A 46,898-nucleotide genomic window follows, 5' to 3' on the forward strand; every position below is an offset into this window, starting at 1 on the left:
CGCCGATAATACGTTCCACCATGGTGGAGCCAGTACGAGGCAAACCTAAAATAAAAATGGGCTGCTGGCTGTTATGACCCGCTGGTTTATCAGTGAATAGCTGAGGGGTAAATACCTCTATAATTTTATCTATGGTGGCAATGTCGTTTTGTACGTTGTATTGCATGTTGCGGCGGCGCAGTGATGCACCTTGGTTTAACGCGCTAAAACAAGCCGAGTATTGCTGTAAATCTTCATATTCTTTGCCCAAAGCATAATGCAACTGTACTGAACTGAGTACATCACCTGCTGTCTGCTGACTACCCTGCTGAATCTGCTGTTGGATAGCGTTAACATGATTATCATCAGCTGTTTGTTTACGCAAATTGGAGCGCAGCAACCAGGCTTCACTGTCGCTTGGCTTAAGTTCAATAGCTTTATCGAGGTTTGCTTCTGCCTCGGTTAATTGGCCCATATAACGTTGCAAAGAGGCCAGATTAAACAAGATACCCGCATCCATAGGAGCCAAGTTATGGGCTTGCTGATAATAATCCAAAGCGTGTTTATGCAACTTTAAACTGTTGAGTAATAAAGCCAGGTCGGCACAAATCTCTGTTTGAGCATAAGTGCCTTGGGCTAAAGTTAAAGCCAATTGTTTGGCTGCTTGTTGTGAACCTAAGCTAATCAATAGGCGAATTTTAAACAGCAAAAATTGAATATTATCGTCGTCTAACTCAAGGGCTTTAGTTAAGTGGTGTAAGGCTTGTGTATTATTACGTTGACGAGATGCTAGCACTGCTGCGCCATACCACGCTGGGGCAAAATCAGGATGCTGTTGCAATAATTGCTGGAGCTGTTGCTGAGCGGCAGCAAATTGTTGTTGATTTAATAACTGCCAGAATACGGCGAGTGACTGCACTGGCAGGGTTGGACTAAGGGTCATTACATCTGCTCCGATCAAAGCAAGGTCTTTAACGAGCAGCATATCAAGCTAAGCTTTTGAAAAACATAAATTTGGCAGCTAAGACTACGTCTTGGCTGCCACTATTTAGGCTAAGTAATAGCATCTAAAAACGGTAGGTCAGCGATACACCATAGGTTCTAGGTAAACTGATGAAATCTTTGGATGAGTTACCCAAAAAGTTTTCACTAGGGTCCGTACCCATATAGGCTTCAGGCAATAATCCGGTGACACCATCTTCGTTAAAGATGTTTTTCATGTAAAACACCACATCCCAATCATCGGTACTGATGCGCGAGGTCAGGTTCCATAAGGAGAAGCCACCAATATCCGCTTGCAAAGCCGCGCTATCGCCAAGGTAATTGAGTGAATCAGACTGGTAATAAACGTTTAACTGGCTGACCCAATACATGTCGTTATCCATTGAGTAGGTATAATCCAGCGCTAGACTTAGGGTATGTTCAGGCGATGCTGGTAAACGTGCACCATCAGCCGCTTGCAAACGCGTGGCAGATTCAGCGCCAACACCAGAAGGCACATAAAAATCATCAGTTAATTGGCCATCAACAAAGGCGTAACCAAAGACATAGTGAATTTCGTCAGACAAATAACCTTGTAGCTCTAATTCAATACCTTGAGTCTGGGCTGACTCACCGTTTGCCACGGTAAAAAATCCCCAGTATGACGCCGTATTCAACTGGGGATTATCCCAATCTAAACGAAAGGCCGACAAGCTATAACTGTGTTTATGACCGGCTAAATAACCTTTAACACCCAGCTCATAGTTTATCGCGGTGTCTGAATCAAATTGTTGCCATTCAGCTCGTTCAGCCAAACTGCCTGTGAGTGGTACGGCATTGGCGCCTCCACGACGATAACCTTCGGCGACGGTGGCATATAGCATGGTGTTGTTGTTCAGATCATAGGCAATGTTGGCCTTAAACAGAGTGTCGCTTTCAGAGGTTTCAAAACTCGGGTCAGCACCTAAAAATGGCCATATCGGTAGCACCAGTTCGGTATTATTAACAAAGGTATTATCAAAACGTCGAATACCCACAGTAGTGCGTAATACATCTGAAAAATGGTAAGTCAGCTCACCAAATAAAGCTTTGTCTTTAAAGTTTTGGTCTCGCACATAGTGAAAATCGTTGTCGGTAAATACCATGCCGTAGTCAGCCATAGTCGGCCACCATGAAAACGCCGCGCCAGCCCATTCTTGATAACCTGGCATGTAACTGTCTTGAGTGGCTTGACTGTCTTGGTTCATATAATAAACACCCACAACCCAATCCATATTATTTTGGGTTTCGTTAGACACTAAACGTAATTCTTGTACAAAGGCTTTTTCATCATAACCACGATCAGCCTTAGCTAAAGGACGGGGCGAGCCATAATAGAGGTCGGCAAACCAATTTTGTTGAGCATAAAAACCAGTATTATCACTGACCGAGTCGCCATCGGTTTGATATTGAGAGCTACTAGACGTCAATGTGGCAAAACCTAAGTCCCACTCTGCTTCTAAGGCAGTGAGGTGGACCTGACGTTCGGAAGGTTCTAGTATCACCGCGCCATTTTCATAATCATCATATTTTTGCTCAGTACCGTCTACCCAGTTAGTACCGCGAGTCACTTGGCGGCGGCCACCAATTTCATCGCTTTGTTTTTGGTAGGATAAATTGAACTGCAAGTTGTCGCTGGCCTGCCATAAAAGCGATGCACGACCGTAATTAATATCTACGGTATCGGCATCTTCGACGCTACGAAACGACGGGGCACCTGCGGCTAAATCACCACCATGGGCAGCAGGCGCATAATTGTTGTTATCGAGTTGATAAACGTTGGTGTAATCAATGATGCCATCGTTGTCTATGCGACCGAAGTTGGCGCGAAACGCCACTGAATCCCCCAAGGGCACATTGAACATTAAATCCATGTTGAGGTTATGACCCTCTGAACCCTCGGTTTGGCCTAAGGTCAGCCCAGCGCTGCCGTAGGTTTCACCTAACTCTGGTTTATTCATGCGGTATTTTACTGTACCTGCCAGTGAACCTGAGCCATAAAGTGTGCCTTGTGGACCACGGAGTACTTCCACCATTTGTACATCTTTCAAAATAAAATTGGCTAACAATGGGGTGTCATTGACATAGGATGCCACGGTTGGAATGGCCGAAAGTGCCACATCACCATTGGCACCACTGTCAACGTTAATGCCACGGATAACAATGCCACTCATCACACCCGAGTTACGATAACCACGATCAACCACGGTAGCGCCAGGAATATTACGCAATAGCTCAGTGGTATCGATAACCTTGCCACTTTCTAGCTCGTCACCTGAAATCGCTGAAATGTTGTAAGGAATTTCTTGAATGCTTTGAGTACGGCGGTTAGCGGTCACTTCTATGCGTTCAAGTACCTTGTCATTTGCTGTGCTGGTATCTTGTGCGCTGGCATAAAAAAACGGGCTGCTGAGCAACAATGCAGTACTAACGGCTTGGGCCAAGGTATGTTTTTTGAAAGTCTCGGAATGCATGTTTTTTACTCCAGTGGTCTTTTATTATTATGTGTTCGTGTTCGAGGTTAATTCACTTAAATTGTTTGTCGTAGTACCAGATTTAACTAATGTCTTGGTCCAGTTATGCTAAGTGTTTTTATGTGCACTTGGCATCATTAAGGGGCCGAGTTTAGTTAGTTCATCGGCTTCTGCTTGCTGCTTATAGGCAGGAAAATCAAAACTTTTATCGCGAAAACTCTTAAGTGGTTGACCTAAACTATGTAAACCACGCTCGCGGTTGCGGCGCACTAAAGCAAAATCAATTTCAATAGGGATAATTTCTTCTTCTTGTCCGGCAACATAAATATTGTTGCCTTCTGGACCAACTACTATGGATTGGCCATTGCCTAGGTTGCCCGCAGTATTAACCGCAATGACATAACATTGGTTGGTGGCAGCAGTGGCCTGAGCCATGACCAGCTCAATCGAGCGGTCAATGGTGCCAGTCATGGTAGGGTAAATAAGTACTTCGGCTCCCTTGCAGACTAAACTGCGTGCTACTTCGGGAAACCACAAGTCATAACAAATGGCTACACCTATGCGGCCTTGTGGTACATCAAATACCACAAAATCTTGACCACTTGCGATATCGGTTTCATAGGGCAAAAAGGGAAATAGCTTGCGATAGCGAGTGACTACCTCACCTAAATTATTAATAACCGAGGCGGTGTTATAGATAAGGTCACCTGAGGTTTCGTAATGACTACCGGGAATTAGCCATACATTGAGTGACTTGGCTAAGTCGCAATAAAATTGCTCAGTGGCACCAGGAAAATTCTCGGCATATTTTTTTTCTGGGCCATAACTGCATAGTTCGCCTAATACAATCATGTCGAGCCAAGGGAAGCGTGCTTTGCATTTTTTAATTTGCTCGCCAATTTTGCTGAGATTATTCTCGCAAGAGGTAGCCACTTGCAGACCTGCAATGGAAAAATGGGTCATTAATGATGTTGCCTTGTTGCTATGATGATTAGACTTTAATAAGTCCAGTTGTGAAGGGTTAGTACCAGATTGATCTTTATTGTTGGTCCAGATTAAGTGAGTTGTTTAATAGCTCGAGTTGCCGCACAAAACTATAGTGTTGATCAAACCACTTCATTTGTTGGCCATCTAATATCACGTAAAAACCTTTGGTTTCACCATAGCTCCATAACTTCCATTTACGCCAGTACATGCCATTGTCAATCCACCAATGTCCCACATCGGTTTCGGCACCTATGCCGCCAGTTTGGCCGAGCATTTGGCCATTGGGCAGTAGCTCAATGGTGCAGGGCACACCATAAACCATTTGGCATTCCAGCTTGGCGCCTGGTAATAAAAGTTGCAGGGCCTCGTTGCTGAGTAACTTACCCTTGGCGGTACTGAGGGTTTCTTCGTGATCGGCACTCAATTGGTGGATTAAATTGGCTAGCTTATTCACCCCCTCACGAATTTTATCGTTAGGAATACTAGTGATCCCCATGCGGAAACAATTTTCAGGATGCTGAGTATTGGCAAAATAACGTTTAACGGGTTCGATTAATATGCCGAGATCGGCAGCCTTTTCGCGCAAATTTTCGCCATCGAGTTGTTTGGGGCCGGTGATCCAATAAGCCGTGCCACCCTGAATAGGACCGGTGTCGATGCAGTTGGGTAAATAGGTATTCAGCGCCTCACGCAGGGTTAACCAACGTTCAAAAAAGATTTTATGCAAGTGCATCATGTAGGCATCGTAATGACCTAAAGATAAAAAATAAGCTACTGCCCGTTGGTTGTTTAAAGGTGGATTACGCATGGTCATTTTGCGCAGCTTTTTAAGCTCGTTGATCACGCTGCTATCTGCCACCACAAATCCGATTTGAATGCCCGAGGCCAGCACTTTGGACAAACACGAAATATAAATCACCCGGTTTTCGCTATCCAAACTGCGTAGAGCGGGATGAGGCTGCCGTAAAAAATTACTTTCAAACTCAAAGTCATCTTCAATGATCAGCAGATCATGTTGCTGGGCTTTGGCTAATAGCTCGTGACGACGTGTCATCGACATCGTCACACTGGTGGGAGTTTGGTGGCTTGGGGTGGTATATACGATGTGGCAATTATTCAGTTGCTCGTTGACCACCATGCCATTGTCATCCACCGGTTGATACAGCAAGTTAGCGCCTAAATGCTGCATCAACTCGCGCATTTCAGGGTAACCTGGCTCTTCTACCGCCACGGTCACACTATTATCCACCAATAATTCACTCACTAGATGTAAAGCTTGTTGCGTGCCTACGGTGATCAAAATTTCGTTAGTAGTGGCTTGAATACCGCGTCTTGGCAGTACTTTGGTACGCAATTGTTCAAGCAGCATAGGATCGTCACCCAGCCCTTGTAACTTAGACCACTGGTTTATTTCACGAGTGGTATTGGCTTGTTGATTGGCTTCACGCCATTCTTTGACCGGATAAAGCGAGGCATCAAATTTGCCATCAATAAAGGGATAAGCATAACGCTGCCAATCTGCGGGGCAGGCCGTATGATTAGTGGTGTGTAGGCTGCCTTTAAATCTATGGTTGAGGCTATGTTGCGAACTTGGGTAAACATGGGGCGTGGCAGCGTGATGCACCCAGCCTTGATGGATTTTTTCATTCACAAAAATACCGCTGCGCTCGCGACTAACAATGTAACCTTCATCAATCAAAGTTTGGTAAACCAGTACTACGGTATTACGCGCGACGCCAATTTGCTCTGCCAACTTGCGTGAGGAGGGCAAACGACTACCTAAGGCAAACGAGCCCACCAATATGCCCTCGACCAACTTATTGCGAATTTGACTTTGCAAACTTTCGTCAAGTGTTGGGTCGATATGGATGAGCCGTTGCTGCATAGTCGTTTTTTATCTTTTTTGTTTATGATTGAGTGACATCCTGAAACAGTGTTACAAATTTTTCAATGCCTTCGTTCATTACATCATCACTGATGGTCAATGGTGGTAAAAAGCGGATCACATTTCCATAAAAACCACAGGCCAATAATATCAAACCATGTTGTGCTGCTTTGGCTATGATGGCCTGAGTTAGCAAGGTATTGGGTTTATCTAAGTCGCCGTCACTGCATAGCTCAATGGCGATCATGGCGCCGGTTTGGCGAATTTCACCAATCAGCAGTGGGAAAGCCTGTTGTAATTCACTGAGTTGCTGCTTAAATACCTTGCCAATATGTGCAGCGCGGCTAACCAGTTGCTCTTCTTCAATCACATCTAATACCGCTAATGCCGCTGCACAAGCGACCGGTGAGCCACCATAAGTGCCCCCTAAACCGCCGGGGAGAGGCGCATCCATAATCTCTTGTTTACCCACTACTGCCGCTAAAGGTAAACCGCCGGCAATGCCTTTAGCCATAGTGATCAAATCAGGCTCAACACCGCTATGTTCACAGCAAAACATTTTGCCAGTACGACCAAATCCGGTTTGGATTTCATCGGCAATTAGCACTATGCCATAGTCATCACATAACTTACGCAAGGCCACTAAAAATTCCGTAGGGGCAGGGTAAAAGCCACCTTCACCTTGGATGGGTTCAACGATAATGGCGGCTACATCTGAGGGGGCGATATCCACTTTAAACAGATTATGCACGGCTTTTAGCGAGTCTTTAACGGTCACGCCATGAGCATCCATGGGGAAAGGCGCATGGTAAATATCGGCCGGAAAAGGTCCAAACAAGTTTTTGTAGGGAGTGACTTTACCAGTAAGTGCCATGGTTAAATTGGTTCGGCCATGAAACCCGCCATGAAAGGCAATAACCCCACGACGACCGGTATGAGCCCGAGCTATTTTTATGCAGTTTTCCACGGCTTCAGCGCCGGTACTGACAAACATGGCTTTTTTAGCAGAAGGGCCGGGGGCTAATTCAACCAACTTTTCAGCCAACTCAACAGCCACTTCGTAAGGGTTGATCATTACGCAGCTATGGCTGAATTTTTCCATTTGGCTTTTCACTGCCGCTACAATTGTAGGATGGCTATGGCCGGTATTACACACGGCGATGCCCGCCCCAAAATCGATATACCGCTGGCCTTCAACGTCCCAGACTTCGGCGTTAAGGGCGCGTTCTACATAAACCGGATAAAGATTACCTTGTCCACGGGCGATAACTGCCGTTTTACGTTGTTGTAGTTCGGCATTGCTGCTGGTGCTTAATTTATTGCTTGTTGCTAAAGTGACAGTCATCTTTATTTCCCCATTCCACCTAAACATAGATATTTGATTTCTAAATAATCGTCGAGGCCATAACGTGAACCTTCGCGACCATTGCCAGATTGTTTAACCCCACCAAAAGGCGCCGCGGCATTAGAGATTAATCCTTCATTAATGCCGATCATGCCGTATTCGAGTGCTTCAGCGACGCGAAAAATCCGACCAATATCACGGCTATAAAAATAAGCCGCTAAACCCACTTCGGTATCATTAGCTTGGGCTATAACCTCGTCCTCATTGTTAAAACGAATGATCGGTGATACCGGGCCAAAAATTTCATTTTTAGCAATGGGCATAGAGTTGCTGACGTTGGTCAAAATGGTGGGTTCGTAAAAGTTTTGACCCGCGCTGTGGGCTTTACCACCTAACACTACTTGTGCACCTTGTTTTACAGAATCGCTAACCAGTTTATGCACATCATTAAGGGCTTCAGGCGTGATCATCGGGCCAATTTGACTGCCGTCAGTGATGCCATCAGCAACCTTAAGGGCTTTGACCGCAGTGATAAATTTGGCGCAAAACGCCTCGTAAATGCCTTCTTGTACAAAGATACGGTTGGTACAGACACAGGTTTGACCCGCGTTACGGTATTTAGAGGCAATGGCCCCTGTTACCGCGGCATCGACATCCGCATCGTCAAAAACGATAAAAGGCGCATTGCCACCGAGTTCCATCGAGACTTTTTTCACCGTAGTCGCACATTGGGCGATTAAGCTTTTGCCTACTGCGGTTGAGCCGGTAAAGGTAAACTTAGCGACATCTGGGTGTTGAGTAAGAACCTTGCCCATGGCACGTGCATCGTCGCCTACAACCACGTTAAATACCCCTGCCGGAATGCCGGCACGCTCGGCTAATTCGGCCATGGCTAAGGCCGACAATGGTGTTTGTGTGGCTGGGCGTACTACAAAAGTACAACCTGCTGCCAGCGCCGCCGCAGCTTTACGGGCAATCATCGCATTAGGAAAGTTCCATGGCGTAATCGCTGCGACTACACCAACGGGTTGTTTTATTACTATTATACGTTTATCACTTGATGGGGCAGGGATGACATCGCCATAAACTCGTTTGCCTTCTTCGGCAAACCACTCGATAAACGAAGCGCCGTAAGCAATCTCGCCCTTGGCTTCGGCCAGTGGTTTACCTTGCTCTGTGGTCAGGATAAGGGCTAAGTCATGTTGATTTTCCATCATCAGCTCAAACCAGCGGCGCATTAGCTTAGCGCGCTCATTAGCCGCTAGACCAGACCAGTCTTTTAACGCTTGTTTGGCCGCCAAGACCGCTTGTTCGGTTTGTTCAACACCGGCATTAAGTACCTGAGCTATGGTTTGATTAGTTGCCGGATTGACAATCGCAAGATCTGCCACGCCCTGCTGCCAGCTACCATTAATGTATGAACTGGTTTTTAATAATGAAACATCACTTAAGTTGAGCATAGGTTTCTCCGTACAAATGTTTATGGCTCTATTGAATAGTAAAAACATTAGGGGTTAAATATAAAACTTTCAACCTAAAGGTTTAAGTAGGTAAAACATTGTGTCTAAGTCAGCCATTATCCCTAAACCCATAACAGAATATGATTTACGTTTATTACGTATTTTTAAAACCGTAGTAGAAAACGGAGGTTTTGCCGCAGCGGAAAATGAGTTAGGGGTGACACGTTCAACCATCAGTGTGCACATGGCTAATCTTGAAAGCCGTATGAAACTCAAACTATGTATGCGTGGCCGGGGTGGTTTTGCGTTGACTGAAGCGGGGCAGGTGGTGTATCACGCTTGTGTTGATTTGTTTGACTCTTTGCACGATTTTTCATATTTAGTACGTTCATTGGGCAGTGAAATGAGTGGCGAATTAGTCATTTTGTGTGCCGATCAACTGGATGACATAAAACAACAAAAACTGGCAAGGGTGGTGGGATATATTCATCAACAAGCACCTAAACTGCACTTGGTATTAGATGGGGATTCTATCCACAATATTGAAAAAGCCCTGCTTAAAGATAAAGCGCATATTGGTCTGTTCCCTAATTACAAACAGATTGAAGGTTTGAGTTACCAGCAGGTATTTGACGAGCCTATGTATTTATGTTGTGGCCGTTTACATCCTTTATTTAGCCTACAAGACAGTGATATAAATGAAAAACACTTAGCCCAGCAACAAGCCATTCACCCGGGTTTAGACATTGATATGGATGGCAGACAACAGCTTAAAAAACTCAATCTAAGTGCTAAGGCCTATCAGTTTGATATGCGTAAAACCTTGATTTTATCTGGGGCGTATATTGGTTTTTTACCGCTTAATTATGTGCAGAGTGAGATAGATAAGGGCGAAATACGACTGATTTCGCCCGACAATTTTTGTTATCAGTTTGGCTTGTCCTTAGTCACTAAAAGCATGCCTAGAGAAAACGCCAAAGTTGAATTGATCAAACAAGCCTTTGCCAGTGCTGCGGAGCCCGTGCTTTGAGCAAAGGTTTTGTTACGCGAATAGCGCAGCGAGCAAACCGATCAGGCCACCAAATACACCGCCCCATACCACTAACCAACCTAGATGTTGTTTAATCATCTGCTGGATAATCTCTTTAACCAGTTGTGGAGTGAGTTCGCTTAGGCGTTGTTCAACGATATTATTGATTTGCTGTTGCAGTTCGTCACTCACATCAGGCTGTTTGAGTTGTTCTTGGAGCAAAGCGACAAAAGCCGGATCTTGACTGATGGTTTCTAAAGAATGAGCCATTTTAAGCATAAAAGGCTGTCTTAATGGCTCAAGTGCCTGCACACCACCAAACATGCCTAGCATTTGACCAAAAGACGACTCCTTGATCACTTCTACCAATGAATCAAAGGTCGGGGCTAAATCGACTTTTTGTAAAACAGGCGCAAGGTTAAATTGTATATTGGGTTTAGCATCAGCCATAAAACGCTGAATATTTTCTGGGCTGAAAAACTGCTGCATCAACAAATTACGAATACCATTTTTAAAATCTTCAAATCGTTCAGGTATCACCCCTGAGCCATATAATCCTGGTACTTTTTCAAACAGCATGTGCACCGCTAACCAGTTAGTAATGGCGCCCGACAACGCAAACAAGCCCACGGTTTTGACTATGTCATTATCTAACCCAAAGCCAAGCAAAACTAAAACCAAAGCTAATCCATTGGTGACAATACTTTTATTCAAACTCAATCTCCGTTAATCAATTAAAGGGGCATAAAACTCAGGCCTGCATGCTAGCCTAAATCAGCTAACAATGGCATATCCGCCAAGATATTGTTTAAGTGATAATTTTCAAGTATCGGTGTGACATTTTGCTTGTTGGTTAATGTTGAAGGGTAAATTAAATAAACCATAAATTGACACGTAGAATGAAATTAGCGACACGTGAAAAACTTACAATGGCTTTGAAAATAGTGCCTGTTCAGCATTTTAAATTTGTCTCAGATTTGCAACACTTTACATCCATCAATTTCTCTAAGGCCTTATAAAACAAGGGTTTTGTCAGCCCGTAAATTTTGGTTTAAGCCTTGCACCCCTAAACCATATGAGTTGAAAAACTTATATTGGCGTCATATCAAATGACAATATTTATCAACTATTTTTATCTAGGTAAGGAGTTCACTATGAACAACATTAATCACATCGAAAAAGTTGCTGACATTATCAAAGTATTAAATGGCGGGATCAAATTTTATGAAGAAGCCCTAAACAAAGTTGACGCACAAAGTATCAAAGTTGTCTTTGGGCGTATGATCGTACAAAAACGCAGTGCGGTTGCTAAGTTGCAGCCTTATGCCATTGCTGAAACCGGCGAAGTTGAAAAGGATTCTTCTATGGCTGTCGACGTGCGAAAAACCTATACCAAGTTGCTCAGCGCCGTTTCATCAGATTCTGATCACACTTATGTTTCACAGTTAGAAGAAGTGGAAGATAAAACACTGGAAGTGATCAGAGAAGCACTAGAAGAAGAGCAACCCGTTGCTGTCAAACAGGTTTTGTTAGGCGTATTGAGTGACGCAAAACTGGCTCATGGTGAAATGAGATCCTTAGAAAAAATGACCTCATAATTAAAAATTGGGTTATGGCAAGCCGATGGGTCACCGTCGGCTTCTGTAAATCATCCATTTGCACTTTTTGTGTAAGACTTCTGCAAAATAGTTGTCGATAAAGGAGTATGCTTAAGACTTATTAACTTGGGAACTTAGTTTGCAAATGAAATTTAAAGATTATTATGCCGTGCTAGGGATTCCGCCGGATGCTGATGACAAAGCGGTTAAGGTGGCATATAAAAAGTTGGCCAGAGAGTTTCATCCTGATGTAAGTAAACACCCTCAAGTCGAAGCTGAGAAAAAATTCAAAGAAATAGGCGAAGCCTATGAAGTCATCCACAACAAAGAAGAACGCGCTAAATATGACGAGTTACGCCGTCATCAACAAAACCGTGCACGGCATCAGCAAGCCAATTCAGGTTCATCTCAAGGTAATTACCAACAACATGGCGATCCCCAAACTGACCAAGAATTTTCTGATTTTATTAATTCCATGTTTGGTGGCGCCAGAAGCGGTTTTCAGCAGGGCAGAGCCCGTGAGCAAAAAGGACAAGATGTGGAAATAGAATTCCCGGTATTTCTTGAAGAGACTTTAGTGGATACCGTTAAACCCATTGAGTTTATGTTGCCTCAACGAGATAACAATGGTCGTGTTACTGAGTCTAAAAAATCCCTAAAAGTTAAGATCCCTGCTGGGGTAGTCAATGGTGAACGAATTCGCCTCAAAGGGCAGGGTGCCCCCGGTTCAGCTAATGGCCCTAATGGCGATGTGTATTTACAGATCCGCTTAGTTCCTCACCCGCTATTTGATGTGGAAGATCATAACCTAAGCATAGTGGTACCGCTGGCTCCATGGGAAGCGGCCCTTGGTACCAAGCTCAATTTACCTACTTTGTCCGGTAAAATACAATTAACCATCCCAGCCAACAGTCAGTCAGGCCAACGCCTGCGTGTTAAAGGCAAAGGCTTAGTGAGTAAAAAGCATAAGGGCGACTTATTTGCGGTAATTAAAATAGTTAACCCGCCATCCAGCGACGAGGCCAGTAAAAAACTGTGGGCTGATTTAGCCGAAAAAGCTCACTTTGATCCCCGTAGCAAGTGGAGTGAATCAGCATGATACACATCAGTCTATTACAGCAAGACAACCAAGTCAGTAGCGATGAACTGTGCCAGTCTAGCGATATTACACAAGCTATATTGCATGAATTAGTTGAGCACAGTATTGCCATTCCTCTTGCGGGCGAGCAAGTCACCGAATGGCAATTTACCGTGGAAACTGTCACCTTAGTGAAAAAGGCCGCCCGTATTCAACGCGATCTCGCTGTTGAATGGTCGGCTATTCCGCTGGTCTTGCAGCTACTGAATGAAAGAGATGAATTAATCGCCCAAAACACCATGTTAAAACAACAATTAAGTCGCTTTAAACATGTCGATTGATGTGGTTTGTTGCCCCTGATATTACATTGAATGCAATGGAAATGGGGCCTCAATTTGCCTCTATTCAACCAAGTGAGGTGTTAGTAAGCAATTTGTAGTTGAGCTAATCCATTGGTTAACCGTTCTACACTAATAGGAGTAAAACACAGTGTTCGTTTGGCCTTGGTTGTTTTAGGGTTTTTATCTGATGTTACCGCTATGTGTTGTTGTGCATCTTCATGCCACAGGATCTGGCTTGTTACCCTTATATGTAAGGCGTGCCCTGAAAGCCAGTCACAGAATAATAAACTGGCGAGGGGATTTTTATACAAATTACCTAAGGTATTAAAAAAGCCATTGCCCACATAATCGTCTACCAATAATTGTCCCTGGGGCGTAATGGATACAAAGCCCGCAGAGCCTCCACGGTGTGAAATATCCACACCACGACTATTAAGTTGTTGGCCATCATCAAAGCTACTTGCGATAAAAAAAGTATCAGCCTTGCTGATAAGCTGCCGATCCGTGTGGTTGAGTTGTAGGTGAGTATTTATTGAAAAGTCACCATAGTCACGATTAGCTTTGAGTGTTTTGCTTTGAATGTATTTAGGGCAGTTTCCGTAGCTTTGTAATACTTTTAACTGAATAGTTTTTTGATTTATATCCATAATAATGGCGTTGAGGCGGTTGCGCCTTTTACTTTCAAATTCTATTCCCAGCAAACCAATTCGCTCACCCAGATTGAGGCTTTCTCGCATAAAATCGCCCATGGAATATTGGGTGTTTATCACTAACTCGTTTTCAGTAGGCGAGTGAATAAAACCAGGCTCACCAAACAACACACTGGCACGAGTTTGTTTACAATAGTCGTTATAACCGATAAAGATCATCGACAATGATTGAAAAAAATCACGGTGTTGTTGAGGCATAAATTCACGAATATATTTAGGCCCAATTTCAGCCATAGCTTGCTTGGTTCCCGCCAACCGCTGAATGGCTAACTCCCCCTGATGCCAAATCTGTGATAGTGGATTATTCATGCTGTTATGCAGCGATTAGCTCAAGCCTAATACCACCAGGAATTAAGCACATCATGTGGTGAATAGTTGAGTGGTTTAGTGCTTCAGGAGCAAACTCAATCTCGACGTTATCGAGCAGACTTAGCTGTAAATGTAAGTTTTGTAGTTGCTCTAAGTTGGCGACCTTAAGTGCAAAGTGATGTAAGCCGATGTTGTGTTTTCGATCAAAGGCAATCATGTTATTTTTATTATTGACCTGCCAAAGTGTCAACATAATGCTGCCATCCGAAATAAAAATCGCCGGGTAATCAGGTTTTTCGCCTACTTGGCTAAAATTCAACTGCTCCATAAAAAAAGCCGCAGTTTGTTTGATGTCTGGCACACTCAGGCCGAGGTGATGAATACCTAAAGTGTTTATCGCTGCTTTATCTGAGTTCGTATGAGTTGTGTTATTGCACATAACGAATGACCTTATTTAATTTAGAATTAGGGGTGAACAAATCTGTATACTAGCGTAAGCGAACAGATCTGTTTACGTCAAGTAATAAGTTGTTATAATTTAACGATAGCAACAACGGTAGAACGCAAAAAATATGCAACCCAGAAAACAACATTTAATCGATACCATTAATGATTTCTGAAATAAGCTCACAGTGGCGCTTGATGGCCATTTCAACTGTCACTGAGGGGAATTCCCCAATAGTTACCGTAATAAGCCTGTTGGAGCTGCCATCGCGTTTTATGGTGCGAAAAAACTTAGCACCAGTGGGAAACATTTCTAGCACTAAGCCTTTATTCTCTGTGTCGTAAAATTTGGTCCTTTTAACGACTGGTTCGAGCTTTTCCAGCCTTCTTAATGTGAATTTCAAGCGATTTTCGGGCATCAGGATCTCATTTTTATAGCCTAAATACCTCTCAATATACCGAGATTAATGGAGTTTAACCCCAAATCCTGTGCTACACATGTGCTACAGCAGGCATATATTTTAAGCTATTTTGGTTAATTTTGATTAAATTGTAATTTGCTGAATATAAGGCTGAAAGCCTTTATTTACAAGGGGTTGGATGGTTTTAGATTAACTGAGGTAAACGCTGATTTTGCACATGGTATCCCCACCGGGAATCGAACCCAGATCTAGCCCTTAGGAGGGGCTCGTTTTATCCATTAAACTACAGGGACACACATTTTGCGCGGCCATTATGGCCTAGCCAATGTGTGATTAAAACCTTTACCTACGTGCGACAAAGTCATTTGCTTGAATATTCGCCAGTGGTGCGCCAGAAACCGCAGTGACAATGGCTGTATTGGCAAATACTTGGCTAACCGAGACTACTTCCGAATGCAGCTGATATTGCTGGTGAAGCTTACCCGTTGGGTCATAAAATTGATTCATTTGAAATAACGTGAGTTGATCACCTTTGCGCAAACCTTGTTGCTGCCCAAGATTGATACTTATTTGTTCATTGTTAACGTACAAAACACGGCCGTAAGCGGGCAAACAGCTCAGTGTGTGATCGATTTCGTTGCTGAGACTTTGCAACAACGAGGTGACTTGTTTACCAAATTCTGATTGCCACATGCGTGAGCTACTAACATCGACACTTTCGTGGGTGTCAAATTCCCAAGCCGCAGTAAAACCTTGTGTTTTGCTAAATATTTTATCGCCAGTATTACCATTATAAATAGCCACAGAGAGACTAAAGTCTCGGCTGGCAGTGGTCTTTTCCCAAAAGGCTAAACTGCTACCAGCGTTTTGCATGGTGCCCAAATCAGTTATCTCGGCTAACAATACAAACTGTGTATTGGCTTTTTGAGCTAACTCTATGGCCACAGGTGCGCCATTTTCCAGTTTAAGATAATAAGGTTCAACTCGTGAAATTTGTGAGTTTTGACTATTTTGATTGAACTCATGTTGCAGCTTTATCGCTAGGTGTTGACCAAAATCAAACAAATTACCCACTACAGCTTGTTGCCGATGTTTGATGGGATACCAAGTAGTGACGATGGACTTAGCATAAGCCGCTGCGCGGCATTGAATTTTTTGTGGAAATATATCGGCGCGAATACTAACGGTAATTACGTCACCCTCATATATTTCATCGATCAATTCAACCTTGTCTACTTCGCCTGAGCTGCGCACTTCTAAATGGTCGTCGGCAAGTAATCCGTTGGTAATATGTTGCACACTGCTAATGGAAGCTCCAGCAAACAATAAGGCTTGTTTGATGGCTTCTTGGGTGGCTTGTTGGCGCGCTTGTTGTTTATTGCCATTATGGATCACTGCCTGACCACTACTTTCATACCATATTGCCTGTGCGGCAAAGCTAAAAAGCAGGCTAGCTAAACTGACAGTAAGTTTGAATCGGCGAATGTTATGCATTGTGTTCTCGCTAACGGCTTTTGATTGTTTTATTAACAGCTAATGACTAAGCACAATCCATACCTTTATTAAGTTGTAACTCGGTAAACCTTACAAATTGGCACTATGCCGAGTTTATATCAGCTAGTTTTAGGTCTTTGGGTATAGTTATTGCTAAACAAAAGATATTTACACACTAACATTGTCAGTTTTTTGGCAGTGCTATGGCGTTAATAACGCTCTGTTGTAATACCGTTAACTTTTATCAAAGTGGGAACACTATGAATTATTGCCTGAAACTAAGCGTCATCCTGCTCACTGTGCTGTCATCTTCTTGTTCGAGTCTTTTTACGAAACATGTGGAGTGGGAAACTATCGAGCCTGATAGTTATCCGGTTATATCGGCAGTTGGTTATGCCCCTATTTCGGCCCAGCGCGGCATCGATAGTTCAACCAAAATGTTAATGGCTGTCAAAGCCTCTAAATTAGATGCCTACCGTGAATTGGCTGAACAAGTTTTTGGCCAGAAGATTGATGGCGAACAAGCATTATCAAGTTTAGTCTTGGAAGATGAGCGTTTGAGTAGCTCGGTACAAGGTGTGATCCGTGGCGCTAAAGTGGTTAAAAGCTACCCGGTGGGTGAGGATACCTACGCCACCGAGTTAGAATTAGATTTTAAATTAGTGCATGAAATCTATTTATCTACTGCTCAGCCTAAGCGAGTGAAAAAAGTTAATTATTATTAGAAACTTCTTTAGTACATCAGCCGCTCTTATCGCATTATTTTTCTAGTTTCTAGTTTCTAGTTTCTAGTTTCTAGTTTCTAGTTTCTAGTTTCTAGTTTCTAGTTTCTAGTTTCTAGGCATTAACACCCTTACCTGAACGTCCACCTTTAGTTCGCCCGCTTTTATCGTAAGTCATTGATTCTTTAGCGCGAGATTCTAAGATTAGATTGCGTAAGTGCTCCAATCTAAGCTGGCCTTGTTCAACAGCCGTTTGATTTATTGAGGTACGGTATTGGCATTGTTCAACTTGCTTTTTAGCATAATCGAATAGCTCGTTAAGTTCGGTATTTTGTTTGTCTGTCTCGCTCAGTGTCTCGTAGCGCTGAGCAATAAGATCATCCTTAGTTTGGATCAGATCAAGTAAGACTTCTTTGGATTTTAGTAAATTGAGTAGGGTTTCGGGATCGCGGGTACTGATGAGGTGCAACTCTGTTTCCAGAACCTGTTGCAATTGCTCAAGTTGACTGATTTGTTGTTTTATCGCTTTTATTATAATTATCATTGGACATAGCGCAGTGGTTTTATTGAGTTTTTATTATGCTGCCATTACGCTTTGTTACCAAATATTTCTGCTTCTAAATTAGAAATCTTTCTCGCCAGTGATTCTGGGTTGATATTATATTGCCCACTTTGAATGGCTTTTTTCAGTTTATCAATTTTTTCTTGATTAACTGGCGCTTCGCTGCCTTTACGTTGAACTTGCACTAACTGCTGGGCAGATTGTGTCAACGACACAGAATCCTGACGAGCTGTTGACGTCGTTGCTTTCTGTGTTTCTGCTTGCGTAGCATTATTACTAGCCGTTTGTTGCTGACTAAGTTTTTGATTATCAATGATGGTTTTAGAGCCACCACTATTCACATTATTGATAGACATTTTTTTCTCCCTCCCCATCCCATTTAGATTACCTCATCAACTATATCGGCCAACAAGTGAAATTCTTTAGCTAAAATTTGATTATAAAACAATTAATCTTTAATTAGCTATAAGCTTGCATGGCTAATCATTTTATTCCTCACAAATTTACTTTTACTTCATGTGTGTTGACAATTTGCGCAAGTAAATTTTTATTGGAACGGCTGTTTTTAACTCGGATAGTTTCACCGACGTTTCCGTCTTCTAACGCTACACCATTGGTCTTAACGTACATAAATTGTGATTCTGCGCTGATAACTACATTGTCGCCCTTACATACAAAACAAAGATCATCCGGTTCGACCGGTCTGCCTGAAATTAAACGTCGTTTTACTCTGGCACCTAATACACTATCTATATCGGCAAAAGTGGTATTTCTTAAACGCTTTTTATCCATGTCGATAACTTGCAGATTGTCTTTGCTTAGCAGAGTGCCAGGGCTTACAGCATTGCTTACTATCACTACAGGTTGAATTTCTGTTACTCGTATCATCAAATACATGTACCAGTTACTTGCTGGACATTGGGCTTTAACGGTGATGTTAGATTGAAACAAGGCTTCAGATCCAACGGCGTATTCGATGTCTTGGGGGCAGGCTGGAATGACAATTCGTGCATCTATTGGCATACCCTCAACCTCTAATTGACTTGAATTATTGCCACTGAGTTGAGCAATGATAAATTTTTCGGCATCATGAATTAGCTGTTGATTATCTAAGTTATTTTCTTGTGCGGCCGCTATAAAGCTGACAAAAGAAATATTAATGATAAATATGTTGGCTAATCCTACGTAATAATATAATTTTTTCATGTTCACTTGTTGGCAAGTTGTCTATGCTAATGGAAGTTGGCTGGCAACAACCTAAAGTGTCAATTTTAAGTCACTTAGTTAGCAATAATTAAAAATTCAGTCTTTAATGCCTTTAAAGGCTCGTGTTTTACAGCATATTGATGTGTTATTGCACATATTGCTTATGACAGTTGCAAAAGTTAAGCCGTTTTAATTTTATTGGAGTCTTACATGTCTGAAATCATGAACTCGGTCAATCAACGTACTCAGTTGGTTGGAGAAAATAGATTGGAGCTGTTGTTGTTTAAGCTCAATTCCAGACAGCGCTTTGGCATTAACGTGTTCAAAGTCAGGGAAGTGCTCCAATGTCCACCGTTAACTTCAATGCCTAAACTTAATCACTTAGTACGCGGGATAGCTCATATTCGTGGTCAAACTATATCTGTCATTGATATGAGTTTAGCAACAGGTGGCAAACGTATTGAGGATTTAAAATCAGCCTTTGTGATCATTGCTGAATATAATGGCTCGGTGCAGGGTTTTTTGGTCGGTTCTGTAGAACGCATCATTAATACCAACTGGGCTTCAATTATGCCTCCACCTAAAGGCAGCGGCAGAGCCAGTTATTTGACTGCGGTGACAGAAATAGAAAATGAGCTCATTGAAATATTAGATGTTGAAAAAATTCTTAATGACATATCGCCGGTAAATACAGACTTAAGCGCAGGTATGTCTGATAAATTAAAGGTAGGTGAAGATGATGCACGTATGCAAAAAATCATCTTTATCGCTGACGATTCTTCGGTTGCTCGTAATCAAGTCAAAAAAGCCTTATCGGCTTTAGGGCTAGAAATCGAAGTGGCTAAAAATGGCTTAGAGGCACTCAATCGTTTAAAAGAGATTGCGGCAGAAACCGGTGATATTACCAATAGAGTAGGGGTGTTGGTATCTGACATCGAAATGCCCGAAATGGATGGTTATACCCTAACCGCAGAAATACGTAATACTCCTGAGCTGAAAAACCTCCATGTTATTTTGCATACTTCACTTAGTGGTGTATTTAATCAGGCAATGGTGCAAAAAGTCGGAGCCGATGACTTTATTGCTAAGTTCAATCCCGATGAATTAGCATCGTCGGTTTTAAAATGGTTTGGTAACGAATAATCTGGCATTTATTAAATTGTGTGTCAGAACGATAGCGTGACTTAAGTGATGTATTAAAATGGACTGGATGGCTGATTTTGTTGTTGTATGAGTCATCATCAATGAACAGAGCGTTAAGCTGGTTTCCGAATTTTAAACGATGCAGTAAACAAGGGATATCTGGTGTCAGAAAGCCAATTTAGTGAACACAATTATCGTTTGTTCAGCCAATTTCTGGAAACAGCAAGTGGCATAGTTTTGGGTGATAATAAACAATATCTGGTTAAGAGTCGGCTTACTTCCCATGTCAAAGTGCAAGGGGTCAGTAATTTAGATCAGCTTATCGAAAAAATCGTTGTTAAACGCGACCGCCAGGCACAGTTAGCCGCGATTGAAGCAATGACCACGAATGAAACTCTATGGTTTCGTGATAGTTATCCTTTCAGCTTGTTGGAAAGTAGTATTTTACCTAAATATGAACAGCGCAGTACTCCACTTAAAGTATGGAGTGCCGCTTGTTCATCTGGGCAAGAGGCATACTCAATTGCCATGACTATCCAAAATTATCAAAAGAAACGCAGTGGTAGTTTACGTGCGGGTGCACAAATTGTTGGTACCGATATATCTGAAGAAATGTTGCAAAAATGTCGTTTGGCTGAGTACGACCAATTAGCGATGTCACGGGGCCTACCTGAAATATTCAAACAAGAATATTTTGAAAGTGGAGATAATGGTAAGTTAAAAATCAAAGCTCAACTAAAAGCGATGGCCAGTTTTAGACAACTCAATCTACTAGACAACTTTTCCGGCATGGGACGTTTTGACATTATTTTTTGTCGCAATGTCCTGATTTATTTTTCGCCAGAAATTAAAAAACAGATACTGCAGAAAATTGCCGCTTGCCTGCAAGATGACGGCATTTTATTTGTAGGGGCATCCGAATCTATCTCCGATTTAGTTGAGCAGTTTACCATGGTGCGCTGTAACCCTGGTTTGTATTACATTAAAAAAACTAAATAAAAATATACCAATCCGCTGATGTAAAGGCTTAGGCAAAAGCTGTACTCCCCTTCGCGTTTTTCAATTTGTGTTTTCAATATTGTTGTGGCATAGGCTTTGCTAGTTGTTTCTCAACTGAGGTGAAATATACCTCATCTTGAGGAGACAATAGTGGCAATCAGCTTAGACAAATTGATGGGTTTTCATCAAAAGGCAATGCAAGTGCGCACCGAGCGTATGGAAATTATTGCCGGAAACCTCGCCAATGCCAACACCCCTGGTTATAAGGCCAAAGATTTAGACTTTCAAAAAGTCATGCAAAGCGCACAGTTTGCCCGAGATCACAATCTTACCCGCACTCACGAAAATCATTTAAAAGGCTCAATGCAAGGGACTGGCGATATTAAATTTCGCATCCCCAATCAGCCTGATACCGGTGATGGCAATACTGTGGATGTGCAACAAGAGCGTAATGCCTTTTTAGATAATGGCTTGCGTTATGAAGCAGGTTTAGAATTTTTAAATGGCAAGATTAAAGGCATGAAAAAAGCCATCAGCGGAGGGCAAGCATAATGAGTTTATTTAATGTAATGGATATCGCCAGTTCAGGTATGAGTGCACAAAGTGTACGTTTGAATACCACGGCCAGTAATGTCGCCAATGCCAACAGTGTCAGTAGTAGTTATGACGCCACTTATAAAGCCAGACATCCGGTATTTGCCGCAGAAATGCAGCGCGCTACCGACGAACAGACTGTGGGAACGAAAGTGCAAGTTCTTGGTGTTGTAGAAAGTCAAAAGCCCTTACAAATTGAATACAGCCCTGGTCATCCCATGGCAGATGAAAATGGTTATATTTACAAACCCAACGTCAATATTGTGGAAGAAATGGCAGATATGATGTCGGCTTCTAAAGCTTATGAAACTAACGTACAGGTGACAGACACCACCAAACGCATTTTTAGAAACGTACTGCGTATTGGTCAGGGTCAATAGGTTTAGTTTATCAGTTACGCTTTCGAGTGAATACTCAGAGGAAAGATTGTGGATACATTCATTAATAAAGGTCTTAGCACTGACTACTATTGGCAAAAAGAAACCAAACCAGTAGCTGATGATTCAAATCAACGGTTATCGCAGGAAGACTTCTTTTCGTTATTGACTGAGCAGTTAGCCAATCAAGATCCAACTAAACCGGTTGATAATGATCAAATGGTGGCGCAGATGACCAGCTTTACCATGGCTGATGGCATTGAGCAGCTTAATACCAAGTTTGAAAATTTTGCCTCTTCGATGACCTCAAATCAGGCTCTGCAAGCCTCTAGTCTGATTGGGCAAACTGTATTGCTGCAAGGTGATATCGGTTATATGGCCAATGATGGAGCAGGGCTCTCAGGTGTGGTTATTAATGAGGATACCGTGCAAGAGATGAAAATTACCATTGAAAACGGTGTGGGTGAAATTGTTAAAACTATCAACGTTGGTACTCAGGCGGCAGGAAATATCCAATTTAGTTGGGATGGCACGAATACAAGCGGAAAAATTATGCCGGCCGGAGATTATGTGATCCGCGCTCAGGGCAAAGTGGCAGGCGAGTCGACAGTGTTGCCGACAGCCGTCAATCGTCATGTTGCTAGCGTCAGTATGGGTGGCAGCAGCCAAGGTATTATTCTTAATTTGAATGGTGATGTGAGTGTCAAACTCGACGACGTCATTCAAATCGGTGGTTAACAGGAGAACATAAACAATGTCCTTTAATATAGCTTTAAGTGGCGTTAATGCCGCACAACGAGACTTAGATACAACGGCCAACAACATCGCCAACGTTAATACCGTAGGTTTTAAAGAATCCCGCGCGGAATTTGGGGATGTGTATGCCACGTCATTATTGGCAGGTGGTAAAACCAAAGTTGGTGATGGGGTGTTAACTCAGGAAGTGGCGCAGCAATTTTCCCAAGGTAGTTTGCAGTTTACCAATAACGCTTTGGATTTGGCGATCACTGGCAATGGCTTTTTTGGTACAGTACCTGCCATCGATTCGCGGGATTTTTCCTTTACCCGTGCCGGTATGTTTAAACTTAATTCTGAAAACTTTGTGGTGAACTCCAACGGTGACCACTTATTAGGTTTTCCTGTAAACAAGGACGGCAGCTCAGCCTCGGTAGCCTTAAGTACCACTATTCCGGTACGTATACCTGATTCTTCTGGCGCGCCACAACCCACCTCTGAAGTATCACTTAAAATGAACTTACCGGCGGGTGAAGATCCAGTGGATATTCGACTGTTTAATCCAGACGATCCCTTGACCTATAACGCTGCGACATCGGTTACGGTGTTTGATTCACTGGGTGACAGCCATGTGATGACCTACTACTTTATGAAAGATTTAAATGCTACCAACGAATGGGTAGGGGTGACCTATATGGATAACTTACCTTTAAAAACGGAAGGTGATACGCCAGGTGTGCCACCAACGCTATATTCACCTGCTGTGCTGCCTTCTCCTCCAGGCGCTGCGGCAGTTAACGTAGTGGGCGAAAACTCGTTAGGTCCAGCTAATACTGTATCTGGCTTTAGGATGATTTTTAGTAGTGGCGGTGATTTTCAGTTTATGCAAAATGCTGACGGCACCAATGCATTGACAGGGGATGTGCCCTCTGTGGCTCTAGGCGCTGCTATTTTAGGTAATGGCTCAGATCCTACTCAATATATCACTACTAACTTTGCCTTAGATTCTGTTAACGCGACTCCAGATGAACCCACTCAGTTTGCCTCGGCCTTTGAAGTGACATCCTTAGAGCAGAACGGTTTACCGGTTGGTCGTCTAACTGGTATCGATATCGGCCCGGATGGTTTAGTACGTGCTACTTATTCAAATGGTACCTCTGAGCCTATCGTGCGAGTGGCATTGATTCGTTTTGCCAATGACCAAGGTTTGAGCCAGCAAAGTAATACCCAGTGGCAAGAAAGTATTTTGTCGGGTGAGGCCTTAGCAGGTGAAGCCACCACAGGTACTTTTGGTGATATCAACTCATCGGCCTTAGAGCAAGCAAACGTGAACTTAACCTCTGAGTTAATAGATTTGATTATTGCCCAGCGAAACTTCCAAGCTAACTCCAGAGCGCTGGAAGTTAACAATCAACTTAATCAAAATATCCTTAATATCCGCTAGTTAAGTCGTTTTAGTTAATTAAGGCCGTCTAAGGACGGCCTTATTGATCCCGTCACTAAATTTCTAAACTGATGATGGCATCCTAATTGCACATATTTAGTTATCGCACCTTCAGTCAAGAATCTGTCATGGATAAACTGCTTTATATTGCCGCTAGTGGCGCATCTCAAGATTTTTTAGCCACAGGCTTGCGCGCAAACAATTTAGCTAATGCTCAAACCACGGGTTTTAAGGCGCAGTTGCAACAAGCGCGTGCCATGCCGGCCTTTGGTGAGGGTTTACCAACTCGAGTCTTTGCCATGACCGAGAGTCCAACCAATAACTATGCTGGTGGCCCCATGGTGCAAACCGATAGAGAACTGGACGTTGCCATACAGGGCGAGGGGTGGTTTTCGGTAATGGACGCCAATGGCAATGAAGCGTACAGCCGTAACGGCAGTTTTCAGTTAAGTGCCGATGGTCAGCTTAAAGATTCCTATGGTAATACCATGATTGGTGATGGTGGGCCGCTTACCCTGCCAATCCCCTTGTCTAATATCAATATTGCCAGTGACGGAACCATTTCGGTACGTCCACTAGGTGCGCCTGAAACCGTGCTGGAAGAAGTCGGCCGTTTGAAATTTGTTAACCCTAATATCAAACAAATGGAAAGGGGCAATGACGGTCTATTCCGTCTCAAAGATGGCCAGTTGGCTAACGAAGATCCTTTTGTTTCAGTACGCACAGGTATGTTGGAAGGCAGCAATGTCAATCCAGTAGAGGAGATGGTCAATATGATCAACCTGCAACGCCATTACGAGATGCAAGTAAAACTGATGAAACAGGCCGAAGAACTCGATCAACGTGGTAATCAATTATTAAGAATTATCTAGGCATTTTCTAAACGCTTCTCTACACATTTTTTGTAAACATAGAATTGCGTTGAATTTAAGACAGGAGGTGATGTATGCACCCAGCTTTATGGATCAGTAAAACCGGATTAGACGCCGCACAAACCGATGTAGCAGTGATTTCTAACAACCTAGCCAACGCCAGTACGGTGGGCTTTAAAAAAGATCGTGCGATTTTTGAAGATTTACTTTATCAGAATATTAATCAGCCTGGCGGGCGCTCATCGGCGGACACCGAGTTACCTTCAGGTTTAATGTTAGGTGCCGGTAGTAAAGTGGTGGCAACCCAAAAAGCTCATACTCAAGGTAATTTGTTGACTACTGATAATGCGTTGGATATGTCGATTCAAGGCAAGGGTTTTTTTGAAATTCTGCAACCCGATGGCACTTTGGCTTATACCCGTAATGGACAGTTTACCCTTAATGATCAGGGGCAGATCGTCACACCTGGCGCTGGATTTTTATTACAACCTACTATTACCGTGCCAGAAGATGCTCAACAGATCACGATATCCCAAGATGGTGAAGTGTCTGCCAGCATCAGGGGACAAGCCGATCCGGTGGTCTTAGGCCAGCTTAATTTATCTGACTTTATCAATCCAACAGGTTTACAGCCCATGGGCCAAAATCTGTATGTAGAAACCGCAGTAAGCGGTAATCCTATACAAGGGATCCCAGGTTTAGAAGGTCTGGGCGGCATAAGTCAAGGTACTTTAGAAACCTCTAACGTTAACGTCACAGAAGAGTTGGTTAACTTAATTGAAAGTCAGCGTTTATATGAAATGAATTCCAAGGTTATTTCAGCCGTTGACCAAATGCTTGGTCAGGTTATTCAACAACTCTAATGAGATGATGATTATGTTAGTCAGTAAATTGGCAAAATTATGGGGTCTTTTACTCGTAGCATTTACGCTGTTAAGCGCATGTAAAAGTACACCTCACGAAGTGATGCCTAATGATCCATTTTATGCGCCTATCATCGCTGAGATCCCTGAGCAAAAGATAGCTCAGGACGGCTCTATTTTTCAGGCTGATATGGCCAATAGTCTTTACTCTGACGTAAAAGCGCGCAGGGTAGGTGACATTATTACGGTTAATTTGCAGGAGCGAACTCAAGCCACTAAGTCAGCAGGCACCTCTACAAACAAAGATACGTCGGTAGATGTGAATCCGATCATTGGTTTGGGGGGCAATGCGCTGAATATTGGCAATGAATCTATCCAACTGGGTTTAGGTGCAACAAATGCGTTTTCTGGTGATGCCTCAACCAATCAAAGTAATAATCTAGTGGGTAATATTTCGGTCACTGTGGTGCAGGTATTGCCCAATCAAAACCTCTTAGTCAGAGGTGAAAAATGGTTAACCTTAAATAATGGCGATGAATATATTCGGTTGACGGGTGTAGTACGTCCTGCCGATGTCAGCCCCAGCAATGAAATTGTGTCGACCAAAATTGCCAATGCCCGTATTCAATATAGTGGCACGGGTACTTTTGCTTCAGCCCAGAAAGAAGGTTGGTTATCCAGCTTCTTTTCTTCCGAATATTGGCCTTTTTAGGATGAAAACAGTGATGTCTAAACTATTGAGTTTTAGTCTGATGCTATGTTTGGTGACAGCTCCGGTTTCATCTGCCCAGCGCATTAAAGATTTGGCTTCGGTGCAGGGAGTGCGCAGTAACCAATTGGTAGGTTATGGTCTAGTGGTCGGTTTACCGGGTACGGGCGAACAAAGTCCCTTTACGGAGCAAAGCTTTCGTACCATGTTGTCAAATTTTGGTATCAGCCTCGCCAGTAACTTAAAACCCAAAATTAAAAACGTCGCAGCGGTAGCAGTACATGCTGAATTACCTGCTTTTGTAAAACCCGGACAAACCATCGATGTGACGGTATCCTCCATTGGTGAGGCGGGTAGTCTACAAGGTGGCACCTTGTTACAAACCTTTTTAAAAGGTTTAGACGGTAATATCTATGCAGTGGCGCAAGGCAGCTTAGTGGTTAGTGGCTTTGGCGCTCAAGGTGCCGATGGCTCTAAAATTGTGGCAAATACCCCTACAGTAGGACGTATTGCCAACGGTGCTGTGGTTGAGCGAGCGGTAACCAGTGGTTTTATGCAAAATGATTTTCTGACTTTAAATTTGAATTATCCTGATTTTTCTACCGCAAAAATTCTCGCAGATACCATTAACATGCGTTTAGGCGCCGATCCTGATAAGGGCTACATCATTGCTACACCTATAGATGCGGCATCGGTGCGAGTTACGGCTCCCCGTGATGTTGGTCAGCGTGTGGGCTTTTTAGCCATCTTAGAAAATTTTGAATTTACTCCGGCAAAAGCAGCGGCAAGGGTGGTGATTAATAGCCGCACCGGCACCATTGTGATTGGTCAGGATGTACGTTTATTGCCTGCCGCCATAACTCATGGTGGCTTAACCGTCACTATTGCCGAGAACCAAACGGTATCTCAACCTAATGCTTTGGCAGATGGCGAGACGGTGGTGAGTAATCAATCGATTATTGACGTCAATCTAGACGATACCCGCATGTTTAAATTTAATCCTGGCGTGACACTGGATGAATTAGTCAGAGCGGTAAATGAAGTAGGCGCTGCGCCAGGTGATTTGATGGCTATCCTTGAGGCCCTGCGTGAAGCAGGCGCATTACAAGGCGAGCTGGTCGTCATCTAAGGTCACCCTATGGAACTTTCATCTAGCAATATGCAAAACCAGCTCGAACTATCGCGTAATACTAACGATATTCAGGGCCTAGATACCCTTAGAAGAGCGGCACAAAGTGGCGACCAAGGCGCCTTGGTTGAAGCTGCTAAGCAGTTTGAGGGGATATTTTTGCAAATGATGCTGAAATCCATGCGTAAAGCGCAGGATGTATTGGCCGATGAAGAAAGCCCATTTAATTCTGAACAAGTTAAGTTTTATCGTGATATGCACGATCAGCAGTTGGCCACCGACCTTGCCACTAATGGCAGTGTTGGTTTAGCGGATATAATCGTTAAACAACTTGGGCAGTTGGCAGACGGTTACACTCCTGCCAGTATTATTCGTAATGATGGCAATTTATCCGTGCTAAACCAGCATAGGATTAAATCCATCCAGCAAGCTCAGGATGCGGTATTAGGCCAGCCTAATTACAAAGCCAGTAGTTTTGAGACTCCCCAGCAGTTTTTAGAAACCCTATACCCACAAGCGAAACAGGCCGCTGAACAATTGGGGCTTGATCCTAAAGCCCTATTGGCGCAGGCCGCCGTTGAAACGGGCTGGGGAAAATATTTAATCCATAATGCCCAAGGGCAAAACTCACATAATTTATTTGGGGTTAAAGCGGATAAAAGCTGGACAGGTAATAAAACCCTGATTGATTCGATTGAGTTTGAGCAGGGTATTGCTAAAACCGCTAAGTCACCTTTTCGTGCTTATGACTCTTTTGGTGACGCTCTGCAAGATTACGTGGATTTTGTAAAACAAAACCCACGTTATCAGGATGCAATTAATAACACAGAACAAGCACCACGTTATTTTGCCGAACTACAGCAGGCCGGTTATGCCACGGATCCTGAGTATGCTAACAAAGTAGTTTCTGTACTCAATGGCGACATTATGCAGGCATTTAAACCGTGAATTTAACCAGCAATACAAGAGGAGTGAGGCATGATTAACAATACATCGATGCGTACCGCCGATCTGCTCTCGATCGCGCGTAGCGGAGTGGATGCCAGTAATCAATTGCTTACTACTGCTGGTCACAATATTGCCAACGTGAATACTGAAGGCTACGTACGTGAGCGCACCTCTTTTGTTGCTCAGTTAACCGGTGGCGTGGGGCAGGGCACCACTGAGCGGATCATCAACGTTTTTGCGCAGAACCAATTAAGACGCGATACCACACTGGAAAGTCATTATCAGGAATACTGGGATAAAACCGCGGTGGTCGATAACTTGTTTGCCAGTGAAGCCAATAGTATTTCTAGCAGCATGAGCCGTTTTTTTGCATCAATACAAACGGCCAGTGATGATCCAACCAGTATTGCGGCACGGCAGTTGCTGTTGGGTGAAGCCAATTCGATGATTGGTCAAATCGGTACTATGGCCGGTTTTTTGCGGCAAAAAGAACAAGAGTTAAATTTAGAGATCCAAAGTAATATCGACCGAGTTAATTCGTTGGTTAAGTCTATCGCTGAATTAAACGATGCCGTCAGGGTAAATCAGGCTAACAACCGTCACGTCGAACCAGGCAGCCTGAAGAATGAACGGGATAAGGCCATATTAGAACTGGCGAGTTTGATGTCCATTGAGACGCGAGTAAGCGCTAACGATGATGGTGCCGTATTAGTTAATCTGACTTCAGGAGAATCGCTGGTATTGCAGGATGGTTCCTTTAATTTATTTACCATTAACAACTCAGCCGATCTTAACTACAAATCTTTGCAACTTAACAGTAACGGTAAACCCACCACACTTAATCTAAAAGAAACCAACATGGGTGGCACTATTGGTGGCTTGTATCGCTACCGTGATGAAGTGCTGGAAAGTAGTCGCCGCGAGTTAGGACAACTGGCGTTGGCCGTCTCCGAAACCATGAATACCCAAAATCGTTTAGGGATGGATTTTGACCAGCAGCTGGGTACGGATATTTTTACTCTGCCCGAATTTACCGGACTGAATTATAAGGGTAACAGTGTTGGCACTGAAATTACTGGCCGCATAGCCCAGGGGCAGGCAAGTCAAATTACCAGCGCTGACTACCAAGTTACCTTTGATGCCGTTACCGCCGGTGCGCCACCGACTGTGAATGTTACCGTGGCTATGCTTAATCCAGATGGTTCACCGGTGAAGGATGTGAACGGCGTTGCTATAAGTCAAAGTTATACGGGATTAACCGCTCAAAATGGTGTGTTTAACCAAGTCATGGGTGGTATAGAAATAGAATTTAATAGCGGGGCAAGTTATGCGGTGGGTGATCAGTTTCTACTGCAACCCACTAAAAATACAGCGGACAAAATAGTCGTCAGTATGACCCGACCAGAAGACATAGCCTTGGCTTCGCCCATCAGAGTTGAAGCGAATATAGCCAATTTAGGTGATGTTGAGCTGGTGTCCTCCAAAGTCCCAAACACATTAGTGGATAATACGTTTCTTAACAGTGCTGCCTCAGCCTTTAATGGCGCAGGGGGCATTCATGGTCCAGGCGCTGCGCCAGGAGGCGGGGTTGGCGCACCTGCACAGATTTTGTTCACCGATGTGGATGAATATCAAGTTTTGGATAGTGCTGGCAACCTTATTACTACAGTATCGGGTACCACTGATTTTACAAATATGTTGGCACAAGCTGCGGTGAGTGGTGCAGCACCGCCTTGGCCCGCCGCTTTTAGCGCTTTAGATAATTATCCAGGTTACGACATAAGTTTGCAGGGGGTGCCCAAAGCGGGTGACAGCTTTAGCATTTCGTACAATACCGATGGTCTTAATGACAATCGTAACGGTTTATTGATGGCTGATCTGCAAAACATTGACAGCATGCAGTTAAATAATAGCGGCTCAGGAAACCGGGTTAGTTTTCACGAAGCCTATGCCAATATTGTCAGTGATATCGGCCAAAAGTCGGCAAGTGCGGATATATCCTTAAAAGCAGCTCAGGCACTGAAAAGCCAATCAAAAGATTGGTTTGAATCGATATCTGGAGTGAGTTTGGATGAAGAGGCGGCTAATCTGGTGAGGTACCAACAGTCTTATTCAGCTGCAGCGCGTCTATTAGGTACGGCACAAGATCTGTTTAATACCATTTTGGGCATCGTTAGGTAAAGGCATGCCCCAAATCATTGGAATTGCAGGCGGCAAATGAATGAGCCAACAAGCGTGCAGTTTCAAAGATGAAGGGTATAGATAAGGAATGATGGGAAGTTAACTATGCGTATATCGACCGGCCAACTTTATGACAGAAGTATTCAGTCTGTACTGGATAATCAGGGGGATTTGTCTGATGTGCAAACTCAACTGGCCTCAGGTAAAAAATTACTGAGACCTTCTGATGATCCTGTCGGTGCGGCGCAGGTTATCCGTCTAACTGAAGAAGTCGATCTCATTGCCCAATATAAAAAGAACAGCAACATTCTCACCAATAATATGGAACAGGAAGAAACCATTCTGAGTAGTATCACCACGGCGGTTAACCGCGCGAGGGTGTTAATGGTGCAAGCAGGGAATGGCATAATCAATACTGATGATAGAAAAGCCATCAGCATTGAAATTGAGCAAATTCGTGATCAGGTATTTGATTTAATGAATACCCGTAATGCTGCCGGCGAGTTTATTTTTGCGGGCACTCAATCCGCCTCGCCAGCTTTTGTACTTAATCAAAGTGCTGCGGGCAATAAATACAGTTTCCAGGGGGATTCTGGGGCCAATATGATCCAGGTTTCCAGCACCATGAAATTGCAGGTCAATAACTCCGGTAAAGAAGTATTTGAAGATGTATTAGCCAGATTAAAAACCAATATAACTGGGTCAGTAGGGCTTACAGATATTAGTGTGTCGATTGAGCAACAAGGTGCTTTTGATCAATTCCACAAGGCTAATTACAGTGCTGTTGTGCCAGCAGACAACGAGTATCAAGTGAACATTGTTGCTGCCAATCAGGTGGAAGTCAGACATGTGGCAAGTGGTGCGGTATTAGAAACTATTGATTTTGCCTCTGGCGTGCCCTTTAGTTTTAAAGGTATGCGCATTGATATTTCTGGGGCTCCGGGGGATAGCGTTAACTTTCAGTTATCGCCGCCACAAAAACAAAATATTGCCGAAACGTTAAATAACTTTGTATTGGCCTTAAATAATGGAAATATTTCACAAACCAAATACGATGAAGCCTTAAAAGACGCTTTGATTGGCGTAGACAATTCATTGACCAGTATAGGTAATGCTACGTCGGTAATCGGTGGTCGCCTTAATGTTAATCAAGCAATTTTAGGGGCCAATCTGGATTTAGAAATTGCTAATAAAAGCGCCCGTGCCAGCATTGAAGAAGTGGACTACGCAGAAGCGGTTTCAGAATTAAGTCGCCAAGAAGCCGCATTGGAAGCAGCCTTAGCCACCTTTGCCAGAGTGACAGGCACGTCCTTATTTGATTTTATTCGTTAGTTATACCCAAGCAACCTGAAGATGCGGGATTCAGTGGGAATTAAATCCGTTTTAGACAAGGCGAATGCTTGAAGGTCTAGTGGACTAAATCGAAAGCATTTAACGCGGTATAAAACGGATTTAAACCCACCGGTACGGCGCTTCTGAGGGAGCTTATTTCGGTGTTGAACTGATTTGAAAGGGTAATGCCATTCCTGCATCAGTTCGCCTAGAACTAAGCTCCCTCAGAAACGCTGAAACTCGTATCTTCAGGTTGTTTGGGTATATATGTTTTTTACAGAGTAATTTGCGCCAGATAAATCGCGCTACACCCTCCCTGATGGGATGAATAGTAACTTAGGTACAACTGCTTATCTCTTAATACCATTCCTGGGTAGCTATTGTCGCCAGCTGAAGGTAATAACAATTTTTCACTTGTCATCCCTGTTAATAGATCAAGTTTGAACACGACGGTTTTGAACTGTTGTTTTTCGAGAATACGTCCTGCTATCAAAGCGGTTTGTTTATTCATTAAATGCATAACAGGCCCACCTAAATAAAAATCTAGATCCTGCCAAACCCATTGTTTAAAGGGAAACTTACTGCGGCCCAACTGCGCGGTATAAGTATCTGCATCTCGGCGTACTAAGGCATAACATTGTTTATCCACAAAAACCAAGTCTGATTCATTAGGATAGCCAAGTTGATGTTTATCCAAGCTTAAGGCCCCCGTTACTACTTTATACATGCGGCGGCGTGGTGAACCTTGATAAAGATCGATAGAATTTGCTCGACGATTGTAGGCAAAACCATAAGCAGTATCGTTTTTCCATCTGATGCGCCATAACCACCAATAATCTTCTGCAACCACTTTTGGTGTCGACCAACTCAAACCATCCTGTGATACCCAACAATAATTTTGTGTGATGAGTTTTTTCGTGTCTGTCGCAGGGCACCTGGCATACGCCAGCAAAATTAATTTTCCATCAGGACCGACAGTAAGTTTCGGATCGCGCAGATCGGTATTGTCTAATTTAATAAATGAACCTGTTAATACATTGCCCAATAGATCCAGTTTTAGGATACGCAAGATCCCATCACCACTGACATGGTTAGTTGCCACACGAAAACAACAATAAAGTGACTGCTGAAACCAACATAGATCAGTAAAAGCGTTGTGTTTTGGGTTTGCTGTGATTTTTTTTAGCCAGTTTATATTCATATAAAAAATATTTTCATTATTTAAGCCATTGAATGACAAGTAATTAGTGCTGTTTGGGCGGCAAGTTTTTGCCGTTTTTGCAAATTACGGCAAAATTTTGCTAAAGGGAATTTTTTTTAGGTCGATACATTTTCCGAGAGAGCCAGTAGTAATGATTTTTTTCAAGGGTCATTACTCTATTAGTGTTATTTAACCAATCGGATTTATATCCGATCGCCAGCGTCCGCTGGACTGAGAGTGTAGGAGAACAACCATGGGTTTATATGTAAACACCAACGTTTCGTCGTTAAATGCGCAACGCCAACTTTTTAATTCAAGTACGTCATTAAACACGTCATTTGAACGTTTGTCGTCAGGTTTCAGGATCAACAGAGCTGCAGATGATGCTGCGGGTCTGCAAATTACCGATCGTCTAACTACCCAGATTCAAGGTTTAAACCAAGCTGCCAGAAACGCCAATGATGCTATATCGTTAGCGCAAACTGCGGAAGGTGCCTTATCTGAAGTAACTGCTTCCTTACAACGTATACGTACCCTAGCGGTACAATCACAAAACGGTATTAATAACTCTGCTGACCGTTTGGCACTGCAAAAAGAAGTGTCAGCCCTTAAGTTAGAAATTAGCCGTATTTCAACTGATACCCAGTTTGGTACCACTAATATTCTTAAAGGAGACTTCTCAGCTAAGTTTTTAGTGGGAGCTAATGGTAACCAAAATATTTCTATTAACTTAGAAAAATCAGGTGGTTATGGCACATCAGGCTTGTTTGGTGGTGGTCCATTAACTGTTGCAACAGTAAGTGATGCGTCAGCCGCTCTGACTTCAGTATCCCAAGCGATCTCTACTATAGGTGCGGTACGTGCTGACTTGGGTGCTTTGCAAAACCGTTTTCAATCAACTATTCGTAACTTAACGAATATTTCTGAAAACGTATCAGGTGCAAGAAGTCGAATTAAAGATACAGACTTTGCTGCAGAAACGGCTGAATTGACCCGTAATCAGATTATTCAGCAAGCCAGCTTAACCGTATTAAGTCAGGCTAATCAACGTCCACAAACTGCTCTATCTTTACTAGGTTAATTAATCAATTAACCTAGGTTTCAAGACCCATCTTCTGTTTGGGACTTAGAAGCCAGGGGGTAGTGAACTGGGTTGATAAGGGTCAAGCAGTCGAGAGTTTTGCTCACTCTCTCCTAACGAAAGAGCACTCTAGCCGGAGATTTCTCCGGCTTTTTTCAATAATATAACTTGTTGAATTTATTGATGATTTAAAAATAATTATTTTTTAATTAAAGTATTTTTCATCCTAATACGATACATGGGCATAGACGTTACGCATCTAATAAAAATAATAGCGAACGACTACACAGCGATCGAATAATAATAAAAGCACGATCCTGTAACCGTTAAGACACTAATAAAAATAATAGTCTGGCGGCGCTTCAATAAAATCGTTAGGAGAAAAGTATGAGTTTATTCGTTAACACGAATGTCTCGTCGTTGAACGCTACACGTCAGCTGTTCACGTCGAACAACAATTTAAATACCGCGTTTGAGCGTTTGTCGTCCGGATTTCGTATTAATAGTGCGAAAGACGATGCGGCAGGTTTACAAATTTCCAATCGTCTTACCACCCAAGTTCTTGGTTTGAACATGGCTGTGCGTAATGCTAATGACGGCATTTCGCTAGCACAAACTGCTGAAGGCGCTATGAGTGAGATCACCAATGCCTTACAACGCATTCGTGTACTTGCTGTTCAAGCACAAAACGGTATTAATGGCTCGTCCGACCGCTTAGCGCTACAAAAAGAAGTCGCAGCACTTAAACAAGAAATCAGTCGTATTTCCACAACTACCCAATTTGGGGGCGTTAATATCCTCGATGGTATGTATTCATCTGCGTTTTTAGTCGGAGCTAATGCCGGTCAAACGATCAGTGTGAATATTTCTAGGGTCGGTGGTTATGGTACTTCCGGTTTGTTTAACGGTGCCAGTTTGAGTGTGGCGTCTATTCCTAGCGCTTCACGGGCATTAACCCAAGTATCCCAAGCTATTTCCATTATTGATGCTAAACGGGCTGACTTAGGTGCTATTCAAAACCGCTTTCAATCCACTATTCGAAATCTAAGCAGTATTGCTGAAAACGTCTCGGCGGCAAGAAGTCGTATTCGGGATACAGATTTTGCCGTTGAAACGGCAGAACTAACCCGCTGGCAGATCATTCAACAGGCAAGTATTACCGTATTAGGGCAAGCAAATCAGCGCCCTCAAGCGGCATTGCAACTATTGCAAAGTTAACATTTCTAAAATTTAAGCAGGTTTAGGTTTATGAATAGCAAGGTTGAGCATTTGCGGGGGCAGGCTGCAACACAATATCCGTGGAATAGGGTCGTAGAGATAAATCCGCTCTAAATGCAAAGTGCGAGGGCGGGCTGCAAAAAGGCGGTTGAGAAGTCAATAAATAGCTTTAGAAAGAATAATTCGGTCGAATTGCAAAATGTGGGGGCAGGCTGCAACCGACCGAGGAATGACAAATTGCTAAGCAGTATCAACACTCGACTTATACAAAGAGATGGTTGAACAGCAACTTACCAATGGGCTTATGCCTTATTGGTAAATCGCTGACAGACAAAAAAGATGCCAGGAGGTAGTGAGGTATTGAGGTACAGGCCACCTATCCTGTCTGTCAGCTGGAGCTTACGCTCTTTTTGCATTTGCTTTTGTGGTTCTAACACTTAACAAAGCGCTAACCAGGGTACCAGTTAGCAAATAGTAAGGTGCACTAAGTGTGCCAACTTTAACTTTGTTAATACCGAAAACATCGACATGTCAATAATAATAAAAAGTCGGTGCCAGGTTAGGAGAGAAAAATGAGTTTATTTGTTAATACCAATGTGTCATCGCTTAATGCGACCAGGCAATTATTTACCTCAAATAACAATTTGAGTACGGCATTTGAACGTTTGTCCTCGGGTTTTAGGATCAACAGTGCCAAAGATGATGCTGCCGGTTTACAAATTTCCAACCGTTTAACCACACAGGTGCTCGGATTGAATATGGCAGTACGTAATGCTAACGATGGAATTTCGTTAGCGCAAACGGCAGAAGGTGCCTTAGCTGAAACCACCAATGCATTACAACGGATAAGGGTGTTGGCTGTTCAATCGCAAAACGGTATTAACAGTTCGGCTGACAGAATAGCCTTACAAAAAGAAGTGGCAGCACTGAAAGCTGAAATTAGCCGCATAGCTTCAACTACCCAGTTTGGTGGTGTCGATATACTAAATGGGCTGTATTCTTCGGCATTTTTAGTGGGAGCCAATGCAGGTCAGACTATCAGTGTCAATATTTCGCGAGTAGGTGGTTATGGTACATCAGGCTTGTTTGGTGGCGCAACGTTAAGTGTGGCGTCAATCCCAGATGCATCTCGTGCGTTAACTCAGGTGTCTGAGGCAATTTCAATAATTGACGCTAAACGGGCTGATTTGGGTGCTATTCAAAACCGTTTTCAGTCGACCATACGAAATTTGAGCAATATAGCGGAAAACGTTTCGGCGGCAAGAAGTCGCATACGAGATACGGACTTTGCCGTCGAAACGGCAGAATTGACCCGTTGGCAGATTATCCAACAAGCGAGTATTACGGTGTTGGGACAAGCAAATCAGCGTCCACAATCAGCACTGCAATTACTGCAAGGCTAGTTAGCTGAAAATGGATAAGTAGTTGGAACAAAAAAGAGAGTAGGAACTGAGAGGCCACTCTAAGTAGTGCAGGAACACTGCTGTTTATTGCCAAGGAAGGCGACATTACCCGAATATAATTATTTTTAAGTGGCTAATTAAGTGGTGAGCAATAGATTTTGTTTCATACTTTGTAAGTAGCGTAATACTTAAAAATATACTAGTTTGCTCGTTCTCCTAACGTGAGCAAGTTGGTCGGGGCATTTGCCCCGGCCTTTTTTAACTCATACAGGATGACTTTTTGAATGTAATAGCTATATTGCTATTATCAAGAATAAAACGCCGACTAACAGGACTGAGAGTGTAGAAGTTTGGTTGAGAGGCCAGTATTCATCTCTAACCCTGCCAGTCGGACAGAAACCTTATTTGCTCGTTCTCCTAACGTGAGCAAGTTGGTCGGGGTATTTGCCCCGGCCTTTTTTCTTTGGCTGATTTAATTAAGTCAGTCAAATAAAAAGTTAAACCTCGCCACGTATCGTGCATAAACTTTCGTTCAATAAATACTTAGCAATGCGTGTGCCAAATTTTAATTTGTTCAACGTTTACTTCAATATGTGTTTTGAATATTGGCAATGATTTTAGAATCGTTGTTTTTTATCACTCCTCCCAAACCAAACCTAGACCTTTTAATAATACCAATCGATCACAGATAGTGCTCGCTCCCTAACCAGTTTAAAGGAGCGGAGTTAGGTTTATGAAGAATAAAATAACTCTGTTGTTTCGAATGAACGTGATTTCTATAAGCAGCTATTGATGGTTTTGAGTTGCACATGCCAATCGGTAGTTCAGCGTTTTGAAAGGGTAAGGCTATTCCTGCTTAGCGACGCCTTGCTCCTTAACCGCTGGACGCGTACTAAGTGCCTATTTATCTATTGGAATTGGTATTAATAAAAACTAATCAAAAAAATCGCTAAATAAAACTAAAGTTTCTTCAGCTCTGGTCGATAACGTTAGTTGAGGGGTGATCCAAGTGATTGCTTGTAGTGTCAGAACAAGGTAGAGGTGCCGAGTTCTGTCTAAGATTGTGAGGCAGTGTTAAGAGGGGAGGCCCGATTAACATTGAATTTGAGGCGAATTCATCTGCTATATGCTGTTATCGGCAAGCGGTGAGTTTTCAGGAGGTTTTTTTATGACTTTATATGTTAATACCAACGTGTCGTCTTTGAACGCTCAGCGCCAGCTATTTAATTCTGGGCAATCATTGAGCACATCTTTTGAAAGGTTGTCTTCAGGTTTTCGTATTAACCGCGCTGCAGATGATGCCGCAGGTTTACAAATATCTGATCGATTAACTACCCAGGTACAAGGTTTAAATCAAGCTGTTCGTAACGCAAACGACGCAATTTCATTAACCCAAACGGCCGAAGGTGCATTGGGCGAAGTAACAGCATCGTTACAACGTATTCGTGTATTGGCGGTACAATCGCAAAACGGTATTAACTCTTCTGCCGACCGCACAGCATTGCAGAAAGAAGTGTCTGCGCTAAAATTAGAAATTTCGCGAATTGCCACAGATACGCAGTTTGCAAATACTGATTTGTTGAAAGGCAAGTTCTCTGCAAAATTTTTGGTTGGGGCTAACGGTAACCAAAATATTTCTGTCACACTCAAACAAGGTGGTGGTTATGGCTCATCGGGTTTAAGTTTAGCCAAGACTGACGTTTCGACAGCGACTGGCGCATCGGGAGCGTTGACCAGTATTGATAAAGCAATATCCGTTATCGGTGCTGCGCGCGCAGATTTAGGTGCCTTGCAAAACCGCTTTCAATCGACTATTCGTAACTTAAGTAATATTTCTGAAAATATAGCTGGTGCAAGATCACGTATCAAAGATACTGACTTTGCTGTTGAAACGGCTGAATTAACCCGAAATCAGATTATTCAACAAGCGTCGTTATCAGTTTTAAGTTTAGCTAACCAACGTCCACAAACTGCGTTGTCATTGCTTAGCTAATATAACTAAACTAACAACGATGGTTAAAGTGCTTAAATGGGTTAGCCTTATGTTTATAGGGCTGGCTCATTTTGATGTGGAGGTTGCAGATGGAAATTAATTTTTCACAAAGTGGTAGAATTCTTGCTGACAGACATGTAGCTGAAGCAGGTCCTACTCAACCCGGCTCTGTTCAATCTATTGTTGCTAAAACTGGTGAAGCTAGTTCTGGCCATTCGATAGGAGAAAATCTTAGTAGTACTGCGTTAGCTGAGCGCCAACAAAATACTAAAGATATTTCAAAATCAGCCGAAAAAGAGGTTAGCACTGAAAGGGTTTTATCTTCTCAAGAGATTAGCGCCGCCGTAGAGGGTTTAAGTGATTTTGCAAAAAACACTAATCGGCAGCTGAATTTTTCAATTGATGAAGGTACGGATAAACAAGTTGTAAAGGTAACTGATGCTGAATCTGGCGAAATAATACGACAGATCCCCTCTGAAGAAATCTTACGACTTTCTGAACGTTTACGTGAACTTCAGTCTGACTTAGGTGCTACAGTAGGAATATTATTTAACAAACAAGTGTAAGGCCTTAGGGGTTTTTTATGTCAATTCAGTCGTTAGGTGTTGGTTCTGGTTTAGACCTAGAAGGGCTAGTAACGCAATTACTGGAGGCTGAACGTAAGCCCAAACAAGATAGACTGGACAAAAAAGAAAAGACTTATGACGCTGAGATTTCCAGTCTAGGCCAACTTAAGTCCAAGATGAAAGATTTCTTGGACTCAGTAGACGAATTACGCACCAGTACGGCGTTAAAAGGCCGTGAACCTACTATTGTTAACCCTTCAGAAAGCATCACACCTTTTACTGCCGAAGCATCTAATAGTGCGGTTGAAGGTAGTTATCGTATTGCCGTTACGCAGATTGCCAGTGGCAGTCGTATTGAAACTGATAATGCTAGTGCTGGTGGTTTTACAGGTACTACTGATACTGTATTGGGCTCTGGTTCAGGTAGTTTGACCTTTAAAATCCCCAATACTACTAAGTCATTCAATATTAATGTGACGGCTGGCATGACAGTCCAGCAGCTCAGTAATGCGATTAATAAGTCATCCAGTAATTTTGGGGTGACGTCGAGCATTATTGATACCGGTACCGTTGCAGGTGGTGCAAAGTTAGTGTTTTCATCTTCGGTAACGGGTCAAGGCAATGACTTGGTGATCGTGAATAATAATGACTTAGCCGATCTAAATCGAGTATCGACTACTAACTCATTAGAAGACACGCCTTATCTTGTACCGGTAACGTCAGCAAAAAATTCTAAAGCAACCATAGATGGTATCGCGGTTGAAAGTAAAACCGATAAATTTGAAAATACCATCGAAAATGTTGCCTTTACCGTTTCGGAAATATCCGCACTGGCCGCCGATGGCATTACCTATCAAACCTCTAAATTAAAGATTGGTTTTGATACCGAAGCTCTGGATAAAAAAGTTCGGGATTTTGTTGATAATTACAATGCTTTGAATAAGCAGATGACTACCCTTACCCGTTATGGTACTTCGGATTTAGAAGAAGATGGTGCGCTAGCGGGTGACTTTATGATCAGAGGTATTCAACAAGGTATGGCCAACATACTTGGTGCCGCTGTGGGGAGTTCAGGCTTAGGGACAATTTTTCAATTAGGCATTGAGTTTAATGATGACGGTGATTTAGAAATTGGTTCCAATGATAAATATGGTTTTGGTAGCGGTGAAGATCGTTTAAAAAAAGCCTTAGAAGAAAATTTCGATGAAATTTCCAATCTTTTTACCGATTCTAAACAAGGTATTGCTACTAAGTTATATTCGTTTTTAAAGGAATATACATCTTTCAGTGGCTTACTGGCGACCAGAGAACGCACGGTTAAAGATCAAAAAGACCTTTTAGCCGATGAACGTGAACAATTTGAATTGCGCATGGCAACAACAGAACAGATTTTGCGGGATAAATATCTCGGTTTGGATCAAACTGTTGCACGATTAAATTCAACCAGTTCGGCATTGGTTGCTGCTTTAGGCAGCTAGTGTTAACACTCAATACATGGTGAGTAGATATTTGTTATGGCATTAAAAGGTATCAACGCCTATAAAAAAGGCAATTTAAAAGAAGATATTGCTCAAGCTGATCCGCATAAACTCACTTTGATGTTGATGCAGGGGTCTTTGGATCGCATGGCCTATGCCAAAGGTTGTATGGAGCGTAAGGATTATGCCGGTAAAGCTGAGCATGTATCTCGCGCGACTGCGATCGTGATGAATTTACGTGATACTTTAGATATGCAATCAGGTTCGGACGTTTCAGAGAAATTGTATTCTTTGTACGATTACATGATCCAACGCCTGATTGACGCTAACGTACAGAATAACTTGAAGATAATGGATGAAGTGATTAACCTGTTGTTACCAATCAAAACAGCCTGGTCACAAATTCCTGAGTCTGCAAAACAAGAGGCTTACGAACTGCAAAGGCAAAAAAGACAAGCTGCCGTTTGAAGAACCTAACTTTAGATCATGCATTAACTCCTCCTCAATTAAAACAGCTCAATCAAACTTTGCTTGAGCTTCTTGCTAACGACTCACCCGATGAAAATGAATTTCTCAGATTAGTCACCCTGCGTGACGACATTATTCAGTCCTATCTACAAGAATGTGACGAAGAAATGCGAAAATCCTTTGCTCAAGCCGAATTGCAAGTTAATGGCGCGTTAGTTGCTTATGCAAATACATTATTTAAAGCTTCATTAAAAGAGCTGAGTAGCTTAATACGTGGGCGTAAAGCGGTTAAAAAATACATCTAAGCTATGCTAAAAAATATCAAATTGCATATTGAGCAGGACGAGCTACTGCAAGATTCCCTAGAAGCGAAGCTGGCTCAACATATCACCCACACAAAACATCAAAATATTAATGCCTTTCAACGACATATCCCTTCTTTAGTGGCAATTATTGACAGTGCCCAAAGTCAGAATATTTCACTTATTTGTAATAAGTTTGAAAAATTTAATATCGTCGATTATGGATTGGGGCGAGTGCTTTACGGTTTTGATCCTGAAACTGAAATACGTCAGCAATTTGACTATTTCAGCCACCATGCTCCCTTTGTCGATTTTACTGGCGCCCCTAAAGTTCACACTACAGAACGTGATAATAATACACTCGAGGCTTTACCTAGTTATCAACATCATATGGCTTATCAGGCCTTACCCAAAAGTGTGGACTTGCTGGTGGTGTTGGGCTTGGGATTAGGTCATCACATTAAGTTGTTGATTGAAAGCTGCCAGATTAAACACCTCATTATTTACGAGCCTGAATTACAGTATTTTTCATGTTCGGTGCTTGTTACTCCATGGTTTGAAATTTTAGCCTCGGCAAAAGAAAAAGGCACTTCGCTTTATTTTCAATTAGAAAAAGATGGCCGAGATCTCGTCGCTGACATATCTGAATTGCGTGAACATAACCAAGATGTTGCTGGCTTTTATCTTTATCAGCACTACCATGCGCCGGTGTTTAATTCCTTGGTGAAAGCTTGCAAAAACAATAGTTGGTCAACGATTTATGATAAGGGTTTATCGTTTTCACTACAGGAATCAAATGATGAATATTGCCCCTTGTGGACACCTCCTGCTGAATTAACAAGTTATCAAGATGTTTCGCCAGAAGACTCACAGTTTCAGCACAACTTGCACGCTTTTAAACATTATTTTCCAGATATTTATCAAGAGTTTAAGGATTATAAACCAAAAAATTGGTTGCCAGTAAAAACCGCAGGACAACAAATTAATCTACTTAAAATGGATAGTTTGGCAAGCTGGTATGGTTCACATCCTGAAGAAGATTGTTTGTTAAATTTTAGCAATTACACCAAGCAACCTAACAAAGATGGTTTGGTACTGGGCTATTCTGGGCAAAAGTTACGGCACTATTTGCACTATGAATTTGTCCGTGAAGCAGAAGTTTTACTGGATGAAATAGAAGAAGAGCAAGCTGAACTACCCTCCAACATCAAATCGATGATTTTGTTTGGGCTGGGTGTTGGTTATCAACTGGAGCATTTGATCAAACAACATCAGGTTGAAAAACTGTTTTTATGTGAACCCAATCGTGATTTTTTCTATGCCTCGTTGTTTGCTATTGATTGGGCCGGCATATTAAGCACTATCGATGAGCAAAAAGGCCGTTTGTACATCAATATCGGCGATGATGGTACTAACCTGTTCCGTGATTTATTACATCAGTTTTATGCCATTGGCCCTTATATTCTTAGCCACACTTACTTTTATCAAAGCTACTATAATTCATCCTTAAACAAGGCGATTGGCCAGTTACGTGAGCAGTTGCAGGTGGTTATTTCCATGGGTGAATACTTTGACCACGCCCGTTATGGTATAGCCCATTCGAGCCAGGCGCTGCTACGTGAATACCCACATATGGTTAGAAATCCGCAGACTCAGCTGGATTATGAACATAAAGAAACGCCAATCTTTTTTGTAGGCAATGGCCCCTCACTTGATGCAGGTGCGCTTGAGCATATTAAAGAGTGGCAGGATAAAGCCATTATTGTGTCTTGTGGGACCTCGTTGCAGGTCTTAAAAAAGAACGGTATTACCCCCGATTTTCATGCCGAGATTGAACAAAACCGTTCTACTTTTGACTGGGCTGCGCGTATTGGCGATTTTGAATATCTGAAATCGGTGAGTTTAATTTCTTGTAATGGCATTCATCCCGATACTTGTGATTTGTACAAAGAGGTTTTTGTAGCCTTTAAAGAAGGGGAATCATCCACGGTTTCTACCTTGCGAGTTATAGGTGAAAAGCATTATGAGTCGCTCAGGTTTGCATTTCCCACAGTCACTAACTTTGCCTTGAATTTTTTTCTTAAACTGGGATTTAAGCAAATTTATTTGCTGGGGGTAGACTTAGGTTTTATTAACAACAAAAATCATCACTCAACCCAGTCAGGTTATTATAACGAGCAGGGTGAACCTCTGTATGACTATGCGGCGCGCAATAATACTTCCTTAGTAGTGCCAGGCAATTTCAGGCCCACCGTATTTACCAAACACGAGTTTAAAATTGCTAAAATTGTGATGGAACAATCCCTTAAAGAAGCAAAAGTGGAGTGTTACAACACCAGTAACGGCGCCAGAATTATTGGTTCAAACCCCTTACAATTAGACCAGATTTTATTGCTTACCTCGGCTTCGCAAAAAGTCGAGTGTTTAAGTGTGATGAAGTCAAATTGTTTTAGAGTACTTAAACAAGAGAAGTTTGTTGAAAGATACGCTCTTACCTACAGTGCAGATGCCTTACATGAAGAGTTTGCAGCATTTAAATCACTGATATCTCAACCGATTGAGAGCCTCAAAGAGGCCGAAGAGCTAGTCGAGAATCAAAAACAATTGTTGTTTAAAAGTTATCAGCAAGGGCAGTCACTGTTATTTTACTTTTTGTATGGCACACTAAATTTTGCCAATGCCGCTTTAAACAAAGTAGCTTATTCACTGCGTGATGAGCACTTTGCGCCAGATAGGTTTAATCGTTTGCGAGAAGTATGGTTAGAATACTTTGCAAAGATAACCCAGCAAGTTGAATTGCATGGGGAGCAATTTGATACCACCTCATCTTTTGTTACTCAGCGCATGCTTAAATGCTTAAAAAACGTTAAAACCGCCAAGCGAATTCTGGTGCTTAGCGATTCCGCTATTGTTCCCAATATTTATCATTCAGCAAATAAAACCTGGACAACTGATTTTGCATTCGAGTTTGCCACTAGTTCACAGTTTGTTGCTGACAGGCCATTTATTGCCGGCCAGTTTGACTATGTGATTGCTTATATTAATACTGACCTGGAACAACAGTTTAAGTTAGTCGCTGAACAAGTCAGAACGCAGTTGGGTACTATCCCGTTGTTGTGTATCTGTGAACAGATTATTCCTGTTCAGTTGTTAAGCCATAAACCTGATTTTGTGTGTTTTATGAGTGCGCAGAGCCAGTTTATGCAGCCGGACAGTGCTTATCAAAACAATGATGTCACACGTGCGGTACTGGCTTTGTTATTTATCCATGATTTCAGCAACTTTGACTTAATCGTACCTAAATGCATTATGGACGATAACACCCAACTCCCCATATTGGCTGACGGTGGATATTTGCAAGATTTTCAAACCTTTGGCATTGATATAATGCTAGGTTTACTTAAAGCTGATAAAACAATCAACAATGAAATTTTAAAAAATGGTTGCAGACCCGTGCCGCTGGGTAAGGGCTTGAATAAAAAATGGCTGTGTTTAAAAAATGAATCGCCAGCAACAGTAAAACAACTTAAATTAAAATTACTGGATAGATATCCTTATTTAAGCGAGGGACAAGATGTTTGATAATAAATCCGTTTTAATTACCGGTGGTACAGGCTCATTTGGTAAGCGTTTTATCGAACATGTGCTTAAAAATTACAAGCCTAAAAAACTCATTGTTTATTCCCGCGATGAACTTAAACAGTTTGAAATGCAACAGGTCTACAAAGATCCTTGCATGCGTTATTTTATCGGTGATGTAAGGGATAAAGATCGCCTTAAAGGCGCGATGCGTGAAGTGGATTATGTGGTACATGCCGCCGCCTTAAAACAGGTTCCTGCGGCTGAATATAACCCCAACGAGTGTATCAAAACCAATATTTTTGGTGCCCAAAACGTCATTGACGCAGCGATCGAAGCCAATGTGAGTCGGGTTATTGCTTTATCAACCGACAAAGCTGCCAACCCAGTTAATTTGTATGGCGCCACTAAATTGGTATCGGATAAATTGTTTGTCGCCGCCAATAACATTTCTGGTGCTAAAGGCCCGCGTTTTGCCGTAGTACGTTATGGTAATGTGGTAGGGTCGCGTGGTTCTGTGGTGCCTTTTTATCGCCAATTGATGGCGCAAGGTGTCAAAGTTCTACCGGTGACTCATGCAGAAATGACCCGCTTTTGGATCACTCTAGATGACGGCGTAGACTTTGTTATTAAAAATTTCCAACGCATGCAAGGCGGCGAAATATTTATACCAAAAATTCCGTCGATCCGTATTTTAGATATTGTTGAATCCATGTGTGGTAGCCGTGAACATGAAATTGTCGGCATACGTCCTGGCGAAAAACTCCATGAAGTTATGGTGCCAGAAGAGATGGCTCATCTTTCTTTAGAATTTTCTGATCACTTTGTGATAGCTCCGGCGATTATCTTTTTTGAAAAAAATATCAATTATAAAAAGAATAAGATGGGTGAAGTGGGTAAACCTGTGGCGGATAAATTTGAATATCATTCGGGCACTAATCCGCATTTTTTAACGGTTGCCGAGCTACAACAACTCGATAAAGATACGCTGTAAGAGCGCTTGATTATGATCCCTTATGGCAAACATACCATCGATGACGCTGATGTTGACAGTGTTATCGATGTATTGCGCAATCAATTTTTAACCCAGGGCACAGTCGTACCTCGTTTTGAACAAGCCTTGTGTGATTACACTGGCGCCAAACATGCGGTAGCGGTTAACAGTGCCACTTCAGGTTTACATATTGCCTGTTTAGCGGCGGGGGGGGGGGGGGGGG

Annotated in this window: 43 protein-coding genes, 1 tRNA gene and 1 pseudogene; 29 read left to right on the top strand and 16 right to left on the bottom strand. The window is 42.6% G+C overall.

Annotation, left to right across the window (positions count from 1 at the left end; all coding sequences use genetic code 11):
* From AX660_RS23360 to AX660_RS17445, 6 genes are all read right to left on the bottom strand, one after another.
* A partial coding sequence (locus AX660_RS23360; RefSeq protein WP_162266431.1) for a tetratricopeptide repeat protein occupies positions 1-922 on the bottom strand: 922 nt, incomplete at its 3' end.
* Between the two features lie 124 nt (positions 923-1,046).
* A complete protein-coding gene (locus AX660_RS17425) occupies positions 1,047-3,473 on the bottom strand; it encodes a TonB-dependent receptor (RefSeq protein ID WP_068379566.1) in 2,427 nt (808 codons plus the stop codon).
* 108 nt (positions 3,474-3,581) lie between these two features.
* The gene (locus tag AX660_RS17430) at positions 3,582-4,436 is read right to left on the bottom strand and encodes a carbon-nitrogen hydrolase family protein (protein ID WP_068379569.1); all 855 of its coding nucleotides are present in this window, start codon (positions 4,434-4,436) and stop codon (positions 3,582-3,584) included.
* A gap of 76 nt (positions 4,437-4,512) precedes the next feature.
* Complete coding sequence (gene pdxR / locus AX660_RS17435; protein ID WP_068379572.1) at positions 4,513-6,345, bottom strand: MocR-like pyridoxine biosynthesis transcription factor PdxR; 1,833 nt, start codon at positions 6,343-6,345, stop codon at positions 4,513-4,515.
* Positions 6,346-6,367: 22 nt separating this feature from the next.
* Complete coding sequence (gene gabT, locus AX660_RS17440) at positions 6,368-7,690, bottom strand: 4-aminobutyrate--2-oxoglutarate transaminase (protein WP_068379575.1); 1,323 nt, start codon at positions 7,688-7,690, stop codon at positions 6,368-6,370.
* Between the two features lie 2 nt (positions 7,691-7,692).
* Positions 7,693-9,150, bottom strand: a complete 1,458-nt coding sequence (locus AX660_RS17445) for an NAD-dependent succinate-semialdehyde dehydrogenase (protein ID WP_068379578.1) — start codon at positions 9,148-9,150, stop codon at positions 7,693-7,695.
* Positions 9,151-9,250: 100 nt separating this feature from the next.
* On the opposite strand from AX660_RS17445, the gene AX660_RS17450 reads away from it, so the two are divergent.
* Positions 9,251-10,180, top strand: coding sequence for a LysR family transcriptional regulator (locus tag AX660_RS17450; RefSeq protein WP_068379581.1), 930 nt, complete (start codon positions 9,251-9,253; stop codon positions 10,178-10,180).
* Between the two features lie 12 nt (positions 10,181-10,192).
* Here AX660_RS17450 and AX660_RS17455 read toward each other — a convergent pair whose 3' ends face one another.
* Positions 10,193-10,894: a DUF445 family protein gene (locus AX660_RS17455; RefSeq protein ID WP_068379584.1), complete on the bottom strand. Its 702-nt coding sequence runs from the start codon at positions 10,892-10,894 to the stop codon at positions 10,193-10,195.
* A gap of 440 nt (positions 10,895-11,334) precedes the next feature.
* Between AX660_RS17455 and AX660_RS17460 the strand changes: the two genes are divergently transcribed.
* The 3 genes from AX660_RS17460 (at position 11,335) to AX660_RS17470 (ending at position 13,197) form a co-directional block, all read left to right on the top strand.
* Positions 11,335-11,778, top strand: a complete 444-nt coding sequence (locus tag AX660_RS17460; protein WP_068379587.1) for a ferritin-like domain-containing protein — start codon at positions 11,335-11,337, stop codon at positions 11,776-11,778.
* 145 nt (positions 11,779-11,923) lie between these two features.
* Positions 11,924-12,877: a DnaJ C-terminal domain-containing protein gene (locus AX660_RS17465; protein ID WP_068380020.1), complete on the top strand. Its 954-nt coding sequence runs from the start codon at positions 11,924-11,926 to the stop codon at positions 12,875-12,877.
* Entirely contained in the window at positions 12,874-13,197 is a 324-nt protein-coding gene (locus tag AX660_RS17470) for a chaperone modulator CbpM (RefSeq protein ID WP_235594774.1), read from the top strand. Before AX660_RS17465 ends, AX660_RS17470 begins: the two co-directional genes overlap by 4 nt.
* A gap of 80 nt (positions 13,198-13,277) precedes the next feature.
* Here AX660_RS17470 and AX660_RS17475 read toward each other — a convergent pair whose 3' ends face one another.
* From AX660_RS17475 to AX660_RS17495, 5 genes are all read right to left on the bottom strand, one after another.
* On the bottom strand, positions 13,278-14,216 hold the full coding sequence (locus AX660_RS17475) for a pyridoxamine 5'-phosphate oxidase family protein (RefSeq protein WP_068379590.1): 939 nt from the start codon (positions 14,214-14,216) through the stop codon (positions 13,278-13,280).
* 4 nt (positions 14,217-14,220) lie between these two features.
* Complete coding sequence (locus AX660_RS17480; protein WP_068379593.1) at positions 14,221-14,655, bottom strand: VOC family protein; 435 nt, start codon at positions 14,653-14,655, stop codon at positions 14,221-14,223.
* Positions 14,656-14,809: 154 nt separating this feature from the next.
* Positions 14,810-15,079 carry an Arm DNA-binding domain-containing protein gene (locus tag AX660_RS17485; protein ID WP_068379596.1) on the bottom strand — a complete coding sequence of 90 codons (270 nt, stop codon included), beginning with the start codon at positions 15,077-15,079 and terminating at the stop codon, positions 14,810-14,812.
* Between the two features lie 221 nt (positions 15,080-15,300).
* Positions 15,301-15,375 (bottom strand) — tRNA-Arg (locus AX660_RS17490).
* Positions 15,376-15,424: 49 nt separating this feature from the next.
* Positions 15,425-16,576 (bottom strand): flagella assembly protein FlgT, encoded by a 1,152-nt coding sequence (locus AX660_RS17495; RefSeq protein WP_068379599.1) that lies wholly within the window; start codon positions 16,574-16,576, stop codon positions 15,425-15,427.
* 260 nt (positions 16,577-16,836) lie between these two features.
* Between AX660_RS17495 and AX660_RS17500 the strand changes: the two genes are divergently transcribed.
* Positions 16,837-17,301 carry an LPP20 family lipoprotein gene (locus AX660_RS17500; protein WP_068379602.1) on the top strand — a complete coding sequence of 155 codons (465 nt, stop codon included), beginning with the start codon at positions 16,837-16,839 and terminating at the stop codon, positions 17,299-17,301.
* A gap of 112 nt (positions 17,302-17,413) precedes the next feature.
* Here the strand turns inward: AX660_RS17500 and flgN are convergent, their stop codons facing one another.
* From flgN to flgA, 3 genes are all read right to left on the bottom strand, one after another.
* The gene (gene flgN, locus AX660_RS17505) at positions 17,414-17,842 is read right to left on the bottom strand and encodes a flagellar export chaperone FlgN (protein WP_068379605.1); all 429 of its coding nucleotides are present in this window, start codon (positions 17,840-17,842) and stop codon (positions 17,414-17,416) included.
* 44 nt (positions 17,843-17,886) lie between these two features.
* Positions 17,887-18,216, bottom strand: coding sequence for a flagellar biosynthesis anti-sigma factor FlgM (gene flgM / locus AX660_RS17510; protein WP_068379608.1), 330 nt, complete (start codon positions 18,214-18,216; stop codon positions 17,887-17,889).
* Positions 18,217-18,355: 139 nt separating this feature from the next.
* Positions 18,356-19,066, bottom strand: a complete 711-nt coding sequence (gene flgA / locus AX660_RS17515) for a flagellar basal body P-ring formation chaperone FlgA (RefSeq protein WP_082768980.1) — start codon at positions 19,064-19,066, stop codon at positions 18,356-18,358.
* 210 nt (positions 19,067-19,276) lie between these two features.
* Between flgA and AX660_RS17520 the strand changes: the two genes are divergently transcribed.
* The 13 genes from AX660_RS17520 (at position 19,277) to flgL (ending at position 32,392) form a co-directional block, all read left to right on the top strand.
* On the top strand, positions 19,277-20,209 hold the full coding sequence (locus AX660_RS17520) for a chemotaxis protein CheV (protein ID WP_068379611.1): 933 nt from the start codon (positions 19,277-19,279) through the stop codon (positions 20,207-20,209).
* A 162-nt stretch (positions 20,210-20,371) separates the two neighbouring features.
* A complete protein-coding gene (locus AX660_RS17525; RefSeq protein ID WP_068379614.1) occupies positions 20,372-21,208 on the top strand; it encodes a CheR family methyltransferase in 837 nt (278 codons plus the stop codon).
* A 150-nt stretch (positions 21,209-21,358) separates the two neighbouring features.
* Entirely contained in the window at positions 21,359-21,760 is a 402-nt protein-coding gene (gene flgB / locus AX660_RS17530) for a flagellar basal body rod protein FlgB (RefSeq protein WP_068379617.1), read from the top strand.
* A complete protein-coding gene (gene flgC / locus AX660_RS17535) occupies positions 21,760-22,182 on the top strand; it encodes a flagellar basal body rod protein FlgC (RefSeq protein WP_068379620.1) in 423 nt (140 codons plus the stop codon). The genes flgB and flgC overlap by 1 nt, the downstream gene beginning before the upstream one ends.
* A 48-nt stretch (positions 22,183-22,230) precedes the next feature.
* Positions 22,231-22,917 (top strand): flagellar hook assembly protein FlgD, encoded by a 687-nt coding sequence (locus tag AX660_RS17540; RefSeq protein ID WP_068379623.1) that lies wholly within the window; start codon positions 22,231-22,233, stop codon positions 22,915-22,917.
* 16 nt (positions 22,918-22,933) lie between these two features.
* Positions 22,934-24,358: a flagellar hook protein FlgE gene (gene flgE, locus AX660_RS17545; RefSeq protein WP_068379626.1), complete on the top strand. Its 1,425-nt coding sequence runs from the start codon at positions 22,934-22,936 to the stop codon at positions 24,356-24,358.
* Positions 24,359-24,486: 128 nt separating this feature from the next.
* Positions 24,487-25,230 carry a flagellar basal body rod protein FlgF gene (locus AX660_RS17550; RefSeq protein ID WP_068379629.1) on the top strand — a complete coding sequence of 248 codons (744 nt, stop codon included), beginning with the start codon at positions 24,487-24,489 and terminating at the stop codon, positions 25,228-25,230.
* Between the two features lie 74 nt (positions 25,231-25,304).
* Positions 25,305-26,093, top strand: a complete 789-nt coding sequence (gene flgG / locus AX660_RS17555; RefSeq protein ID WP_068379631.1) for a flagellar basal-body rod protein FlgG — start codon at positions 25,305-25,307, stop codon at positions 26,091-26,093.
* A 13-nt stretch (positions 26,094-26,106) separates the two neighbouring features.
* Positions 26,107-26,805 carry a flagellar basal body L-ring protein FlgH gene (gene flgH, locus AX660_RS17560; protein WP_068380029.1) on the top strand — a complete coding sequence of 233 codons (699 nt, stop codon included), beginning with the start codon at positions 26,107-26,109 and terminating at the stop codon, positions 26,803-26,805.
* Between the two features lie 13 nt (positions 26,806-26,818).
* Positions 26,819-27,931 carry a flagellar basal body P-ring protein FlgI gene (locus tag AX660_RS17565; RefSeq protein WP_201027465.1) on the top strand — a complete coding sequence of 371 codons (1,113 nt, stop codon included), beginning with the start codon at positions 26,819-26,821 and terminating at the stop codon, positions 27,929-27,931.
* Between the two features lie 9 nt (positions 27,932-27,940).
* On the top strand, positions 27,941-28,879 hold the full coding sequence (flgJ, locus tag AX660_RS17570) for a flagellar assembly peptidoglycan hydrolase FlgJ (protein WP_068379637.1): 939 nt from the start codon (positions 27,941-27,943) through the stop codon (positions 28,877-28,879).
* Between the two features lie 30 nt (positions 28,880-28,909).
* Positions 28,910-31,060: a FlgK family flagellar hook-associated protein gene (locus AX660_RS17575; RefSeq protein ID WP_068379640.1), complete on the top strand. Its 2,151-nt coding sequence runs from the start codon at positions 28,910-28,912 to the stop codon at positions 31,058-31,060.
* A gap of 105 nt (positions 31,061-31,165) precedes the next feature.
* Complete coding sequence (gene flgL, locus AX660_RS17580) at positions 31,166-32,392, top strand: flagellar hook-associated protein FlgL (protein ID WP_068379643.1); 1,227 nt, start codon at positions 31,166-31,168, stop codon at positions 32,390-32,392.
* Between the two features lie 274 nt (positions 32,393-32,666).
* Here flgL and AX660_RS17585 read toward each other — a convergent pair whose 3' ends face one another.
* The gene (locus tag AX660_RS17585; protein WP_327082862.1) at positions 32,667-33,494 is read right to left on the bottom strand and encodes a hypothetical protein; all 828 of its coding nucleotides are present in this window, start codon (positions 33,492-33,494) and stop codon (positions 32,667-32,669) included.
* Between the two features lie 352 nt (positions 33,495-33,846).
* On the opposite strand from AX660_RS17585, the gene AX660_RS17590 reads away from it, so the two are divergent.
* The 11 genes and pseudogenes from AX660_RS17590 to AX660_RS17640 form a co-directional block, all read left to right on the top strand.
* Complete coding sequence (locus AX660_RS17590) at positions 33,847-34,674, top strand: flagellin N-terminal helical domain-containing protein (protein ID WP_068379646.1); 828 nt, start codon at positions 33,847-33,849, stop codon at positions 34,672-34,674.
* Positions 34,675-35,061: 387 nt separating this feature from the next.
* Positions 35,062-35,892 carry a flagellin N-terminal helical domain-containing protein gene (locus AX660_RS17595; protein ID WP_068379649.1) on the top strand — a complete coding sequence of 277 codons (831 nt, stop codon included), beginning with the start codon at positions 35,062-35,064 and terminating at the stop codon, positions 35,890-35,892.
* 572 nt (positions 35,893-36,464) lie between these two features.
* The gene (locus AX660_RS17600) at positions 36,465-37,295 is read left to right on the top strand and encodes a flagellin N-terminal helical domain-containing protein (protein WP_068379652.1); all 831 of its coding nucleotides are present in this window, start codon (positions 36,465-36,467) and stop codon (positions 37,293-37,295) included.
* A 1,168-nt stretch (positions 37,296-38,463) separates the two neighbouring features.
* The gene (locus AX660_RS17605) at positions 38,464-39,288 is read left to right on the top strand and encodes a flagellin N-terminal helical domain-containing protein (RefSeq protein ID WP_068380034.1); all 825 of its coding nucleotides are present in this window, start codon (positions 38,464-38,466) and stop codon (positions 39,286-39,288) included.
* 89 nt (positions 39,289-39,377) lie between these two features.
* Positions 39,378-39,854 carry a flagellar protein FlaG gene (locus AX660_RS17610; protein ID WP_082768981.1) on the top strand — a complete coding sequence of 159 codons (477 nt, stop codon included), beginning with the start codon at positions 39,378-39,380 and terminating at the stop codon, positions 39,852-39,854.
* A gap of 17 nt (positions 39,855-39,871) precedes the next feature.
* A complete protein-coding gene (gene fliD / locus AX660_RS17615; RefSeq protein ID WP_068379654.1) occupies positions 39,872-41,332 on the top strand; it encodes a flagellar filament capping protein FliD in 1,461 nt (486 codons plus the stop codon).
* A 36-nt stretch (positions 41,333-41,368) separates the two neighbouring features.
* Entirely contained in the window at positions 41,369-41,800 is a 432-nt protein-coding gene (gene fliS / locus AX660_RS17620; protein ID WP_068379657.1) for a flagellar export chaperone FliS, read from the top strand.
* The gene (locus tag AX660_RS17625) at positions 41,797-42,105 is read left to right on the top strand and encodes a hypothetical protein (RefSeq protein ID WP_068379660.1); all 309 of its coding nucleotides are present in this window, start codon (positions 41,797-41,799) and stop codon (positions 42,103-42,105) included. Before fliS ends, AX660_RS17625 begins: the two co-directional genes overlap by 4 nt.
* A gap of 3 nt (positions 42,106-42,108) precedes the next feature.
* Positions 42,109-45,684, top strand: a complete 3,576-nt coding sequence (locus AX660_RS17630; protein WP_068379663.1) for a 6-hydroxymethylpterin diphosphokinase MptE-like protein — start codon at positions 42,109-42,111, stop codon at positions 45,682-45,684.
* Positions 45,677-46,675, top strand: a complete 999-nt coding sequence (pseB, locus tag AX660_RS17635) for a UDP-N-acetylglucosamine 4,6-dehydratase (inverting) (protein WP_068379666.1) — start codon at positions 45,677-45,679, stop codon at positions 46,673-46,675. The genes AX660_RS17630 and pseB overlap by 8 nt, the downstream gene beginning before the upstream one ends.
* Before the next feature lie 12 nt (positions 46,676-46,687).
* Positions 46,688-46,898: pseudogene (locus AX660_RS17640) on the top strand (DegT/DnrJ/EryC1/StrS family aminotransferase); the annotation flags it as partial.

The sequence above is a fragment of the Paraglaciecola hydrolytica genome (assembly GCF_001565895.1).
In the GTDB taxonomy this organism is placed as follows: Bacteria; Pseudomonadota; Gammaproteobacteria; order Enterobacterales; family Alteromonadaceae; genus Paraglaciecola; species Paraglaciecola hydrolytica.

What these genes read in the sequence shown, in the direction of transcription:
- AX660_RS17425 (WP_068379566.1), bottom strand. Translation starts at nt 3,473, where the DNA reads ATGCATTCCGAGACTTTCAAAAAACATACCTTGGCCCAAGCCGTTAGT.
- AX660_RS17430 (WP_068379569.1), bottom strand. Translation starts at nt 4,436, where the DNA reads ATGACCCATTTTTCCATTGCAGGTCTGCAAGTGGCTACCTCTTGCGAG.
- pdxR (WP_068379572.1), bottom strand. Translation starts at nt 6,345, where the DNA reads ATGCAGCAACGGCTCATCCATATCGACCCAACACTTGACGAAAGTTTG.
- gabT (WP_068379575.1), bottom strand. Translation starts at nt 7,690, where the DNA reads ATGACTGTCACTTTAGCAACAAGCAATAAATTAAGCACCAGCAGCAAT.
- AX660_RS17445 (WP_068379578.1), bottom strand. Translation starts at nt 9,150, where the DNA reads ATGCTCAACTTAAGTGATGTTTCATTATTAAAAACCAGTTCATACATT.
- AX660_RS17460 (WP_068379587.1), top strand. Translation starts at nt 11,335, where the DNA reads ATGAACAACATTAATCACATCGAAAAAGTTGCTGACATTATCAAAGTA.
- AX660_RS17465 (WP_068380020.1), top strand. Translation starts at nt 11,924, where the DNA reads ATGAAATTTAAAGATTATTATGCCGTGCTAGGGATTCCGCCGGATGCT.
- AX660_RS17470 (WP_235594774.1), top strand. Translation starts at nt 12,874, where the DNA reads ATGATACACATCAGTCTATTACAGCAAGACAACCAAGTCAGTAGCGAT.
- AX660_RS17475 (WP_068379590.1), bottom strand. Translation starts at nt 14,216, where the DNA reads ATGAATAATCCACTATCACAGATTTGGCATCAGGGGGAGTTAGCCATT.
- AX660_RS17480 (WP_068379593.1), bottom strand. Translation starts at nt 14,655, where the DNA reads ATGTGCAATAACACAACTCATACGAACTCAGATAAAGCAGCGATAAAC.
- AX660_RS17485 (WP_068379596.1), bottom strand. Translation starts at nt 15,079, where the DNA reads ATGCCCGAAAATCGCTTGAAATTCACATTAAGAAGGCTGGAAAAGCTC.
- AX660_RS17495 (WP_068379599.1), bottom strand. Translation starts at nt 16,576, where the DNA reads ATGCATAACATTCGCCGATTCAAACTTACTGTCAGTTTAGCTAGCCTG.
- AX660_RS17500 (WP_068379602.1), top strand. Translation starts at nt 16,837, where the DNA reads ATGAATTATTGCCTGAAACTAAGCGTCATCCTGCTCACTGTGCTGTCA.
- flgN (WP_068379605.1), bottom strand. Translation starts at nt 17,842, where the DNA reads ATGATAATTATAATAAAAGCGATAAAACAACAAATCAGTCAACTTGAG.
- flgM (WP_068379608.1), bottom strand. Translation starts at nt 18,216, where the DNA reads ATGTCTATCAATAATGTGAATAGTGGTGGCTCTAAAACCATCATTGAT.
- flgA (WP_082768980.1), bottom strand. Translation starts at nt 19,066, where the DNA reads ATGAAAAAATTATATTATTACGTAGGATTAGCCAACATATTTATCATT.
- AX660_RS17520 (WP_068379611.1), top strand. Translation starts at nt 19,277, where the DNA reads ATGTCTGAAATCATGAACTCGGTCAATCAACGTACTCAGTTGGTTGGA.
- flgC (WP_068379620.1), top strand. Translation starts at nt 21,760, where the DNA reads ATGAGTTTATTTAATGTAATGGATATCGCCAGTTCAGGTATGAGTGCA.
- flgE (WP_068379626.1), top strand. Translation starts at nt 22,934, where the DNA reads ATGTCCTTTAATATAGCTTTAAGTGGCGTTAATGCCGCACAACGAGAC.
- AX660_RS17550 (WP_068379629.1), top strand. Translation starts at nt 24,487, where the DNA reads ATGGATAAACTGCTTTATATTGCCGCTAGTGGCGCATCTCAAGATTTT.
- flgG (WP_068379631.1), top strand. Translation starts at nt 25,305, where the DNA reads ATGCACCCAGCTTTATGGATCAGTAAAACCGGATTAGACGCCGCACAA.
- flgH (WP_068380029.1), top strand. Translation starts at nt 26,107, where the DNA reads ATGTTAGTCAGTAAATTGGCAAAATTATGGGGTCTTTTACTCGTAGCA.
- AX660_RS17565 (WP_201027465.1), top strand. Translation starts at nt 26,819, where the DNA reads ATGTCTAAACTATTGAGTTTTAGTCTGATGCTATGTTTGGTGACAGCT.
- flgJ (WP_068379637.1), top strand. Translation starts at nt 27,941, where the DNA reads ATGGAACTTTCATCTAGCAATATGCAAAACCAGCTCGAACTATCGCGT.
- AX660_RS17575 (WP_068379640.1), top strand. Translation starts at nt 28,910, where the DNA reads ATGATTAACAATACATCGATGCGTACCGCCGATCTGCTCTCGATCGCG.
- flgL (WP_068379643.1), top strand. Translation starts at nt 31,166, where the DNA reads ATGCGTATATCGACCGGCCAACTTTATGACAGAAGTATTCAGTCTGTA.
- AX660_RS17590 (WP_068379646.1), top strand. Translation starts at nt 33,847, where the DNA reads ATGGGTTTATATGTAAACACCAACGTTTCGTCGTTAAATGCGCAACGC.
- AX660_RS17595 (WP_068379649.1), top strand. Translation starts at nt 35,062, where the DNA reads ATGAGTTTATTCGTTAACACGAATGTCTCGTCGTTGAACGCTACACGT.
- AX660_RS17600 (WP_068379652.1), top strand. Translation starts at nt 36,465, where the DNA reads ATGAGTTTATTTGTTAATACCAATGTGTCATCGCTTAATGCGACCAGG.
- AX660_RS17605 (WP_068380034.1), top strand. Translation starts at nt 38,464, where the DNA reads ATGACTTTATATGTTAATACCAACGTGTCGTCTTTGAACGCTCAGCGC.
- AX660_RS17610 (WP_082768981.1), top strand. Translation starts at nt 39,378, where the DNA reads ATGGAAATTAATTTTTCACAAAGTGGTAGAATTCTTGCTGACAGACAT.
- fliD (WP_068379654.1), top strand. Translation starts at nt 39,872, where the DNA reads ATGTCAATTCAGTCGTTAGGTGTTGGTTCTGGTTTAGACCTAGAAGGG.
- fliS (WP_068379657.1), top strand. Translation starts at nt 41,369, where the DNA reads ATGGCATTAAAAGGTATCAACGCCTATAAAAAAGGCAATTTAAAAGAA.
- AX660_RS17630 (WP_068379663.1), top strand. Translation starts at nt 42,109, where the DNA reads ATGCTAAAAAATATCAAATTGCATATTGAGCAGGACGAGCTACTGCAA.
- pseB (WP_068379666.1), top strand. Translation starts at nt 45,677, where the DNA reads ATGTTTGATAATAAATCCGTTTTAATTACCGGTGGTACAGGCTCATTT.